This is a genomic window from Methylocella silvestris (assembly GCF_002891535.1).
GTDB classification, from domain to species: Bacteria; Pseudomonadota; Alphaproteobacteria; order Rhizobiales; family Beijerinckiaceae; genus Methylocapsa; species Methylocapsa silvestris_A.
This window is the reverse complement of sequence record NZ_PDZR01000001.1, coordinates 568,718-625,249: the sequence shown is the minus strand read 5'-3', so window position 1 is coordinate 625,249 and position 56,532 is coordinate 568,718. Positions and strand designations below refer to the sequence as shown.

At 64.3% G+C, this 56,532-nt stretch carries 54 protein-coding genes (2 of these 54 only partly in view); 28 read left to right on the top strand and 26 right to left on the bottom strand.

Annotated elements, in window-relative coordinates; all coding sequences use genetic code 11:
- From rnr to rpmG, 5 genes are all read left to right on the top strand, one after another.
- Positions 1-2,291, top strand: the 3' portion of a protein-coding gene (rnr, locus tag CR492_RS02930) for a ribonuclease R (protein ID WP_102842168.1). Its footprint begins 73 nt before the window's first position; only the last 2,291 of its 2,364 coding nucleotides appear in the window; its start codon lies off the left edge, out of view; it ends in the stop codon at positions 2,289-2,291.
- A 79-nt stretch (positions 2,292-2,370) separates the two neighbouring features.
- Positions 2,371-2,832, top strand: coding sequence for a DUF302 domain-containing protein (locus CR492_RS02925; protein WP_245411932.1), 462 nt, complete (start codon positions 2,371-2,373; stop codon positions 2,830-2,832).
- 91 nt (positions 2,833-2,923) lie between these two features.
- The gene (locus tag CR492_RS02920; RefSeq protein WP_102842167.1) at positions 2,924-3,415 is read left to right on the top strand and encodes a DUF983 domain-containing protein; all 492 of its coding nucleotides are present in this window, start codon (positions 2,924-2,926) and stop codon (positions 3,413-3,415) included.
- Between the two features lie 27 nt (positions 3,416-3,442).
- The gene (locus CR492_RS02915; protein WP_102842166.1) at positions 3,443-4,636 is read left to right on the top strand and encodes an MFS transporter; all 1,194 of its coding nucleotides are present in this window, start codon (positions 3,443-3,445) and stop codon (positions 4,634-4,636) included.
- Between the two features lie 105 nt (positions 4,637-4,741).
- Complete coding sequence (gene rpmG, locus CR492_RS02910) at positions 4,742-4,909, top strand: 50S ribosomal protein L33 (protein WP_012592792.1); 168 nt, start codon at positions 4,742-4,744, stop codon at positions 4,907-4,909.
- 40 nt (positions 4,910-4,949) lie between these two features.
- Here the strand turns inward: rpmG and recO are convergent, their stop codons facing one another.
- The 11 genes from recO to pyrH form a co-directional block, all read right to left on the bottom strand.
- Positions 4,950-5,693 carry a DNA repair protein RecO gene (recO, locus tag CR492_RS02905; protein ID WP_102842165.1) on the bottom strand — a complete coding sequence of 248 codons (744 nt, stop codon included), beginning with the start codon at positions 5,691-5,693 and terminating at the stop codon, positions 4,950-4,952.
- Between the two features lie 20 nt (positions 5,694-5,713).
- Entirely contained in the window at positions 5,714-6,685 is a 972-nt protein-coding gene (locus tag CR492_RS02900) for a quinone oxidoreductase family protein (RefSeq protein ID WP_102842164.1), read from the bottom strand.
- A 30-nt stretch (positions 6,686-6,715) separates the two neighbouring features.
- On the bottom strand, positions 6,716-7,189 hold the full coding sequence (gene fabZ, locus CR492_RS02895) for a 3-hydroxyacyl-ACP dehydratase FabZ (protein WP_102842163.1): 474 nt from the start codon (positions 7,187-7,189) through the stop codon (positions 6,716-6,718).
- A 148-nt stretch (positions 7,190-7,337) separates the two neighbouring features.
- A complete protein-coding gene (gene lpxD / locus CR492_RS02890; protein WP_102842162.1) occupies positions 7,338-8,387 on the bottom strand; it encodes a UDP-3-O-(3-hydroxymyristoyl)glucosamine N-acyltransferase in 1,050 nt (349 codons plus the stop codon).
- A gap of 202 nt (positions 8,388-8,589) precedes the next feature.
- A complete protein-coding gene (gene bamA / locus CR492_RS02885) occupies positions 8,590-11,040 on the bottom strand; it encodes an outer membrane protein assembly factor BamA (RefSeq protein ID WP_102842161.1) in 2,451 nt (816 codons plus the stop codon).
- A gap of 361 nt (positions 11,041-11,401) precedes the next feature.
- A complete protein-coding gene (rseP, locus tag CR492_RS02880) occupies positions 11,402-12,547 on the bottom strand; it encodes an RIP metalloprotease RseP (protein ID WP_102842363.1) in 1,146 nt (381 codons plus the stop codon).
- Between the two features lie 89 nt (positions 12,548-12,636).
- Positions 12,637-13,875 carry a 1-deoxy-D-xylulose-5-phosphate reductoisomerase gene (dxr, locus tag CR492_RS02875; RefSeq protein WP_180982393.1) on the bottom strand — a complete coding sequence of 413 codons (1,239 nt, stop codon included), beginning with the start codon at positions 13,873-13,875 and terminating at the stop codon, positions 12,637-12,639.
- A 153-nt stretch (positions 13,876-14,028) separates the two neighbouring features.
- Entirely contained in the window at positions 14,029-14,931 is a 903-nt protein-coding gene (locus CR492_RS02870; RefSeq protein WP_102842160.1) for a phosphatidate cytidylyltransferase, read from the bottom strand.
- A gap of 31 nt (positions 14,932-14,962) precedes the next feature.
- Positions 14,963-15,745 carry an isoprenyl transferase gene (locus tag CR492_RS02865; RefSeq protein WP_102842361.1) on the bottom strand — a complete coding sequence of 261 codons (783 nt, stop codon included), beginning with the start codon at positions 15,743-15,745 and terminating at the stop codon, positions 14,963-14,965.
- A gap of 203 nt (positions 15,746-15,948) precedes the next feature.
- On the bottom strand, positions 15,949-16,509 hold the full coding sequence (gene frr / locus CR492_RS02860) for a ribosome recycling factor (RefSeq protein ID WP_102842159.1): 561 nt from the start codon (positions 16,507-16,509) through the stop codon (positions 15,949-15,951).
- A gap of 75 nt (positions 16,510-16,584) precedes the next feature.
- On the bottom strand, positions 16,585-17,343 hold the full coding sequence (gene pyrH / locus CR492_RS02855) for a UMP kinase (protein WP_102842158.1): 759 nt from the start codon (positions 17,341-17,343) through the stop codon (positions 16,585-16,587).
- Between the two features lie 182 nt (positions 17,344-17,525).
- Here pyrH and CR492_RS02850 point away from each other — a divergent pair, with 182 nt between their 5' ends.
- Both CR492_RS02850 and CR492_RS02845 read left to right on the top strand, forming a co-directional pair.
- Complete coding sequence (locus CR492_RS02850) at positions 17,526-19,037, top strand: histidine kinase (RefSeq protein ID WP_245411931.1); 1,512 nt, start codon at positions 17,526-17,528, stop codon at positions 19,035-19,037.
- Entirely contained in the window at positions 19,034-19,669 is a 636-nt protein-coding gene (locus CR492_RS02845) for a response regulator transcription factor (RefSeq protein WP_102842157.1), read from the top strand. Before CR492_RS02850 ends, CR492_RS02845 begins: the two co-directional genes overlap by 4 nt.
- A gap of 73 nt (positions 19,670-19,742) precedes the next feature.
- Here the strand turns inward: CR492_RS02845 and CR492_RS02840 are convergent, their stop codons facing one another.
- Positions 19,743-20,513 (bottom strand): invasion associated locus B family protein, encoded by a 771-nt coding sequence (locus CR492_RS02840; RefSeq protein ID WP_102842359.1) that lies wholly within the window; start codon positions 20,511-20,513, stop codon positions 19,743-19,745.
- A gap of 279 nt (positions 20,514-20,792) precedes the next feature.
- On the opposite strand from CR492_RS02840, the gene CR492_RS02835 reads away from it, so the two are divergent.
- Positions 20,793-22,625 carry an extracellular solute-binding protein gene (locus tag CR492_RS02835; RefSeq protein WP_102842156.1) on the top strand — a complete coding sequence of 611 codons (1,833 nt, stop codon included), beginning with the start codon at positions 20,793-20,795 and terminating at the stop codon, positions 22,623-22,625.
- A 44-nt stretch (positions 22,626-22,669) separates the two neighbouring features.
- Here CR492_RS02835 and CR492_RS02830 read toward each other — a convergent pair whose 3' ends face one another.
- Positions 22,670-24,319: an FAD-dependent oxidoreductase gene (locus CR492_RS02830; protein ID WP_102842155.1), complete on the bottom strand. Its 1,650-nt coding sequence runs from the start codon at positions 24,317-24,319 to the stop codon at positions 22,670-22,672.
- A 453-nt stretch (positions 24,320-24,772) separates the two neighbouring features.
- Between CR492_RS02830 and CR492_RS02825 the strand changes: the two genes are divergently transcribed.
- The 7 genes from CR492_RS02825 to CR492_RS02795 all read left to right on the top strand — a co-directional run bounded on the left by CR492_RS02825 (position 24,773) and on the right by CR492_RS02795 (position 31,961).
- Entirely contained in the window at positions 24,773-25,426 is a 654-nt protein-coding gene (locus tag CR492_RS02825) for a DsbA family oxidoreductase (RefSeq protein WP_102842154.1), read from the top strand.
- Between the two features lie 197 nt (positions 25,427-25,623).
- A complete protein-coding gene (locus CR492_RS02820) occupies positions 25,624-29,079 on the top strand; it encodes a chromosome segregation SMC family protein (RefSeq protein WP_102842153.1) in 3,456 nt (1,151 codons plus the stop codon).
- A gap of 277 nt (positions 29,080-29,356) precedes the next feature.
- Entirely contained in the window at positions 29,357-29,743 is a 387-nt protein-coding gene (locus tag CR492_RS02815; RefSeq protein ID WP_102842152.1) for an AtpZ/AtpI family protein, read from the top strand.
- A 72-nt stretch (positions 29,744-29,815) separates the two neighbouring features.
- Positions 29,816-30,556: a F0F1 ATP synthase subunit A gene (locus tag CR492_RS02810; protein WP_102842151.1), complete on the top strand. Its 741-nt coding sequence runs from the start codon at positions 29,816-29,818 to the stop codon at positions 30,554-30,556.
- 52 nt (positions 30,557-30,608) lie between these two features.
- A complete protein-coding gene (locus CR492_RS02805; RefSeq protein WP_012592771.1) occupies positions 30,609-30,836 on the top strand; it encodes a F0F1 ATP synthase subunit C in 228 nt (75 codons plus the stop codon).
- Positions 30,837-30,910: 74 nt separating this feature from the next.
- On the top strand, positions 30,911-31,462 hold the full coding sequence (locus CR492_RS02800; RefSeq protein ID WP_102842150.1) for a F0F1 ATP synthase subunit B': 552 nt from the start codon (positions 30,911-30,913) through the stop codon (positions 31,460-31,462).
- Positions 31,463-31,478: 16 nt separating this feature from the next.
- Positions 31,479-31,961 (top strand): ATP F0F1 synthase subunit B, encoded by a 483-nt coding sequence (locus CR492_RS02795; RefSeq protein WP_102842149.1) that lies wholly within the window; start codon positions 31,479-31,481, stop codon positions 31,959-31,961.
- A gap of 85 nt (positions 31,962-32,046) precedes the next feature.
- Here CR492_RS02795 and CR492_RS02790 read toward each other — a convergent pair whose 3' ends face one another.
- Positions 32,047-32,889 carry a transglutaminase-like domain-containing protein gene (locus tag CR492_RS02790; RefSeq protein ID WP_102842148.1) on the bottom strand — a complete coding sequence of 281 codons (843 nt, stop codon included), beginning with the start codon at positions 32,887-32,889 and terminating at the stop codon, positions 32,047-32,049.
- Positions 32,890-33,091: 202 nt separating this feature from the next.
- Here CR492_RS02790 and CR492_RS02785 point away from each other — a divergent pair, with 202 nt between their 5' ends.
- The 5 genes from CR492_RS02785 to CR492_RS02765 all read left to right on the top strand — a co-directional run bounded on the left by CR492_RS02785 (position 33,092) and on the right by CR492_RS02765 (position 38,525).
- Positions 33,092-33,367, top strand: coding sequence for a lipoprotein (locus tag CR492_RS02785; protein ID WP_102842147.1), 276 nt, complete (start codon positions 33,092-33,094; stop codon positions 33,365-33,367).
- 14 nt (positions 33,368-33,381) lie between these two features.
- Positions 33,382-34,650, top strand: coding sequence for a diaminopimelate decarboxylase (gene lysA / locus CR492_RS02780; RefSeq protein ID WP_102842146.1), 1,269 nt, complete (start codon positions 33,382-33,384; stop codon positions 34,648-34,650).
- A 134-nt stretch (positions 34,651-34,784) separates the two neighbouring features.
- Complete coding sequence (locus tag CR492_RS02775) at positions 34,785-37,508, top strand: TIGR02302 family protein (RefSeq protein ID WP_102842358.1); 2,724 nt, start codon at positions 34,785-34,787, stop codon at positions 37,506-37,508.
- Between the two features lie 114 nt (positions 37,509-37,622).
- On the top strand, positions 37,623-37,811 hold the full coding sequence (locus CR492_RS02770) for a twin transmembrane helix small protein (RefSeq protein ID WP_102842145.1): 189 nt from the start codon (positions 37,623-37,625) through the stop codon (positions 37,809-37,811).
- 126 nt (positions 37,812-37,937) lie between these two features.
- A complete protein-coding gene (locus tag CR492_RS02765) occupies positions 37,938-38,525 on the top strand; it encodes a cob(I)yrinic acid a,c-diamide adenosyltransferase (protein WP_102842144.1) in 588 nt (195 codons plus the stop codon).
- Position 38,526: 1 nt separating this feature from the next.
- Here CR492_RS02765 and CR492_RS02760 read toward each other — a convergent pair whose 3' ends face one another.
- From CR492_RS02760 to CR492_RS02745, 4 genes are read right to left on the bottom strand one after another with little or no spacing between them, the layout of a single operon-like run.
- Entirely contained in the window at positions 38,527-40,113 is a 1,587-nt protein-coding gene (locus tag CR492_RS02760) for a peptide ABC transporter substrate-binding protein (protein ID WP_102842143.1), read from the bottom strand.
- Between the two features lie 4 nt (positions 40,114-40,117).
- Entirely contained in the window at positions 40,118-40,945 is an 828-nt protein-coding gene (locus tag CR492_RS02755) for a carbon-nitrogen hydrolase family protein (RefSeq protein ID WP_102842142.1), read from the bottom strand.
- Between the two features lie 46 nt (positions 40,946-40,991).
- Positions 40,992-41,642, bottom strand: a complete 651-nt coding sequence (locus CR492_RS02750; RefSeq protein WP_102842141.1) for an alpha-ketoglutarate-dependent dioxygenase AlkB — start codon at positions 41,640-41,642, stop codon at positions 40,992-40,994.
- A 9-nt stretch (positions 41,643-41,651) separates the two neighbouring features.
- Positions 41,652-42,272, bottom strand: coding sequence for a 2,3-bisphosphoglycerate-dependent phosphoglycerate mutase (locus CR492_RS02745; protein WP_102842140.1), 621 nt, complete (start codon positions 42,270-42,272; stop codon positions 41,652-41,654).
- 228 nt (positions 42,273-42,500) lie between these two features.
- Between CR492_RS02745 and CR492_RS02740 the strand changes: the two genes are divergently transcribed.
- The gene (locus tag CR492_RS02740) at positions 42,501-42,857 is read left to right on the top strand and encodes a DUF6460 domain-containing protein (protein WP_102842357.1); all 357 of its coding nucleotides are present in this window, start codon (positions 42,501-42,503) and stop codon (positions 42,855-42,857) included.
- 13 nt (positions 42,858-42,870) lie between these two features.
- Here CR492_RS02740 and CR492_RS02735 read toward each other — a convergent pair whose 3' ends face one another.
- Entirely contained in the window at positions 42,871-43,977 is a 1,107-nt protein-coding gene (locus CR492_RS02735) for a quinone-dependent dihydroorotate dehydrogenase (RefSeq protein WP_432431192.1), read from the bottom strand.
- A gap of 125 nt (positions 43,978-44,102) precedes the next feature.
- Here CR492_RS02735 and CR492_RS02730 point away from each other — a divergent pair, with 125 nt between their 5' ends.
- Complete coding sequence (locus CR492_RS02730) at positions 44,103-44,804, top strand: 4'-phosphopantetheinyl transferase family protein (RefSeq protein WP_102842138.1); 702 nt, start codon at positions 44,103-44,105, stop codon at positions 44,802-44,804.
- 6 nt (positions 44,805-44,810) lie between these two features.
- On the opposite strand, the gene CR492_RS02725 is transcribed toward CR492_RS02730, so the two are convergent.
- The 4 genes from CR492_RS02725 to CR492_RS02710 form a co-directional block, all read right to left on the bottom strand.
- The gene (locus CR492_RS02725; protein ID WP_245411930.1) at positions 44,811-45,077 is read right to left on the bottom strand and encodes a DUF2158 domain-containing protein; all 267 of its coding nucleotides are present in this window, start codon (positions 45,075-45,077) and stop codon (positions 44,811-44,813) included.
- A 191-nt stretch (positions 45,078-45,268) separates the two neighbouring features.
- Complete coding sequence (gene hemF, locus CR492_RS02720) at positions 45,269-46,165, bottom strand: oxygen-dependent coproporphyrinogen oxidase (RefSeq protein WP_102842136.1); 897 nt, start codon at positions 46,163-46,165, stop codon at positions 45,269-45,271.
- A 258-nt stretch (positions 46,166-46,423) separates the two neighbouring features.
- Complete coding sequence (locus CR492_RS02715; protein ID WP_102842135.1) at positions 46,424-47,086, bottom strand: hypothetical protein; 663 nt, start codon at positions 47,084-47,086, stop codon at positions 46,424-46,426.
- A 43-nt stretch (positions 47,087-47,129) separates the two neighbouring features.
- On the bottom strand, positions 47,130-47,639 hold the full coding sequence (locus CR492_RS02710; RefSeq protein WP_102842134.1) for a tRNA (cytidine(34)-2'-O)-methyltransferase: 510 nt from the start codon (positions 47,637-47,639) through the stop codon (positions 47,130-47,132).
- Between the two features lie 194 nt (positions 47,640-47,833).
- Between CR492_RS02710 and petA the strand changes: the two genes are divergently transcribed.
- From petA to CR492_RS02685, 5 genes are all read left to right on the top strand, one after another.
- Positions 47,834-48,355: a ubiquinol-cytochrome c reductase iron-sulfur subunit gene (gene petA / locus CR492_RS02705; RefSeq protein ID WP_102842133.1), complete on the top strand. Its 522-nt coding sequence runs from the start codon at positions 47,834-47,836 to the stop codon at positions 48,353-48,355.
- Between the two features lie 110 nt (positions 48,356-48,465).
- Positions 48,466-49,719, top strand: a complete 1,254-nt coding sequence (locus CR492_RS02700) for a cytochrome b (protein ID WP_102842132.1) — start codon at positions 48,466-48,468, stop codon at positions 49,717-49,719.
- A 37-nt stretch (positions 49,720-49,756) separates the two neighbouring features.
- On the top strand, positions 49,757-50,623 hold the full coding sequence (locus CR492_RS02695) for a cytochrome c1 (protein WP_102842131.1): 867 nt from the start codon (positions 49,757-49,759) through the stop codon (positions 50,621-50,623).
- Positions 50,624-50,804: 181 nt separating this feature from the next.
- Positions 50,805-52,547, top strand: coding sequence for a lysine--tRNA ligase (locus CR492_RS02690; RefSeq protein WP_102842130.1), 1,743 nt, complete (start codon positions 50,805-50,807; stop codon positions 52,545-52,547).
- A gap of 33 nt (positions 52,548-52,580) precedes the next feature.
- Positions 52,581-52,937 (top strand): DUF952 domain-containing protein, encoded by a 357-nt coding sequence (locus CR492_RS02685; RefSeq protein ID WP_180982404.1) that lies wholly within the window; start codon positions 52,581-52,583, stop codon positions 52,935-52,937.
- A gap of 10 nt (positions 52,938-52,947) precedes the next feature.
- On the opposite strand, the gene CR492_RS02680 is transcribed toward CR492_RS02685, so the two are convergent.
- A complete protein-coding gene (locus tag CR492_RS02680; RefSeq protein ID WP_102842128.1) occupies positions 52,948-53,670 on the bottom strand; it encodes an LrgB family protein in 723 nt (240 codons plus the stop codon).
- Positions 53,657-54,064, bottom strand: coding sequence for a CidA/LrgA family protein (locus tag CR492_RS02675; protein WP_102842127.1), 408 nt, complete (start codon positions 54,062-54,064; stop codon positions 53,657-53,659). Before CR492_RS02675 ends, CR492_RS02680 begins: the two co-directional genes overlap by 14 nt.
- A gap of 94 nt (positions 54,065-54,158) precedes the next feature.
- On the opposite strand from CR492_RS02675, the gene CR492_RS02670 reads away from it, so the two are divergent.
- A complete protein-coding gene (locus CR492_RS02670) occupies positions 54,159-55,043 on the top strand; it encodes a LysR family transcriptional regulator (protein WP_102842126.1) in 885 nt (294 codons plus the stop codon).
- A gap of 15 nt (positions 55,044-55,058) precedes the next feature.
- On the opposite strand, the gene glgX is transcribed toward CR492_RS02670, so the two are convergent.
- Positions 55,059-56,532 carry the 3' portion of a glycogen debranching protein GlgX gene (gene glgX, locus CR492_RS02665; protein ID WP_180982392.1) on the bottom strand. The gene runs 677 nt beyond the window's last position, so 1,474 of the gene's 2,151 nt are visible here — the last part of the coding sequence; its start codon lies beyond the right edge, outside the window — the gene reads right to left on this strand; the stop codon is at positions 55,059-55,061.

Genomic DNA, 56,532 nt, shown 5'->3' with positions numbered 1-56,532 from the left:
CCGCGGCGCAGCAGGAATCGGGCCGGGCTCCTCCCACCCGCGAAGAGATCATCGCCTTCATCGCCAGGGAGCGCGAGGCGCAATCCGGCGAAGGCGAGGCGGCGCGGCGGCCCGCCAAGATCAGCAAACGCGAAATCGCGCGCGCCTTTGATATCAAGGGCGCCGACCGCATCGCCCTCAAGCAGATGCTGAAGGAACTCGAGCAGGACGGCGCCATCGAGCGCCGCCGCAAAGGGCTCCATCGCGCGGGTCTGCTGCCCTCAACCGTGCTCGCCGATTTCTATACCCGCGACCGCGACGGCGATTTTCTGGCGGCCCCGGTTGATTGGGACGAGGCATCCGGCCGCGCCCCGAAAATCATTGTGCCGGTGCTGCATCGCAAACGGCCCGGCGTTCCCCAGCCGGGCATCGGCGACCGCGCGCTGCTGCGCGTCGAGCCGATCCCGGACGCCAGGCCGGACGAGCCCTCTTACACGGGCCGCGTCGTCAAGCTGCTGGAACGGGCGAAAACGCAGATCCTCGGCATTTTCCGGCAAAATCCCGGCGGGGGCGGACGCGTCGCGCCGATCGACAAGAAAAACGTCAGTCGGGGCGAGCTGGACGTGCTTCCGGGACAGGAGGGCGAGGCGCAAGACGGCGATCTCGTCGCGGTCGAGATGCTGCGCACCGGCCGGCTTGGACTGACCTCGGCCCGGGTGCGCGAGCGCATCGGCGCCTTCGACAGCGAAAAGGCGGTCAGCCTTATCGCTATTCATTCGCACAAAATCCCGAATGTCTTCAGCCCCTCTGCCCTCACGGAGGCCGAGCACGCCGGCGCCGCGGATATGGGCGGGCGCGAGGACTGGCGCAAAATCCCCTTCGTCACGATCGATCCGGCTGACGCCAAGGATCATGACGATGCGGTTCAGGCGGAGCCCGATCCCGACCCCGCCAACCCCGGCGGCTTCGTCCTACGCGTCGCCATCGCCGACGTCGCCGCCTATGTGCGGCTGGGATCGGCGCTCGATCGCGAGGCCCTGACGCGCGGCAATTCAGTCTATTTTCCCGATCGCGTCGTGCCGATGCTGCCGGAGCGGATCTCGAACGATCTCTGCTCGCTGCGCCCGCGCGAGGACCGCCCGGCGCTCGCCGTGCGCATCATCATCGCCGCCGACGGGCGCAAGCTTGCCCATGATTTCCATCGGGTCTTGATCCGTTCGGCGGCAAAGCTTTCCTATCCGCAGGCGCAGGCCGCAATCGACGGCGCCCCGGACGAGACGACCGGCTCGCTGGTCGAGCCCGTTCTCGCGCCGCTTTATGAAGCCTATGCGGCGCTAAAGCGCGCGCGTGACCAGCGCTCCCCGCTCGAACTCAATCTGCCGGAGCGCAAGATCCTGCTGAACATGGCGGGCGCGGTCGACCGGGTGGTCATCCCCGAACGGCTCGATGCGCATCGCCTGATCGAAGAGTTCATGATCCTCGCCAATGTCTGCGCTGCGGAGACGCTGGAGGCCAAGCGTCAGCCGCTGATCTATCGCGCCCATGACGAGCCCTCGGTCGAAAAGCTCAATAATCTTGCCGAATTTCTGAGCACGATCGGCATCAAGCTGGCGAAGGGGCAGGTCCTGCGGCCAGAGCAGTTCAACGGCATTCTGGCGCAGGTGAAGGACACCGAGAACGAGCATCTCGTCAATGAGATCGTGCTGCGCACCCAGGCGCAGGCCGAATATGTGGTCGAGAATTACGGCCATTTCGGCCTCAATTTGCACCGCTACGCCCATTTCACCTCGCCGATCCGGCGCTATGCCGATCTCATCGTTCACCGCGCCCTTATTGCGGCGCTGGATCTCGGGCCGGACGGGCTTACGCCGTCGGCTCGCGCCGAACTGCCTGAAATAGCAGCGCAGATTTCGGCCGCCGAGCGGCGCGCGATGGCCGCCGAACGCGAGACGATCGAACGCCTGATCGCCGCCCATCTTGCCGACAAGATCGGCGCGAGCTTCGAAGGCCGCATTTCGGGAGCGACCCGCGCCGGTCTGTTCATCCGGCTCGCCGAAACAGGCGCTGACGGATTTATTCCGGCGAGCATGCTGGGCGATGATTATTTTCGACACGACGAACAGATGCATGCTCTGGTCGGCTCCCGCACGGGGAAGATGCACAGGCTCGGCGACATCGTCACGGTGAAGCTGGTCGAAGCGGCGCCCCTGGCCGGCGCCCTGCGATTCGAGATGGTGAGCGGAGGCGCGCCCCGCGCCCGTGCGCCAAAGGCTGCGGTCAAGCGCGCGGCAAAAAAATACGGGCCGCGCTAGAGCATTTTCCGCAAAAGTTGCAGACTTTTGCGATAAGAAAATGCGTTGAAACAAATAGATAGAGCCTTTTCACGATTCCATGAATTGTGAAAAGGCTCTGGACGTCGGTCGCGACGCCGCGCAACTTTGGGAGCCGACCTTGACGGACGATGGATTGGTGACGATTCCAAGCGCCTTTGCGGTCGCGGAGACCGCGCGCCGGCTCGAAGCCGCGCTGCAGACTCATGACGTGACGCTGTTTGCCCGGATCGACCACGCTGCCGGCGCCGCCGCGGCCGGCCTGCCGTTGCGGCCGACGCTGCTGCTGATTTTCGGCAATGCGCGCGCCGGAACGCCCTTGATGCAGGCGGACCAGCGGATCGGAATCGATCTCCCCCTGAAAGCGCTGATCTGGCAGGACGCCGACGACAAGGTCTGGCTGACTTACACGGAGCCTGCCTGGATTGCCGCGAGACATCAACTCGGCCAAGACGCCGACAAGGCGGTCGCCGCGCTCGGCAAAGCGCTCGCCGTGCTGGCAAGGAGCGCCGCCAGCGCTTGAGTAGCTTCCTGTCTGCCTGCGACGACAACAGCGCTGGCAATTCGGGCCGCAAAGGCCCATTTCACATGAAATGAGCGAAAGGGAGACTTTTATGGCTACGCCTGCGCCGGGTTTTGCCGCCGTCGCGCCGGGAAACGACGTCAGCCGGGATCGCCCGGTGTGGCGCTCGATTCGTCGCGGCTTCATGGGGCGCTGCCCGGCTTGCGGCGAAGGCCGCATCTTTGGCCGTTTCCTCAAGGTCAACCCAGTCTGCCCGAACTGCGGCGAGGAGCTGCACCATCACCGCGCCGACGACGCCCCCCCATATGCGACGATTTTCGTCGTCGGGCACATCATCGGCACGTTGATGCTCGCCTGCGAGGAATTCTGGCCGGATGCGCCAATCTGGCTTCACGCCATGATCTGGCCGACGCTGACCCTCATGTTGTCGCTATGGTTTTTGCCCCGGATCAAGGGCGCGCTGGTCGCCTATCAATGGGCCCTGCGCATGCATGGCTTTGAAACGGCGCCGGGAGCGCAGACCGCGCCGATCCTGACGGCGCCAGCCACCCAAGCCGCGCCGGCGATCGCCAACACGCGCTGATCGCCGCGGAATTTTCGGATCGGACTCATGCTCAATCAGCCGCGCCGGTCTCCCAGCGGGCGCGCCGGCGCCCCCTTCGCCGCCATCGCCTGCGCGGTCGCCACCGTGGCGATCGTCGGCGTCGGCCTGTCGCTGACCATGACCCTCATCGCCGTCAGGCTTGGCGAACAGGGCTACAGCGCGCGCGCAATCGGCATCAACACCGCGGCGGCCGGTTTTGCTACCCTCGCGAGCGCCAGTTTCATCCCGGATCTCGCACGTCGCTTCGGCGTCGGGCGGCTTTTGTTCGCCGCTCTGTTCTTATGCGTGCTCTGCCTTGCCGCCATGGCGATCCGCGACGACTACTGGCTCTGGCTTGGTCTGCGCGCCCTGTTCGGCGTCGGCCTGACTGTGCTGTTCGTCCTCAGCGAATACTGGATCAACGCCGTCGCTCCGCCCGAGCGGCGCGGCGCGATCCTCGGCTTCTACGCCGCGAGCGTCGCCCTTGGCTTTGCCGCCGGCCCACTGATTCTCGCCTGCGTCGGCACGGTCGGCTCCGCGCCCTTCCTGATCGCCATGGCGCTATTCGCCGCGGCCGCCCTGCCGATCGTGATCGGCAGCAAATCGGCGCCGCCGATCGAGACGCATTCTGCAACGCCCGTGCTGGCCTTTCTTCTCGTCGCGCCGGTGGCGACGCTGGCCGGCCTGCTGCATGGCGCGATCGAGACGGCAAGCATGGGGCTGCTGCCGGTCTTCGCGCTCCGTTCCGGCCTTGGCGTGGAAGCCGGCGCGTGGTTCGTCACCCTGTTCGCGCTCGGCAATGTCGCGTTTCAGTTTCCCGTCGGATTCCTTGCCGACATGATCGAACGCCGGCGTCTCTTGATGATGATCGCGCTCGTCAGCCTCGTCGGGGCGATCGCTCTCTCTGTCCTTGAGCCCTCCGCCTCGCTGTCGTTTGGCGCCCTGCTGCTGATCTGGGGCGGAGTCGCGGGCAGTTTCTACGCCGTCGCGCTCGGCTATCTCGGCGCGCGCTACAAGGGGCCGGAGCTCGCGAGCGCAAATGCTGCTTTTGTCATGCTCTATTCAGGCGGAATGCTGGGCGGCCCCCCGCTGATCGGAGCCGGCATGGACGCGCTCGGACCGCACGGTTTTTTCCTGACAATCGCCGCTTTGCTTGCGATCTATCTTTTGATCGCGCGTTTTGCTGGCGCCCGCGAAGGCTCCGCAAAGCCCCGTTCTTGACATCGCGGCGACGATCCTTATGGTCGCGCGCTCAAGCATTCTTGTCGCCCCCCGCGCCTTGACGCGCGTGCCGGGGCGTTTTCTTATTGTCGAAGGACTGCCCCGATGGCCAAGGCCGCTATGCTCAAGATCAAGCTCCTGTCCACCGCGGACACGGGCTATTTTTATGTGACCAAGAAGAACGCGCGGACCAAGACCGAAAAACTGTCGTTCAAGAAATATGATCCCGTCGTGCGCAAGCATGTCGAGTTCAAGGAAACCAAGATCAAGTAATCATCAGCGGCTCTTGCGACTTCCCGCCGACCGAACGCCTTCATTCTGTCGGAAAATGCTCCTGACGTTTGGAAAACTCCGCAAGATAGGCGCGCCGCGCCTCCGGCATCCCCTGCCCGCGCGGCGTGAACACGTCGCGCTTGAGAAAAAACCCGGTTAGACTGAAGCCGTCGAGAACGTCTTGCGGGGTCGGCTCGCCGTCCGGCGCTTCCTCGCGCAGGAAGGGCGGCAGCGGCAGAAGTCGCTCACGATAGGGCGCGCCGGCGGCGAGGGAAACGGCGCGGCCCGATTTCGGCGAAACATAAGCGAGGTCCTCCCTCGCTCCCGTCGCGGCGCAGCGCGACAGATCGAGCCCAAAGCCGGTTTCCCGCAAAATCTCGATCTCGAGCCGCACCAGCAAGGGCGCAAGCCGCTCATCGCCGATGTGTCCGGCGATCAAAACGGCTGTCTCATAAAGATCCGGGTGCGGATCGCGCTCGGCGATGAGGCGAAGCAGCGCGCAGATGAGACCAACCGCATGCAGCGCCTCCGCGCTCGCCATCAATGTGGCCGCCCGAAGCTGCGTCGGCTCGACGGCCCATGTTCCAAGCTGCTCGTCGAGCCGCGCCCGCCAGACCAGTTCGGCGCTGTTGCCTGGCTGAAGCACCGCGCGCATGCGCTGTGACCGACCACCCCTGACGAGGCCGAGATGGCGGCCGTGCCCGCGCGTCATCGCCTCAAGAATGACGCTCGCCTCGCCATATTGCCTGACCCCGATAATGAGGCCGTCATCGCGCCATTCCATCGTTGATGTCCGGGCAGGATTTACGGAATCAGCACGAGGGAGCCGGTCGTCTCGCGATTCTCGAGGGCGCGATGCACATTGGCGGCCTCTTCCAGCGGAAAGGCTCCCCCAAGAGCGATCTGTACCTTGCCGCTGGCGACGATGTCGATGAGATCACAGGCCATTTCGTTGAGCGCTTCAGAGGTGGCGGCATAGGTGTTAAGGGACGGCCGGGTCGCAAAGAGCGACCCCTTGGCCGCGAGAAGGCCAATGTCGAAGGCGTCGACCGGCCCCGAGGATGAGCCGAAGCTGACGAACAGGCCGAGCGGCCGCAGACAGTCGAGCGAAGCCGGGAACGTCGCCTTGCCGACGCCGTCATAGACGACGTCGCAGAGCTCGCCCTTGGTGATCTCCTTGACGCGGGCGGAAAAATCCTCGTTGCGATAGAGAATGACGTGTTTCGCGCCGGCCTTTTTCGCCAGCGCCGCCTTTTCGAGCGTTCCAACCGTGGCGATCACTTGCGCGCCGAGCGCCTTCGCCCATTGGCAAAGGATCAGACCAACGCCGCCCGCCGCCGCATGGACCAGCACGCGATGACCCTTCTTCACCTTGAACGTCTGGCGCAGCAGATATTGGGCGGTGAGTCCCTTGAGCAACATCGCCGCGGCGGTCTCATAGGAAAACGACTTCGGAAGCTTGATCAGCCGATCGGCGTTGACGAGCCGCGCCTCGGCATAGCCGCCAAGCGTCGACAAAGCGGCGACCCTGTCGCCGGCTTTCACAGATTTGACGCCCTTGCCGACGGCGACGACCTCGCCGGCGGATTCATCGCCGAGCGTGAAAGGCAGCTGCGCCTTGTAGCGGCCTTCGCGGCGATAAACGTCGATGAAATTCACGCCGCACGCATAATTGCGCATGACCACCTCGCCGCGCCCGGGCGGGGGGATTTCAATATCCTCGATCCGCATCACCTCCGGACCGCCGGTCTCACGAACGCGCACTGCCTTGACCATCAGCTTTATCCTTGAAAGGGCCGCGCGGCGTCACGCCGCCGGCGCGGGGGGCGCGATCATCGCGGCGATATCCGCCTCGCAGACGAGCACGCCGTCGACCAGCGCGCGGCCCGAATACCACCACATATTGCGCTTGTTGTTGGTCGGTTTCATATGGAATTCCACGCGATCGCCGGGCGTCACCGGCTTTCTGAATTTCGCCTTGTCGATGCTCATGAAATAGACGAGCGGCGCAGGGCCATCGCCCGCATGCGCCCGGATCACAAGGGCCCCGGCGGTCTGCGCCATGCCTTCGACCAGAAGGACGCCGGGCATCACCGGACGGCCCGGGAAATGACCCTGAAAATGAGGTTCATTGAAGGTGACGTTCTTGACGCCGACGCCGGATCCATCGCTCCGCGCCTCGATAATGCGGTCGACCATCAAGAAGGGATAGCGATGCGGCAGATGTTTCAACAGCTGCAGGATGTCGAAAGATTCGATCGTCGCCGCCAGCTCACTCATGTTCGCGCCTTTTCCGGTTCGCCGCGCGCAGCCGACGTAAACCGGACGCGCCGCCCTCTAGCGGGCAAAAATTGCTTGGATCATCTAACGGACGCCGCCATCCAAAGCAAAATACGGGGTCGCAACTATAAGACGGCGGCGTGCGGCATTATTGGCCTGGTCCGCGATCCGGCGGCTTTGGCCGGATGAGGCGCTCGACCAGAGCCAAAGCGCGCAACCCGCGCAGCAGCGGGCGCGCGGGCGATCCGGCATAGCGCGCAAAGGCCGGCACATCGCTTGCGACCCAGGCCTGCGGCAGGATATGCGCGCCGGGTCCGACGCAAAGATCTCCGCCGACGCCGGCCTGCGCGCCGATCCGGGCGAAATCGCCAATCTCAACCGATCCGCTGACGACAGCCAGCGCCGCGATGCGGCAGTTGCGCCCGACCGTCACATCGGGGCCGATCTCGACGAGATTGCCGATGATCGCGCCCTCGCCAATCACGGTGTCGCGGCCCGAGCCCCGATCGATTGCAGCGTTGGCGCCGATCTCGACATCGTCCTGGATGATGACGCGCCCGATCTGGGGCGTCGCTGCGCGGGCTCGATTTTGCGGCGAGCCGGCGTGGCCGATGCGCGCACCGGAGCGCAGCCTAACGCGATTGCCGATCAGCGCGTTGACGATCGTGACCTGCGCGCCGATGGAGCAGTCGCGCCCGATCCTGACGCCGGGACCAATCACGCTGTTTGCGCCGACAATCGAGCCGGAGCCGATCTCCGCGCGCGGCCCGATCACCGCGCCAGGATCTACCGCGACGCCGGGCTCCAGTCGCGCCTCTGGATGAACGCTCGCGCCCGGATTGACCCCTGCCGAGGCGAAAGGCGAAGCCTCCTGCAAGGCGGACGGATACATTGCCGCAAGAGCCTGCGCGAAAGCCTGTTCTGGCGCGTCCGTGACGAGCGCGGCGGTCCCGCGCGGAGCGGCGAAGGCGTGGCGCGCGGCGAGGAAACAGGCGGTTGCGTTAGTGTCCGCCAGCCGATGGATCCGCTTCGGATGGGCGAAATAGGTGAGATCGCCGGGCTCCGCCTCTTCGAAAGGCGCGCCGCCATAGACCTGCGGCGACAGGTCGGCGCCGTCGGCAGGCCGCGCCCCGGTGAGGGCGACGAGTTCGGCGAGCGAAAACTGCCTTGCCCGCAAGAAGAAGATCGGATCGTTCATGAAGGAGCTGGCCGGGAATAGCCGTCCGATACCGGAATTCGACGGCGCTCGCTGCGTTTTAGACGCATGTCTTGAGACGAAACCACATCAAGGCCGCGATAAAGACTGAGAGCGAGGCGCGCCGACTGGCGCCCCGCTCTCCAAATCATCGATCACCCATGGTCCGACCGGGGAAGCCTCAGGGGCTTCTCCGCGTCATATTTTAGAAGGTCGTACCGCCGGTGAAGCGGAAGAACTGGGTCTGGTCCGCGTTGTCCTTCGTAAGGGCCTTGGCGAAATCGAACCGGATCGGGCCGAGCGGCGAGGCCCAGATAATCGAGGCGCCGACCGAGGACCGGATACTGAAGGAATTGCCGCCGAGCGTGACGCAATTGCCCTGCGTATAAAGCGGCGCCGCATTGTTAGGCGTACAGACGCCGTTCACGCTGAAGTTCGTCTTGCCGGTATAGTTCCAGAGGCTGCCCGCGTCGGCGAACAACGCGCCCTTGAGGCCGATGTCCCGCGGCAGGCCCCAGATCGGGAATTGCACTTCGGCGCTGGCGCCGACATAGGACGTGCCGCCAAGCGCATTGCCTGAGGAGTAGTAATAGCCGCTCGAAACGTCGCGTGGACCGATGCCGTTCGGCGCGAAGCCGCGCACCAGGCTCGGGCCAAGATTGAAATTGTCGACGATGCGGAGCGAATTGCCGCCATAGGAGAAGATATCGCCGCCCTGCAGATGGACGATGCCCACCACCTGATCGAAAATCTCGCGATAATAGCGAATGTCGCCGGTGGTGCGGATGAACTGCGACTGGCCGCCGGCGCCGGCGATGTCCTGCCTCAGCTCAGCTAATATGCCGCCCGTCGGGCTCTTGTTGTTGTCCAGCGTATTGTAGGAGAGCGTATATCCGAACATCGAGGTGAGCGTATTGCCCGCCGCCTGCTTCAGGGCGAGAGAGGCCTCGCCATTGGACAGACAGTTGTTCGAATAGGAAAGCGTCGTCCAATTATAGGTGCCTGGCGTCGTTCCCCAGATCGGGCTGTTACAATCATTGTAAGGATAGCTCGAATTGTTCGGGATCGAGATATAGGTGTTGAACAGCGAATAACGCGGCGAGAAGGTGATTTCGTCGGTGATCGGCAGGCCAAAGCGCACCGTGCCGCCGGTGACGAAATTATTGTAGTAGGAATAGGAGCTGACGCTCGACTGCTTGGCGTAGATGTCGAAGCCGGCGGCGAGACGGTTGCCGAGGAAATAGGGCTCCGTGAAGCTGAATTCGGCGCCACGGGCGTATTGGCCCTCGGAAACCGAGAGGCGCACATATTGGCCGCGGCCCATGAAGTTGGTCTCGGTGACCGCCACCTCGGCGATGAAGCCGTCGGAGGTCGAATAGCCGCCGGACACCGATAGCGAACCGGTCGGCTGATCCTCGACGTCGACGATGACGATGACGCGATCGGGCGCCGAGCCCTGTTCGTTGGTAATCTTCACCTTCTTGAAATAGCCGAGATTGTTGAGGCGCCGCTCAGCGCGCTCGATCAGCACGCGATTATAGGCGTCACCCTCGCCGATCTCGAATTCGCGACGGATGACATAGTCGCGCGTGCGGGTGTTGCCGCGCACGACGATCCGTTCGACATAGACTTTCGGCCCTTCTTCGACGACGAAGACGATCGCCACCGTATGCGCCGCCGGATCGCGGTCGCCGCGGGGGCGCACCTGTGAAAAAGCAAAGCCGTGCGTCGTGACTTCCCTGGTCATCGCGTCGACGGTCTTTTCGACCATGTCGCCGTTGTAGATCTCGCCGGGCGCGAGGCGCAGGAGCGGACGCAGCGTCGCAGCGTCGAGGCTCGGCAGATGCGATTCGATGTCGACGGCGCTGACCGTGTATTGCGGCCCTTCCTCGACGGTGATGGTGATGACGTAGCCGCCCTCGGTGGCGTTATACTGGGCGTCGGAGCCGATCACGCGGAAGTCGGCGTAGCCGTTCTTCAGATAGAAGCGCCGGATCAGTTCAAGGTCCGAAGCGATCCGATCGGGATCATAGACGTCGGAGGTCTTGAAGAAGGACATGAAATTCATTTCCGTCGTCTGCATGAGATCACGCAGTTTTCCGGACGAAAACACCTGATTGCCGACGAAATTGATCTGCTTGACGCCGGTCTTGTCGCCCTCGTCGATGGTGAAGACGACGTCGAGCTTGCCGTTCGGCAGATCGACCGTGCGGGCCGTGACCTTGGCGGCGGCGCGGCCCGACCGGCGATAGGCGTCCTTGATTCGCTCGATGTCGGCGTCGACGGTCGCCTGGCTGTAGGGCCCGCGCGACTTCGACTGCACTTCACTCGTGAGAATCTCGGTCTTGACCTTGCTGTTGCCCTCGAAGGCGACGCGATTGATCACATTGTTTTCGGTGACCACAATGACGACGCGGCCGCCTTCATGCAGGACGCGCACGTTGGAGAACAAGCCAGTCGCATAGAGCGCCTTGACGCCCTTGTTGACCGAGTCCTGATCCGAGCCAGCGAAGTAGCTGTCGATGGTGTCAGAATCGATGCGGTGGTTGCCCTGCACCGAAATACCCGCGGCGGCGGCCGGGAGAGCGCCGCCCAACCAGGCGGCGACGGCGGCAGCGACGAAAAGCCGGTTCATAAGACGACGCACAGACTGCATAAAAACCGGTCTCCACACGCGCTTGCCGAGCGGCGGGACCCAAAGCCACAGGACTGATCCTGCTGACTTTTGGGCGAACTGCCGCCGGGTCGCGAACCCTTGGACTTTGCTTCTACAAGCTTTGCCCAAGCCTGCAAACGAAGATTCCCGCAATTGCGGCGTTTTGGGCCGAGCGTGGCGATCAAGACACGCTTTGCGGTGATTAGAGGGTTAAACATTAAAGTTAATGTTTTACCTCAATTGCATGACAGGCCAGAGCATGACGCCGAAAGCGCAGACTTACCTCGGCGACCTCATACTCGAAAGACTTGGAATCGATCGTGTTCCTGGTTTGGATTGAATAGATCCAAACTTTCGTAGCCTAGCCCCAGCGCATCAGCTGGCGCGTCAGGCGCAGGATGTCGTTGAAGGTCGCGAATATCATCAGCCCGGCGACAAGTGTGAGGCCGACCTTGAAGCCGAATTCCTGCGCCTTTTCGTTGAGCGCCCTGCCGCGGATCGCCTCAACCGCGTAATAGAAGAGATGACCGCCGTCGAGCAGCGGGATCGGCATCAGGTTCAAAAGACCGACGGAAATCGAGAGAACGGCAGCGAGATTGAGCAGCGCTGCTATGCCGATCTTGGCCATCTCGCCGGAGACTTCGGCGATCCGGATCGGGCCCGAGAGCTGGTCGGCCGATTCGCGGCCCATCACCAGGCCGCCGAGATAGGACCCGGTGCGCGCCACCACATACCAGGTTTCCGAGGTCGCGCGGCCGAAGGATTCGATCAGGCCATAACGTTCGACGCGCCAGCTGTCGGGCTTGCCGCGGGTTTCAACCCCCAAAACGCCGACGCGCGTCGTTCCGAACGGGGTCGAGACGTCGCGCCGCCGTGGCGTCGCCACGAGTTCGATGGTTCTGCCGGAGCGGTCGACGCCGAAAGTGAGCATGGCGTCGCTCGAGACCTGGACGATGCGCTGCATGTCCTCGAAACTGTCGATCTTCTTGCCATCGATGGAGACGATGAGATCGCCCGGCTGGAATCCCGCCGCCTCGGCGGCGCTGCCCGCCGACACCGCGTCGACCAGAGGAGAGAGCACGGCGCGGCCGTTGACGTAGAAGACCCCGGTGAAGATGACGATCGCGAGAATGAAATTGGCGATCGGACCGGCTGCGACGATCGCGGCGCGCTTGGCCACGGGCTGCGCGAAAAAGCTGACCGCGCGGTCTTCCGGCGTCATCGAGGCGGCGGCCGCCGAATCGGTCATCGACGCTCCATTGGCGTCGCCGTGAAACTTCACATAGCCGCCAAGCGGCAGCGCGGCGAGGCGCCAGCGCGTGCCATGGCGGTCGACGAAGGCAAAAAGCTCCGGCCCGAAGCCGAGCGAAAAAGCGTCAACCTTCACGCCGCACCAGCGCCCGACCAAAAAATGACCGAGCTCGTGGAAGAACACGACCGTGCTCAGGACGAAAATAAACGGGATGATGTAGACGCCGGCCGACCAGATATGGGTAAAAATCGTCAATTGGCTCTCCAGACGAACTGCGGTCTCGCGCGCCGCCCCCGGCGCCACGGGCGGCGCCGAAAATTCCAAACCGCCGCCGACCGAGCCGATTACGACGCCGCTGCGATCCCCGGCAAACGGGCGCGCGTGCGTTCACGGACAGCGCAATCAATCGCAAGCGCCTCGTCGATCGTTTCCGGCTCGCGCGCGACGCCATCGGACAAAGCCGCCTCGCAAGCCTGCTCGACGATTCTGGCGATCTCGTGGAACGAAATGCGCCGCTTCAGGAAGGCCTCCACGGCAATCTCATTGGCGGCGTTCAATACAGTAGGAAGACCGCGGCCGGCGCGCAAGGCGTCGAGGGCGACGCGCAGGGCCGGAAAGCGGTCGAAATCCGGACGCTCGAAGGTCAGTTGGCCGATGGCGGCGAGATCAAGCCGTCGCGCCTTGGTGACGAGACGGCGCGGATGCGACAGGCAATGGGCGATCGGCACCTTCATGTCGGGCGCAGCAAGGCCGGCCGATACCGATCCGTCCGAGAAGGCGACGAGGCCGTGCACCACCGATTGCGCGTGCACCAGCACGTCGAGTCGCGCCGTCTCGATCCCGAACAGATAATGCGCCTCGATGACTTCAAGCCCCTTGTTCATCAGGCCGGCCGAGTCAATGGTGACTTTCGGCCCCATCGACCAGTTCGGATGGGCGAGCGCCTGCTCCGGCGTCGCGGCGGCGATGGCCTCGACGCTCCAGGTCCGGAACGGGCCGCCGGAAGCCGTCAGGGTGATCATCTCGACGGATGATAATTCGGCGTCGCCCATCGCCTGAAAAATGGCGTTGTGCTCGCTGTCGACCGGCAAAAGTTTCGTTCCCGACGCCGCCGCCTGACGCATGAAGGCCGGCCCGGCGCAGACGAGGCATTCCTTGTTGGCGAGCGCGATGGTGCGCCCGGCCGCCAGCGCGGCGAAGGTTGGCGCGACGCCGGCGGCGCCGGCGATGGCGCCGACGACGATGTCGGCCGGCCGCAGCGCCGCCTCGATCACCGCCTCGGGGCCGGCCGCCGCCTCGATCGCGGTTCCCGACAGGGCCGCCTTCAAATCCGCATAGCCTGAAGGATCCGCAAGCGCGGCGAAGTCGGCGCCAAGCTCGATCGCGACGGCGGCGAGCGCCTTGGCGTCGCTGCCGCCGGCGACGGCGGCCACGCTGAAGGCGCCGTTGGCGCCGTTGATGATCTCGACGGTCGAGCGGCCGATGGAGCCGGTTGCGCCGAGCAGCACGACGCGGCGTGAATCGGCGTCAGGCGAACTCGCCTCGCCCGAGCGGGAGGGCCGCAGTTGAACGACTTTTTTCATGGCCCCATCCCATCACGCCCCAATGGCGCCTCGGGCGCGCTCTGCGCCTGCTAAGATAAAATCATGGCAGAAAACAAATGGGTAGCAGCCAGGCTGCGGTTTCGGCCGGGCTGTGGCCAATCGGCCGCAGAACGAAGCTCCCTCGAAATCGCTCTAACCCCAGTCGAACAGGCCCGCGGCGGAGGCGCCCGGCGCCCCGTGCAAGGCGCCGACCAAGGCAGCGAAGGCGGCGGCCGCGATGAAGCCGTCAAGCCGATCCATGAAACCGCCGTGACCGGGAATCAGGGCGCTCGAATCCTTGACGCCGAAGCGGCGTTTGACAAAGGATTCGAAGATGTCGCCCGCCTGCGAGACGATCGCCGTCACGAGGCCCAGCGCGAAGATCGGCGCGAGCAGCCGCGTCCCGCTGACGCCATGCGCGCCGACGATCGCGCCAAGCAAAGCGCCGGCGACAACGCCGCAGAGCGTTCCCGACCAGGTTTTCGATGGCGAAATCTGCGGCCAGAGTTTTGGACCGCCGATCAGCCTTCCGCCAAAATAAGCGAAGACATCGGTTCCCCACACCGTGGCGCAAAGCCAAAAAATCGCCCGTGACCCGTCCGTCGGCGAGAAATAGAGCAGGCTGACCGAAACAATCAGCGCCCCCGCGTAAGGCACGCCGCAGAACGCCCAAACGCGCTTGCCGGTATCGGCCGCAAGCGCGGCGAGAGCGCCGCCGAGGGCCAAAATCGCGCAGGCGGCAAGATAATGCTGCTGCTCCGCGAGATAGGTCGCAAGGGCCAGCGCCGCCGCCGCGGCAAGAAAGCGCAGACGCGGCCGCGCTGCGCCGATCAGCGTCTGCCACTCCCAGCCGACCGCGAGGGTGGCGATGAACCAGATCATCGAGAAGATCGCGCCGCCCAGCCAGACGGCGGTCAGCGGCGCCGCCGCGAGCACAAGCGAGGAGGCGACGCGCGGCGCAAGATCGGTCAGTCGCCGCCGGGGACGACTCCAATCGAGGCCCTTGGCGGGCCGCGGCGCGAGGCCGCGCGTGTGTTGGGCGCCCTTATTTCTCATCAAAGGCGCAACCGGCGTCCCTTGGAGATGGCTATGTCCTCGCTGCGTTTGCCGTCGCCGCCGGAGTAACGCCGCCAAAACGCCGTTCGCGCGCGCCAAATTCATCGAGGGCGGCGGCGAAGGCCTTGCGGTCGAAATCCGGCCAGTGCATTGGCAGAAAAACGAATTCGGTATAGGCCGCCTGCCACATCAGAAAATTCGACAGGCGCTGCTCGCCGGACGTGCGAATGATCAGATCGGGATCCGGCACGCCGGCGGTATCGAGACGGCTTGCGAAAAAGGCCTCGTCGATCCTGGCCGGATCGAGCAGGCCGGAGCGGGCCTCTTCGGCCAGCGCCCGCGCGGCGGCGGCGATCTCCTGCCGCGCGCCATAATTGAAGGCGACGATCAGATTGAGGCCGGTTCCGCCGCAGGTCGCCGTCTCGGCCTCCTGCAGCAAGGCGCGAATGTCCGGCTTCAGGTCATCGCGCCGGCCAATGACCTTGATCTTGACGTTGGCCTTCTTGAGGTCGGCGAGATCGTTGCGGATGAAGCGCTTCAACAGTCCCATGAGGTCGGCCACCTCGGCGACCGGACGGCTCCAATTCTCCATCGAGAAGCTGTAGACGGTGAGATAATCCAGCTTGAAGTCGATCGCCGCCCGCACCGCGCCGCGCAAAGCCTCGAGCCCGCGCCGATGCCCTTCGATACGGGGCAAGCCCCGGCTCGCCGCCCAGCGCCCATTGCCGTCCATGATGACGCCGACATGGACGGGGACGCGGAGCGGGCGCGGATCGGCCGCGACGTCAGGCTTGTTCGAGGTCACGCTTCGCATGCTGTCCTGATAAGGATTGCGCCGACCCGCGCGCGGAGGGACGCGCAGAGAGATCGGAAAACTGTTTAAGCGATATTTTGCCAAAAGTCCCGTTCAGAGGGAGTTTAGCAACAACACGCCGAAAGCTTAAAGCGATCATCGCGCCGCAGTTTGCAGCCCATCAAAAGGGCGGCGCGCCGGGCGGCCGCCCTCGACGAGCCTCCTCAAACCTGCATGATCTCGCGCTCCTTGGCGACGAGCGCCGAATCGACGTCGGCGACGCACTGGTCCGTCGCCTTCTGCACCTCGCTTTGGTGGCGCTTCTCGTCGTCCTCGCTGATCTCCTTGTCCTTCAGGAGCTTCTTCAGAACGTCAATGCCGTCGCGGCGCACATGCCGGATCGCGACGCGCGCGTCCTCGGCATATTTATGCGCCACCTTGGCCATTTCCTTGCGTCTTTGCTCATTGAGCTCAGGGATGCGGATGCGCAGCACCTGGCCTTCGACCGTCGGCGACAGACCGAGATTGGCGTTTCGGATCGCCTTGTCGACGGCGCCCACCATGCCCTTGTCCCAGACCTGGACCGACAGCATGCGCGGCTCCGGCACGCTGATCGTCGCGACCTGGTTCAAGGGCATCGTTTGCCCGTAAGCCTCGACATTCACGGGCTCGATCAGGCTCGCCGAAGCGCGGCCGGTGCGCAACCCGCCAAGCTCATGCTTCAAGGTGGCGATTGCGCCCTGCATGCGCCGCTTCAGATCGGCAAGGTCGAATTCAGCGCTCATGATCAGACCCTGTTGAGGCGCCCGCCCCGGAGGCGGAGCAAGAACGGCCAGGCTTTCGGCGCGGCGAGGTGCATTTCAAGGCGAGACGAGACTGAAGCGTCCCTGACCCTGAAGCGCCGCGCTGATCGCGCCCGGCTCGCGAATGGAAAAGACGATTATCGGAATCCGGTTCTCCCGCGCAAGGGCGAAAGCGGCGGTGTCCATCACCGCGAGGTTCCTGGCAATGGCTTCGTCATGGGTCAGCGTCTCGTAGCGCGTCGCCGCCGGATTGCGCTTCGGATCGTCCGAATAGACGCCGTCGACCTGCGTCGCCTTCATGATGAGGTCGCAGGAGAGCTCCGCCCCGCGCAAGGCGGCGCCCGTATCGGTCGTGAAGAAGGGGTTGCCGGTGCCTCCCGCCAGCACGACGATGCGTCCCTTGCCGAGATGATGCAGCGCCGCCTGGCGCGAGAAAGGCTCGCACAGGGAGGGCATCGGCACGGCGGACAGCGCCCGCGCGCTTTTGCCGGCCTTTTCAATCGCATATTCGAGCGCGAGCGCGTTCATGACCGTCGCGAGCATGCCGATCGAATCGGCCCGGGCGCGTTCGATGCCCTTGTCGGCTCCGGCGATGCCGCGGAAGAAATTGCCTCCCCCGACGACGACAGCCACCTCGACGCCGAGCTGGGCGGCTCCGGTGAGATCCGCGGCGATGCGGGTCAGGGTCGGCATGTCGAGGCCAAATCCGCCCTGCCCCATCAGGGCCTCGCCGGACAGCTTGACGACCACGCGCCGCCACGGCGAAGTTCGCGCCTGGGGCGCGGGCGCGGAGCCGCTTTGCGCAATCTCGTTCATCGGCGCCGTCCTTGTCGCAACGAAGATAATCCCGCCTGTTCGCCGCTGCGGCGGGCTCGCTACATGATCCACGCCGCCTTGACCCGTCAAGCCCCTGCCGCCCTGACGCCCCTGCATCTTATTGCAGCGGAGCCGGCGACGGGGCATAGGTGGGTTCAGAAGCGCGCGCAGCGCCGCAAAAGATGAAGAAACTTACAAAAGACATGGCTCCGACGCCGATGCCTCATTCCGCCGCGCAGAACTCGATCCGGATGAAGTTGATTCTCATCCCGTCGTGCATTCTCGCGCTCGGGATCGCCGTCGTGATCGGCGTCACGCTTTATGGCGCGAAAAGCCGCATCGCGTCGGAAATTTCCTCCGGCCTGACGCTTGGAGATCATCTGATCCGCTATGCGCTCGACGATCTCTCCGATGCGCGGGCGTCCGACGCCGCCGCCGAGGCCAGCGCCCTCAGCCGGCTGCGCGAGGGCCTCGCCCATGTGCGCCATATCAAGGTTTCCTTCGTCAATGGGCCGGGGATCCCGGACCAGCCGGTCTCTGCGCCGGGGCGGGACGCCGCTCCCGCCTGGTTCGAAAGCCTGCTGCGCCCCGCGACGATCACAAAAACCTATCCGGTGACGATCGACGGCGAACCGCATGGCGAGATCTTGATGGCGAGCGAGCCCGCCGATGAGATTGCCGAGATATGGGCGAGCCTTCTCTTTCAGACGGCGCTGCTGACCGCCCTTTCCGTCGCCATCGTCGCGCTGATCATCCTGGCGGCGCGCCACACGCTGGAGCCGCTGCGCCAGCTCGTCGAGGGCCTCGATCGGCTCGGGCGCGGACAGTTCGGCGGCGTCGGCGAGATCAAAGTCGCCGAGCTTTCCCGCATCGGCGAGCATTTCAACAAGCTCTCCGCGACTCTTGCCAAGGCCGAGGCGGACAATCATCTCCTGATCGACCGGCTGCTTTCCATCCAGGACGCCGAGCGCAAGGAGCTTGCAAGGGAGCTGCACGACGAATTCGGCGCCTCGCTGTTCGGCATCCGCGTCGCCGCCTCCTGCGTCGTCGAGGCCGCCGCCGCAGGCGCCGGGACGCCTGCGGAAAAAGACGAAATCATTGACCGTGCGAAAAACATTTCCGCGCTGGCGGACGCCATCCAGAAGCAGAATTATCGCATTCTGGAACGCATCAGGCCGGTCGTGCTGCGCCAGATGGGGCTTGCCGACGCCTTGCGGCAGCTTGTCGACGCCTTCGCCGCGCAGCATCGCGATTTTTCCTGCGCCATCGACATTACGGGCGCCGAAGCGGAGCGGCGTTTTGACGAGGAGGCGAGCCTCACCGCCTATCGCATCGTGCAGGAATGTCTCACCAATGTCGCCCGCCACTCGGGGGCGAGTGCGGTCAGCATCGCCATGGCGGTCGAGACGTCCGGCGCGACGGGGCCGCATATTCGTCTCGTCATCGCCGACGACGGGATCGGACCGCCGCCCGAACTGCGCTATGGTTTCGGCCTGCTCGGCATGAGCGAACGGGCGCGCAAGCTCGACGGGCGGCTGAACATAAAGAAGGGCGTCAGCGGCGGAATGCGGATCGAGGCCATCATCCCCGTCGCCGGCCGAACGCCCACCGTCAAGGCGCCGAAGACATCTTCGTTTGAGACAAATTCGCCTGCGGACGGCGAACGCGCGGAAGGAGCCGCGATTCATTCATGAGCGAACGCACCAAAATTCTTCTCATCGAGGATCATCCGATCGTTCGGGACGGGTGCCTGCGCATCCTGGCGCGGCGGCCGGATTTCGAGCCTTTCGAGGCAAGCTCCGCGCAGGCGGGCCTTGCCGCCAACCGCAGCCTGCTGCCCCCGGTCATCATTCTCGACCTCGAACTGCCCGACCAGGGCGGCCTTGAGGTCATTCCGGAGCTGTTACGGGACAATCCTGGAACCCGCATCGTGATTTTCACGATGTATGAGGCGGCGAGTTTCGTGACGAGAGCGCTGGAGCGCGGCGCGCGCGGCTATGTGACCAAGAATGACGATCCGAACGCGATTTTGCAGGCGATCGACAAGGCGCTTGCCGGCGCCGTCTATCTTGGCCAGTCCGTCGCGCAGAATCTTGCGTTGGCCAATTTCGAACCGGTCGAAGACCCGCTGCGCGTTCTGAGCGAAAGGGAAAAGCAGGTGGTGACCCTGCTCGGCGAGGGCAAGAATCTGTCCGAGATTTCCGCGGCTCTGGCGATTGGCTACAAAACGGCGGCGAATATCGTCTCGGCGGTCAAGCAGAAGCTCGGCATCGGCACCAGCCCGGCGCTGATCAAATTCGCGGTGGAGCTACGCAGCCGCGGCTGAGTCGCGACCGGTCCTATTCAAAAGTAAGGAAGCGGCCGCTAAACAGCCGCTTCCGAAGCAAACCGCCGCTGGCCTATGGCTTGGCCGGAGCTACGGGCGGAGCCGCGCCGCCGGTCCCGTCGGTCTTCGAGGTTTCTAGCTTCTTGCGCTCGTCCTCGGCGCGCTTCTGAAGCTCGGCCTGCAGCTTCTTCTGCTGCTCCTCGAGCACCTTCGGATCGACCGCCGGACCATCGAACGCCTTGTCGAAGCCAGCGAGGGGCACCCCGAAGGTGACGAGATTGTTCGCCTGATTCTTGACGTCGACGCTCAGGACCGTTCCCTTCTTCAGCTCGGCGATCGTCGTGCCCTTGACCTTGGCTTCGGCGAAGCAGCCGTTGGGGAAGCAGATTTCGAAGGCGCCTTCGAGCGACTGGCCCTTGTCGATCGTGAAGCGGAAGCCCGGACGCAGCATCAATCCGACCGGCATCAACAGACGGACGATGCGCGTGTCGTCGCCCTTGATGTCATAGACGGCGAGCGCGAGGACCGGCGGCTGGTCCTTCTGCGAGCTGAAGTCGCGCGTCGTGTAGCAGATTTCCTTGTTGGCGGCCTGATCCTTGCCGCACACCTTGGTCCAGTCGTTCTGCGTCGGCAGCAAATCGACCCGGAACGGGCCCTGCTGCGGCGCCTGCTGAGGTACGGGCGAGCCTGCCTGCGCGGCCGGAGCTTGCGCCGGGGCTTGCGCAGGAGCCGGCTGCGCGGGCGCCGCGGCCGGTTTCTTCTGCTGCGCGAAAGCCGGCGCGCCGGCGAGCAGGAACGCGCCGGCGAGGCCCGCCGCGCCGAGGCGCTTCAACGACAAAGACATCAGAATTCCTTTCAATTCATCGGCCCGTTTGGTTCAAGCGCTCGGAAGGGGCCCGGGCGAGAGCGGCGGCGAAAGACAAAACTGACATTCGCGACGCCGTCAAGGATGGCGTCGCCGTGCGGCAGCGTTTATGTCTTTCGCAGCGATGGCGTCCGGGTTAACCAACATGGGGGCGGCTGGCAAGCCCGCTGCGCAAACTATGCCTGCAAGGCGCAGGCGCAGCGCGCCGGCGACGAAGTGCGCGCGCCGCGCTGACGAGGAACGGTCCGGACTGCCGCGATGACGAATGCCCCCTGCAAACATCGCTTCGCGGCGCTGGCCAGCGCTGTCTTTGGCGTCGTTTTGGCGCTGGCCGCGCCGGCGCTGGCGCAACAGGGCCCGCGCGGGGCGATCGCCATGCATGGAGAGCCGCAGCTTCCGGAGGATTTCGATCATCTTCCCTATGCCGATCCGGGGGCGCGCAAGGGCGGCAAGCTGTCGATCGGCTTTCCCGGCGCCTATGACAGCCTCAATCCATTCAACCTCAAGGCCGGATCGACGGCGCAGGGCCTCAACGGCAATGTGTTCGAGACGCTGATGACGCGCTCGCTCGACGAACCTTTCACGCTTTACGGCCTCATCGCCAAAAGCGTCGAGACCGACGCCGACCGCACCCACGTGACCTTCCGGCTCAATCCGGCCGCGCATTTTTCGGATGGAACGCCGATCACATCGGAAGACGTGCGCTGGACCTTCGAGCTTTTGAAAACGCGCGGGCGGCCGCAGCACCGCGCCGCCTATTCCCTCGTCAATTCGGTCGAGACGCCCGATCCGCTGACCATCCGCTATGAGCTCGGCTCGGGCGCCGACCGCGAAATGCCGTTGACGCTCGCGCTGATGCCCGTGCTGCCGCGCCATGCCGTCGATCTTGCAAAATTCGACGACGCGAGCCTGACCGTTCCGATCGGATCCGGCCCCTATAAGATTGCCGAGGTGAAGCCCGGCGAGCGGCTCGTTTTGAAGCGCGACCCGAATTATTGGGCGAGGGATCTGCCGGTCCGCCGCGGCCTTTATAATTTCGACGAGATCGCCATCGACTATTTTCGCGACGCCAACAGCCTGTTCGAATCCTTCGCCGCGGGGCTCCTTGACTATCGCGAGGAGACCAGCCCGTCGCGCTGGACCAGCGCCTATGATTTTCCGGCGATGCGCGACGGGCGCGACCGCCGCGAGGCGCTCCCGGCCGGCGGCCCGAAAGGCATGGAAGGCTTCGTCTTCAACCTGCGCCGTCCGCTCTTTGACGACATAAGGGTGCGCGAGGCGCTCGGCATGATGTTCGATTTCGAATGGATCAACGCCAATCTCTACAGCGGGCTCTACAAGCGCACGAAAAGCTTTTTCGACGACTCCGAGCTCGCCTCGACGGGCCGGCCGGCCAGCGCAGCGGAGCGCGCCTTGCTGGCCCCCTTTCCGGGCGCCGTGCGTGCGGACATTCTCGAGGGAAAATGGCGGCCCCCCGAAACTGACGGATCGGGGCGCGACCGGACCATGCCCAAGCGCGCGCTCGCCCTGCTCGAACAGGCGGGCTACCAGCTTGAAAACGGCAAGCTCGCTAGGGACGGCGCGCCGCTCGCCTTCGAGATTATGGTGAAGGACCGCAATCAGGAGCGGCTGGCGCTGAACTATGCCGATTCGCTCGCAAGGATCGGCGTTTCCGCCAAAGTGCGGCTGGTCGATGAGGTACAATATCAGCGCCGCCGTCAGAAATTCGACTTCGATATGATGATTGGCAGCTGGCTCGCCTCGGCCTCCCCCGGCAATGAACAGCGCTCGCGGTGGGGCTCGAAAAGCGCCGATCAGGAAGCCTCGTTCAATCTCGCCGGCGTACGATCGGCCGCGGTCGACGCGCTGATCGCCGCCATGCTCGCCGCCCGCGGCCGCGAAGATTTCGTCGCGGCGGTGCGCGCCTTTGACCGCGTGCTTCTCTCCGGATTCTATATCGTGCCGCTGTTTCATTCGTCCGATCTGTGGACGGCGTCGTCGACCGCGCTGACCCGCCCGGCGGCGCTGCCGGCCTATGGCTCGCCAACCGGGAGCTCGACCCTCGACAACTGGTGGCGCAAGCAGCCGTGACCTACGGAACATGGCGACGAAAGCAGCCATGATCCGCGCCGTCATCAGCTTCGTGTGGCGACGTCGCGCGACAGGAAAAGGGTCGCGATCCTGTCGGACAGTCGCAACGCAAGCGCGACAAGCGTAAGCGTCGGCGAATCGCTTCCGACGGTCGGAAAAACCGAGCTGCCCGCAATAAAGAGATTGCGGACGCCATGGACCTCGCAGTCGGCGTCGACGACGCCTTGGGCGGGGTCACGGTGCATTCGCGTCGTGCCCATATGATGCCAGCACCCGATGATTTCGGAGGGCCACGCATCCGGCTGGCAGAGGACGTCGAAAGGCGAGACCAGGCCTGACGTCGTCAGCGCCGCGACGATGATCGCGTTCAGCGCAAAATAATGGTCCTTGTCCAGCGAGGTCAGGCGCCAATCCAGCTGCACTTTAGGGACGCCAAGCCTGTCGCGTTCGTCAAGGAGAGACACGCGGCTCTGCGGGTTCGGAACGGGCTCGATCACCGTTTCAAGGTAGAAGTTGCGCCGCCTGAGAAAGGGGCTGAGCAGCGCCTCCCCCATGATGATCGCGGTCCTTGGCGCATGCGCGAGCAGGACCGGCGCCTGGCGCGTCAAATCCCGCCAAACCCTCGACATCGGATAGCCGAATTGTTTGCGGCCGCGGATCGCCCGCCGCAGCGCCTTAAGCGCGAAATAGGTTTTCGAGACATCGTTTCCGCTCCGGGCGACGAGATAGGTGCGGGAATTCGGGAGCCGCATCTGACGCTGCATGTCGGCGCCCGGCGCCAGATGCGCCGCAAACGAGAGCCTGTTCTTTCCGCTTCCCCTGAGAAGGCGCGGCAAGGTGGCGTCATAGAGAGCGCGATACGGTTCGGCGTCGGCGATCGCCACGCGCGTCGAATGGATTCGGGGGTGATCCATATAATACCGACCGACCAGGTCGTTCGCATTGCCAAGGCCGGCTTCGGCGATTGCGTTGGATGCAAGAAGCAGCCGCGGATTCTCGATCCCACCGGCGGCGAGCGCCACCGCTTTCGCAAAAACCCTGAATTCGTTCCCGTTCAGAGTCGCGACCCGGACGCCGGTCGCCTGAGTCGCTGACAAATTGGTGAGGATTTCGGTTACATTCGCGAACAGAAAAAGTTTCAGTTTTGGCGCATGACTTAAGCGGGACCTATATACGGCGCCAAACCGGGTCGGCGGACTGAACTGGTCAATGATGGTGCATAGTCCGCTGCCGTCGACCGGCAAGAGTTTGGCCTTTCCGCGCGCGATCTTCGCAGCCCAATGGCCGATCTCATAATCGATGTCGCTCAGCTCCACCCAGGGATGGGCGCGCCGGTAATAGGGCGTGAGGTCGGCCTTTGTCATGGGCCATCCGCTGTTTGGGACCCAGGGCCGAACGTCGAAGTCGCCGTCGTCCATCGGACGGCACCAGCCGCCCCAGCAATTTGTGCTTCCGCCCAGATAGCGGCAGCGCGATTCCTCTGGCGGTTCATGCGCCAAACCGACATTTTCGCCGCCGTAAAGCGATTGGGTCACCGGGTCCGACTCGACGCCGCCGCCTTCCAGCAGCGCGACCTCGATGCCTTTTTCAGCGAGTTCGAGCGCCATAGAAATGCCTGCGGCTCCGGCGCCGACGATACAGACATCAGCCAAAACGACTGAGCGCGCGTCGACCTGTCTCGCGTCGATCAGCATCGTTGCGTTCCGGATTTATGAAACAGGCGATCGGGATTAAAAGGATTTCTAGAAATTCAGCCGAAGCGGCGCATTCTACGACATTTGCTTTTTAAGCACCGTACGCTCATTTCATATCTATGATCCTCCTCAAAATCGATCGTCATCTTTTTGATGCGTTGGCGTTGGCTTTGTCCGAGCGAATCGATCCCTTGCATCCCTTAAATTTGCCACGCGCCTCAGGCGTGAGGGCGACGGGAGGGACTTGATTGGCTGCGGCGACTTCATGTATTGTTAGGCAGAATTCTAGTAAATAATTAAGCTCTGATGCGAGATTCGCGCCCCACCGTGAGGAGATAGAAGTGTTGCGGCATCTAATTTCTGGATTTTATTGATAGTGGATATTTTTTTCTGCCGCGACGATCATCTCTATCGAACCCTTGGAATCATTCCAAAGTCCGGTGCGATCTTTGCATGAGTGCGAAACAACCAAAGCCTATTCCCATCGACTTTATCGGCGATCTCGCCAGCGCGCGCTGCTTCATGGGCCTCAGGCTGATTCAGACAGTCGTCGCCTCGGTGCCGGGGCTTGCCGTCGACATCCGCTGGCATCCGTTCCAGATCGATCCGGGACTCCCTCCCGAAGGCCAGGACCGCGCCGAATATCTCGTCGAGCGCTGGGGCTCTCCGCAAAAAGCCCGCGAGGCGCTCCAGGACATGGAGGAGCAGGCCCGGGAGTTTGGCCTCCGATTCGCCTTCGACAAAATCCGGCGCCAGCCCAATACGTTCGAGGCGCATCGTCTGATTCGCTACGCCCGTAATTTCGGCGTCGAGCTGCAGCTCATCGAGTCGGCGTTCCGGGCGTTTTTGATCGATGGCGTCGATATCGGCGATCGCGAAGCGCTTCTGACGCTCGCGGCCAACGCCGGCGTCGATCCCGAGCTCGCGGAGCCGTTCCTTAAGATGAACGACGACGTCGAGGCGCTTCAACAGGAGCTGTCCGGTTTCCGCTCGCTCGGCATGGTCAGCGCGCCGCGTTTCATCATCGCCGGCAAGGAAACGATCCATGGGCTCGTCCCGGCGGAGGATTTCGCCGACGCCCTGTTTCGCGCCGTCGAGGAGGAGTGAAGCGGGGTTTTTGCGCAAAGAAGCTGTTCGCCCCGAAGGATCGACCCGCCTGCCCGGTTGCGCTAGCGCGCGCCGCGGTCCCTAATTCGGATAAGCCGAATCAGCGCGGCATGCGCGGCTGCCTTATTCCGGTTAACCAAAACCTAACGGGAATGGATAAATTATAGGCGCGCCGCGCGCCTTGGGTCGAATTGTCAATGAAATTTACCAAACTGCGCATAGCCGGGTTCAAGACCTTCGTCGATCCGACCGATTTTTTGATCGAGCCGGGTCTGACCGGCGTCGTCGGTCCGAACGGCTGCGGCAAATCCAATCTCGTCGAGGCGATGCGCTGGGCGATGGGCGAAAGCTCCTCGAAGAACATGCGCGCCTCCGGCATGGACGACGTCATTTTTTCCGGCGGCGGCAACCGGCCGGCGCGCAATATGGCTGAAGTCGTGCTCTATCTCGACAATAGCGCGCGGACCGCCCCGGCGGCCTTCAACGACTCCGACGCGATCGAGGTCTCCCGCCGTATCGAACGCGAATCCGGATCGACCTATCGCGTCAACGGCCGCGAGACCCGCGCCCGCGACGTACAGCTCTTGTTCGCCGACGCCTCTTCCGGCTCGCGCTCGCCGGCGATGGTGCGCCAGGGGCAGATTGGCGAGATGATCTCGGCCAAGCCGCAGGAGCGCCGCCGCATCCTTGAAGAAGCGGCCGGCGTCGCCGGTCTGCACTCGCGCCGGCACGAGGCGGAGCTGCGCCTCAAGGCCGCAGCCGACAATCTGCAGCGCCTCGACGACATTTTGCAGCAGATCGAGGGCCAGACGCGAGGCCTCGAACGACAGGCGCGGCAGGCGGCGCGCTACCGGGACCTCGCCGGTTCGATCCGGCGCGCGGAGGCCCTGCTTGCGCTCATCCATCATAAAGAGGCGGCGCAGTCCCTCGCCGAGGCTGAGGCCAGCTTTGAGATTTTTACGCGCGAGGTCGAGGAACGCACGAAAGCGCAGGCTGAGGCGGCGCGTACGCAGGGACTTGCCGCGCATGCTTTGCCCGCGCTGCGCGACGCCGAGCTAGCGGCCAGCGGCGAATTGCAGCGCTTGATCATCGCCAGAGAAGCGCTCGACGGCGAGGAAAAGCGCGCCAAGGCGCGCAGCGCGGAACTGTCGCGCCGCATCGAACAAATGTCCGGCGATCTCGCCCGCGAACGCGCGCTGATCGCCGACGCCGCCGGCGTGCTCGAACGACTCGATCTGGAACAAGCCGAACTCTCTGGATCCGCCGGCGCGGAGGGTTCCTTCGAAAGTGAAACACGCAAGAGGCTTGTCGAGGCGGAGGCGGCCCTTGCGGCGATGGAGGCGGAGCTCGCGGCGGCGCAGGACGCCCGCGCCCTGATCGAGGCGCGCCGCTCGGGATTCGAGACGACGCTGCGCGACGAACGCCAGCGGCTGGCGCGCATCGAGGCCGATCTCGCGCGGGTTCTCGACGAACGCGCGGCGTTAGAGCTGCAAGAAGGCTCCGGCGGCGAGAGCGCGCCTCTTCTCGAAGAGCTTGAGGCGGCGATTGAGAAGGCCGCCGCTTTCGAGGACGAAATCGCCGCCCTTGAGGGCGCCCATGCCGATGCGCGCGCCAGTGAGGCGAGCGCCCGCCAGCGCGCCATGGATGCCGACCGCAAGGCGCAACGACTGGGCGCCGAGACACAGACGCTATCAAAACTGCTGAACGCCCGAAGCGGCGATTTCTGGCCAGCGGTCACTGAGGAAATCACCGTCGCGCGCGGCTTCGAGGCGGCCCTCGGAGCAGCGCTTGGCGATGATCTCGACGCCTCGACCAATCCGTCGGCGCCGGCGCATTGGGCGGAAACGGACCGCCGTTTCGACCCCGCTTTGCCGGACGGCTGCGAGCCCTTGTGCGAACTCGTGCAGGCGCCGCAGGCTCTGGCGCGGCGCCTCAACCAGATCGGCCTCGTCACGCGTGAAGACGGCCGCCGGCTGCGCGCAGCGCTGAAGCCCGGCCAGCGGCTGGTCTCCAAGGAAGGCGATCTTTGGCGCTGGGACGGCTTTTTTCAGGCCGCCGAAGCGCCGACGCCGGCCGCGCGCCGCCTCGTCGAGAAAAACCGCCTCGGCGATCTCATCATCGAGGCCGATTCCGCGCGGGAGCTGGCCGACAGTCTCAAGGCGGAAGCCGACTCCTGCGAGGCCCTGCTCGCCGCCGCCGCCGCCGCCGAGACCGAGGCGCGGCAGGGCCATAAGACAGCGCTGCGGGACGTTGACGCGGCGCGCGCAAAACATGCCGCGGCGGAACGCGCCGAAGCCAGCGCCGCGGCGCGGATGTCGTCCATCGAGGAGGCCATGCAGCGCCTCAGCGCGGCGCGGGACGAGGGGCGCGAAAACTACGCCAATGCGCAAAGCAGCCTTGATGACCTCGCCGACGCAGCCGAACTGACCGAACGGCTTGAGCTCTGCCGCGCCGGCGCCGCCCGCGAGCGCGCCGTGGCAAGCGAAGCCCGCGCCGCGCTACAGGCCCATCTGCGCGAGGGGGAGGCGCGCGCGCGCCGCCTGGAGGCGATTGCGCGCGAGCGCACATCCTGGCTCGCCCGCAGCGAAGGCTCCGGCGGCCAGATCAGCGCCTTCGAGACGCGGCTCGCGGAAGCGCAGGAGGAATTCGAGCGCCTCGCCGAAGCCCCCGACGTGTTCTTGTCGAGCCGCCGCACGCTCGTCGGCGCGATCGAGACGGCGGAAGCCGCCCGCAAGGAGGCGGCCGACCGGCGCGCCGAAGCCGAGACCGCGCTCGCCGCCGCCGATAAAGCGGCGCGGATCGCGCTTGACGCCATGAGCGCCGCGCGCGAGCAAAAGGCGCGCGCCGAAACCCGGATCGAGGCCGCGCGCACGCGGCGCGAGGAGGTGGCGCGCCAAATCTCCGCCGAACTCGACTGCGGCCCCGAAGAGCTGTCGGCGCTGGCGAAGCTCGGCGCCGGCGAGGATCTGCCGCCGGCCACGGATGTTGAGCGGCGGCTCGAGGCGCTGAAAGCCGACCGCGAGCGGCTCGGCGCGGTCAATCTGCGCGCGGAAGAAGAGCTGAACGAGGCCGAGACGGAAAAAGCTCGCCTCGCCGCCGAACACGCCGACCTGACCGAGGCGATCCGGCGCCTGCGGCAGGCGATCGCCAGCCTCAACAAGGAGGGCCGCGAGCGCCTGCTTGCCGCCTTCACCAAGGTCAATGCGCATTTTACCGAACTGTTCACCAGCCTGTTCGGCGGCGGTTCGGCCGAATTGCAGCTCGTCGAATCGGACGACCCGCTGGAAGCCGGGCTCGAAATCCTCGCCCGGCCGCCCGGCAAGAAGCCGCAGGTGATGACGCTGCTGTCGGGCGGCGAACAGGCGCTGACGGCCATGTCGCTGATCTTTGCCATCTTCCTCACGAACCCCTCGCCGATCTGCGTCCTCGACGAGGTCGACGCGCCGCTCGACGACGCCAATGTGGAGCGCTTCTGCGACCTGCTGCAGGAGATGCGCGGCAAAACCGAAACAAGGTTCATCACCATCACGCATAATCCGATCACCATGGCGCGGATGAACCGCCTGTTCGGCGTCACCATGGCCGAACGCGGGGTAAGCCAGCTGGTCAGCGTTGATCTCGAGGACGCCGAACGCCTGCTTGAGGCCGGCTGAGCCTTTCGCCGCGCTCCTGCGGCGATTTGGCTGGCGAGGCGATTCTTCTGCAAATTCAGGTCATTACGACACACTGTCTTAGTCTTGACAGGGGCGAGCGCCGCCCATATGTTGCGGCGGCTCACAAGTGCTTGATCTCAAGCGCCTGACCTGCCGCCGCGATAATCCTTCTGCACTTTCCCCAATTCGGCCGCTTCTGCTCGATTTCCGCATCGAGGCGACCTATAGATGGCTTCAGACGACGATGAAGCGATCTTGAACAACGGGAGCGGCGCATTTGGGCGATCGCGAAGGGCCTCGGAGCGAAAACGAACGCCGTCCAGACGCCAAACTTGCCCCGGACGAGGGAGAGTCGGCGGCGTTGCGTGCGCGGCTGGACAGATTGTCGGCTGATCTTGGCGCGGCCAATGACAAGCCGGCGCCCGGCGGCGACGAGGGTTCGGCGCCGGAGGTTGGATCGATCGGGACGGCGATGAGCCTCGGCTTCCGCGTCCTGGCGGAATTTGTGTCGGCGGTCGTCGTCGGCGCGCTGCTCGGGTGGCAGCTCGACAAATGGATCGGGACGACGCCCTTGTTTCTTCTCGTCTTCCTGCTTCTCGGGACGGCGGCGGGATTTTGGAACGTGTATCGGATAGCCGTCAACCGTAAGGGTCTTGGACCCTAGCGCGACGGCAGGCAAGGCGCCCGCGTGGGCGCCGATCATGGGTGAGGCGGGGGTTCGCACGTGGCAGAAAAAATGGATCCGATCCATCAGTTCAAGATCGAGCCGATCCTGAGCTTACACCCGTTCGGAATCGACGCCTCCTTCACCAATGCCTCCCTGTTCATGATCATTGTCGTCCTCGCTTGCGCGGCGCTGATGATCCTTGGCACCTCGGGGCGCTCGCTCGTTCCCGGCCGGCTCCAATCGGCCGCTGAGATGACCTATGAGTTCGTCGCCAATACGGTGCGCATGTCGGCCGGACATGAGGGGATGCGCTTTTTCCCCTTCGTCTTCTCGCTGTTCCTGTTCGTGCTGTTCTCCAATCTCATCGGCATCATTCCCTATACTTTCACGGTGACGAGCCAGATCATCGTCACCTTCGCGCTGGCCGCTTTGGTGATCGGCACCGTGATCGTTTACGGCGTCCTGCGCCACGGCGCGCATTTCCTCAATCTGTTCGTGCCCTCGGGCGTCGCCCCGGCGCTGCTGCCCTTCATCGTGCTGATCGAGGTGATCTCCTTCGTTTCGCGGCCGATCAGCCTGTCCGTCCGCCTCTTCGCCAACATGCTGGCGGGCCACATCACCCTCAAGGTTCTCGGCGGCTTCACCGCTGCTTTGCTCGGCGCCGGCGCCTATGCCGTGATCGCGCCGCTTCCTCTGGCCGGCGTTGTCGTGCTGACGGCTTTCGAGCTTCTCGTGGCCGTTCTGCAAGCCTACGTCTTCGCCATCCTCACTTGCGTCTATCTGAACGACGCAATTCATCCGGGTCACTGAATAAAATATCAACAACAGATCAGCGCCCGCTTCCGCAAGCCAGGAGTATTTAATGGATCCCGCAGCAGCTAAATTCATCGGCGCCGGCCTCGCCGCCATCGGTATGGGCGCCGCCGCCATCGGCGTCGGCCTGATTTTCGGCAACTTCCTGTCGGGCGCCCTGCGCAATCCGACCGCCTCCGACGCCCAGTTCGGTCGCGCCTTCATCGGCGCGGCGCTTGCGGAAGGTCTCGGCATTTTCGCCTTCCTCGTGGCGATTCTGCTGCTCTTCGTGCTTTAAGCGCGAAACGGTGCGCCCGGACTTCGCGCCGGGCGCAATTTTTTCGTTTTTGCAACATCGCGCAGGATTTGACGATGGCGACACATGAAGGGCACACCAGCGGCACGGTCGAGCCCGCCGACATCGACCATGGCGCCCACGCCTTCCCGCCATTCGATTCGGCCAATTTCTCCTCGACCCTGATCTGGCTCGCGATCAGCTTCGGGCTGCTTTATTATCTCCTTTCGAAGATCGCTTTGCCGCGCATGGAAGGCATCCTGACCACGCGCCAGGGCAAGATCACGAGCGATCTCAAGGAAGCGCATCTCGCGCGCGAAAAATCCGAACAGGCCGCCGCGGAGCACGAAAAAACGATCGCCGCCGCCCGCGCCAAGTCGCAGGCCGTGGCGCAGGAAACGCAGGCGAAGATCAACGCCGAGAACGACGCCAAGCGCCATGCGCTGGAATCCGATCTCGCCGGCAAGCTGGCCGAGGCCGAAAAGCAGATCGTCGAGACCAAATCCAAAGCCATGGCGAATGTCGGGACGATCGCCGCGGACGCCGCCACGGCGATCGTCGAGCGCCTCACCGGGCGCGCGGCCGATTCAGTCGCAGTCGCTGCGGCGGTCTCAAAGGCCCAGGCGTAAGGGCGGAGTTAAGTCCATGCTGAACGCAGAATCATTCGTCGCCTTCGGGTTCCTGCTGCTTGTGGGCCTCTTCGCCTATCTCGGCGTGCATAAGAAGCTTGGCGCCGCGCTGGATGGCCGCGCCGAGCGGATCAAGGCCGAACTCGCCGAGGCCGAACGACTCCGCGCCGAAGCGGAAGCCGTGCTTGCCTCTTTCGGCAAGAAATTGCAGGAAGCCGAGGCCGAGGCGGCCGCGGTCATCGCGCAGGCCCATGCCGAAGCGGACCGTCTCGCCAAGGAAGCCGCAGTACGGCTTAGCGAATTCGTCGAGCGGCGCACCAAGCAGGCGCAGGAAAAAATCGCCGCCGCCGAAGCGCAGGCGACGTCCGATGTGCGCGCCGCCGCCGCCGACGCCGCGACGAAGGCCGCAGGGCTGGTGCTCAGGGAAGAAGCCAAAGGGCCGTTCGGCGAACAGCTCATTTCCAGCAGCATCGGCGACCTGAAGTCGCTGTTTCACTAATAATTTTCGGGGCTTACCCCCGTCCAAACGCAAAGGGGCGAAAAGTCTTCCGACTTTTCGCCCCTTTGCGTTGAAAAACCCGCCTTCAGGCTATCGCTACTCGCGGCGCCGCGCCGGTCTCTTCCAAAATTTCGTCGGTCCAGACGCGAAACCCTTTCAGCACATTCGGCCCGAAAGTGGTCGTGATGGCGACATCGGCGGCGTCGCGTCCGCGGGCGAGCAGAACCCGGCCGATGCGCGGCTCATTGTTGCGGGCGTCGAAGGTGCGCCACGCGCCGCCAAGATAGACCTCGAACCAGGCCGCGAAATCGCCCGGCGGATAGGGCGGCTCCATGCCGACGTCTCCGAGATAGCCGGTGCAATAGCGCGCCGGAATGTTGAGCGCGCGGCAGAAAGCGACGGCCAAATGGGCGTAGTCGCGGCAGACGCCCTGCCCTTCCTGATAGGCTTCGGAGGCCGTCCGCGTGACCCGCGCGAAATTATAGCCGAACTGGATGCGCTTGTGCGTGAAGTCGCAGATCGCCTGCACGCGCGCCCAGCCGGGCTTGGTGTGGCCGAACAACTGCCAGGCAAGATCGAGCAGGCGATCTGAATCGCAAAACCGGCTCGGCAGCAGAAACACGATCGCCTCTTCCGGAAGAAGCTCGATCGGGACCTGCTCCGCGTCCGGGACAATCTCGTCGGGCAGCCCCGTGTCCGAGACGATCGCGTCAGTCGAGAGAATCACGGAGCCGGCGGGCGCGACCAACCGGCTGCACCAATTGCCGAACAGATCGCGGTAGCCGGAAATGCGCACCGGCGGCGTGATCTTGATATGGTCGGGTTCGGCAAGATCGGCGACACGCGAATGATGAACATTCAGCATTCCGATCAGCGGCGTCGCCTGCGGAAATTCATAACTCAGTTCGTAGCCGACTCGAAGCTTCAATGAACTTCTCCGCGTTGGAGGCGGCGGAAAGCCCTGGGGGATCTTTCCGTTGCGGCGGGACGCGCGCGCGTCATGGTAGCATCTAAGCATCTGAGCGAATGCGGGTTTATTAGGCATCGCCAGACCCGGCCCGTAGCAATCCGCTCCATTGCGGTTCCAATCGTCAAGGTTTTGGTGTAGCGCTTCCACCGGAGCCGCGCCCTTGACCTTTCCTCGCCAGATTTTTCCCACCGTCCTCTGTCTCGCGCTCGGGCTTTGCCTTGCCGGCTGCGGACGGCGCGGCCCGCCAGAGGCGCCGCAGGGCTCGGCGGTCGACGCGCCTGTCGCCGCCGCGCCCTATGCCGGGCTGCCGCGCAATAATGAGATCGAACCACTCGATTCGGCGGCCATCTCGCCTCCGAAGGGGGCCGCGGCCGCCGAGGCGAGCGGGAGCGCCAAAAAGCCGCCTCGCCCCTTCGCGCTCGACCCGGTTCTCTGACGCGTCCCGCTGAAATGCATCATTTCACGACAAAAAACGGCGTTCTACATGCCGAAGACGTTGATCTCGCCGCGCTCGCGGACGAAGTCGGCACGCCCTTCTACTGCTATTCGAGCGCGACCCTCTCGCGCCATTATCAGGTCTTCAAATCGGCGCTCGCGGGAATCGATTCGCTGGTCTGCTACGCCGTCAAGGCGAACTCCAACCAGGCCGTGCTGACGACCCTCGCCCGGCTCGGCGCGGGGATGGACGTCGTCTCGGAAGGGGAGCTTCGCCGCGCCCTCGCCGCCGGCGCTCCCGCCTCCAGGATTACCTTTTCCGGCGTCGGCAAGACAAAGGAGGAGATGGGTTTTGCACTCAAGGCCGGCATCTTCTGCTTCAATGTCGAATCGGAGCCCGAACTTCTCGCGCTCTCCGAGGCCGCGCACGCGGCGGGGTCGATCGCGCGCATCGCCATTCGCGTCAATCCGGACGTCGACGCCAAGACCCACGCCAAGATTTCGACCGGCAAGTCCGAGAATAAATTCGGCGTGCCAATTTCCCGCGCGCGCGAAGTCTATGCCGAGGCGGGGCGGCTGCCCAACATAAAGGTCAGCGGCGTCGATCTGCATATCGGCTCGCAGATCACCGACCTCGAACCCTTCGACGCCTCGTTCAGGCTTGCCGCCGGCTTCGTCGAAACGCTGCGCGCCGATGGCCATGAAATCGATCATGTCGATGTCGGCGGCGGCCTCGGCATTCCCTATCGCGAGGGCGAGGACCCGGCGAGCTATCATCCGGACCGCTACGCCCGCATTTTGCGCGCCCGCCTCGGCGCCCTCGACTGCCGCGTCGTCTGCGAACCTGGCCGGCTCATCGCCGGCAACGCCGGAATACTCGTGACGCGCGTTCTCTATATCAAACGCGGCGCGGCGAAGGCTTTCGTCATCGTCGACGCGGCGATGAACGATCTGATCCGGCCGACGCTTTATGACGCCTACCACGAGATTAAGCCCGTTCGCCCGCGCGAGAACGCGCCGGAGATCGTCGCCGACGTCGTCGGGCCGGTGTGCGAAACGGGCGATTATCTGGCCCTCGGGCGCAAGATGGTGGAGCCTTTGCCCGGCGATCTCCTCGCGATCCTGTCGGCCGGAGCCTATGGCGCGACGCAATCCTCGACCTATAATTCACGCCTGCTCGTCCCCGAAATTCTCGTCAATGGGGCCGCCTATGCCGTGGTCCGGCCGCGCCTCACCTATGATGAATTGATCGGCCTCGACAAAATTCCGGCTTGGTTGCGGTAGAGGGTCTCAACCCTTGCGTCTGGCGCTGGCGCTCCGACATGATAGCTTGATGACGCATGCGCACGGCCGCACGAGCGCCTTGACCGACCGAAATGCGGTCAGGCCGGCGAACGAACCGCTTTTCGGAGATGCATTTGGCGAATTTCGGACGCCCGAGCGGCAAAGACGTTGCGTCCGAAGGACGGTTGGGGAGCGCCGCACGCCCGGCGCAGCGCCTCGACCGTCTCGTCTTGCAAGGGCGCGCGCTCTTGCTGTTCGAGCGCAGCTGGCGCGCTTTGACGCCGGCGCTGATCGTCGCGGGGGCCTTCCTCGCTTTGTCCTTCACGGGGCTTTGGCTGGAGACGCCGCATTGGGCGCGCCTTGCAGGCGTTGCGCTTTTTGCCGCTGCGCTCGCCTTCGCGCTCTGGCCGATGCGCAGGCTGCGCCTGCCGACAAGGCGGGAAGCGCTGGAGCGGATCGACCGGGTCTCGGGACTAAAGGAGCGCCCCGCCGCGGTTCTCGACGACCGTCTCGGCAACGCCGACGGCGATCCTGAAACCGAAGCCTTGTGGGCGCTGCACCGACGCCGCGCCGAGCGGCAGATCGCGTTGCTGCGGACCGGCTCGCCGTCGCCGCGCGTCGTCGACGTCGACCGCTACGCGCTGCGCGCCGCTGTTCTCGTCGCGCTCGTCGCCGCCGCCTTCATCGCCGGGCCGGAGAAATATGCGCGGGTGGCGGCCGCCTTCGACTGGCGCTTCGCCAGCCTCGCCAGCGCCGGGCAGCGCATCGACGCCTGGGTCGATCCGCCCCCGTATACAGGCCGCTCGCCGATCGTCCTGACCCAGCGCGTGGCCGGGCCTTCCCCTGAAAAGATCGAAGCGCCGGTCGGCTCGGTCATCGTCATCCGCGGTTCGGCGGGCAAGCCAGCCTATCGCGCGACCGGCGCGCTCGTCGAGCCGCCGCGCGACGACGCCAGGGAGGCTCCAGCCAAGGACGCCGGCGCGCCAGGGCCGAACCCGCCCGCCCCGGCCGCAACGCAAGTCGCGAGCTCCGCCGCCCATAATGAGGCGCGCCTTGTGCTACGCGGCGACGCCGGCCTCGCTATCGAGGGCGTCGGCTCCTTCGATTTCGCGAGCATCCCCGACAAGCCGCCGACGATCGCGCTCGCCGCCGTCCCGCGCCCCAATGCGCGCGGCTCCCTGACGCTGCGCTACCAGATCAAGGACGATTACGGCGCGATCTCCGCAGAGGCTGTCTTCGCCAACCCGGTGCTGCCCGACGGCAAGCCCTCCTCCCGTTCGCTGGTCGAGGCGCCGAAGGCCGCCTTGCAGCTGCCTCCCGCCGGCGATGAGGCCGGCGAGGCGGAAACCACCATCGATCTGTCCGAAAATCCATGGGCCGGCGCGCGGGCGCAGATGACGCTCGTTGCGCACGACGAAGGCGGCAATGAAGGCAAGAGCGAAGCCTTCACGATCGTCCTGCCGCAAAAGCCCTTCGTGAAGCCGCTCGCCCGCGCGCTGGTCGAGCAGCGGCGCAATCTCGTGCTCAATCCGGACGACAAGGGCAGCGTCTCGACCGCGCTCGACGCGCTGATGATCGCCCCCGACTCCTTCGACGTCAGCGACGGCGTCTATCTCGGCTTGCGCGTCGCCTCCGAACGCCTCGCGGCGGCGAGCAGCGACAAGGATCTCATCGATGTCGCCGATTATCTCTGGCAAATGGCGCTGCGACTCGAAGAGGGCGACCTCTCGGAAGCCGAACGCGATCTGCGCGCCGCGCAGCAGCAGTTGCGCGAGGCGCTGCAACGCAACGCGCCGCCCGAGGAAATCAAGCGCCTTACCGACAATCTCCGTGCGGCGATGGACAAATTCCTGCGCGAATTCGCCGAACAGCAGCAGCAAAAGCAGGAGGACGCCGATCAGGGCGCCGACGATCAGCGCGGGTCCGGCAAATCGATCAGCGAAAAAGAGCTGAAGGCGATGCTCGACAAGATGCAGCAGCTCGCGCAAAACGGCGATCCCGCCGAGGCCCAGAAGATGCTCGAGCAGATGCAGAACATCCTCGAAAATCTGAAGATGGCGCAGCATCGCAAGCGCGATCCGCAATCACGGGAGATGAGCCGCGCGCTGAATGAGCTCGATCGCATGAGCCGCGAGCAGCAGCAGCTGCGCGACGAGACCTATCAGAAAGGCGAGGCCGCCAAGCGCCAGCAAAGACGCCAGCGCGGCGCGCTCGACGAGCTGCAGGATGAGGAGGATTTGAGCGGGGGCGAGCCGGACCAGCCGGGCGAGGATGGCGACCCGCAGCAGGAGGCGGATCAGAAGCCGGGCGGCAAGTCGGAGCCCGGCAAATCGCAGGCCGAACTCGAAAAGCGGCAGGAGGATTTGCGCCAACGCCTCGAGGATCTGGAACAGCGGCTGAAAAAGGCGGGCCAGGGCGGCCCCGGCCTTAGCGAAGCGCAAAAAGCCATGCAAGAGGCGAAAAAGGCGCTCGGCCAAGGCGCGCGCGGCTCCGATTCTGCGGTCGAGGCGCAGGGCCGCGCCCTCGACGGGTTACGCGAGGGCGCTCAAAAGCTGGCGCAGGCCATGGGCCAGCAGGGTGAAGGCGAGGGCCAAGGCCAGGCGCAGGGAGAGGGCCAGGGCGAGGGACAGGAAGGACCGGGACAGCAGGGTCAATATGGCCAGGATGGCACCGATCCGCTCGGCCGGCCGAGCGGACGCGAGCGCGCCTTCAATCCCAGCGCCAAATATGATCCGATGGGCGTTCCCGCCGCCGAGAGAGCGCAGCGCGTGCTGGAGGAGTTGCGCCGTCGACTCGGAGACTTTTCGCGCCCGCGCGAGGAGATGGATTATCTGGAGCGCCTGCTGCGCCGCTACTGAGCGAGGCGGCGCTCACCCGCCGCCCGTCCGAAGCCGCCCCAACTTTCCGCGATCGCACACGCCGGTCCGCCGCTGCGCGGTTCGCCTGCCCTCTCAATTCTGGAGCCGCTCAAGATGCACGCCGCAACCAATGTCATCGCCGCTCTCGCCGTCGGCGCGGTCGCTGCCGTGCTGCTGGCGGGCTTTGTCAACATGATGCGGGGGGGCAGCCCGAATTTGTCGCAAAAGCTGATGCGGTGGCGGGTTGGATTGCAGTTTTTCGCAATCCTCGTCATCATTGGCATATTATGGTTGCGCGGCTGACGTCAGGGATAAGCTATCCTCGGCGCGGCGCCGCAGCTTCGCCGAAACTTCAGATCGTCATCGCGCCAAGATGCGTATTGGAAGCCGCCGCCGGCGACGTCGGCCAGACTATGACGAAAGAGCCGCATGGTTGTCCTGAACCGCATTTACACCCGCACCGGCGACGCCGGCCAGACCTCGCTCGGGACAGGCGAGCGCCGCCCGAAGAACGATCTGCGGGTCGAGGTCTATGGCACGATCGACGAAGCCAATTGCGCGATCGGCCTCGCGCGGGTTGCGACCTCGAAGGACCCCGCTTGCGCACGCGTCGACGCCATGCTGCTTTGCGTGCAAAATGACATGTTCGACCTTGGCGCTGATCTCTGCGTGCCAGAGGCCGAACCTATTCCGCAATATGAGCCGCTGCGGATCGTTCAGGCGCAGGTCGACCGGCTTGAACGCAAGATCGACGATCTCAACGCCGAGCTTCCGCCGCTGATGTCTTTCGTGCTGCCCGGCGGATCGAGCGCCGCCGCCGCGCTGCATCTTGCCCGCACGATCACCCGCCGCGCTGAACGGCTGCTTGTCGCGCTCGCCGCGGTTCCGGGCGAACGCGTCGGCGAGCCGGCGCTGAAATATGTCAACCGGCTGTCTGATTTCCTGTTCGTCGCGGCGCGCTACGTCAATCGCAAGGGCGAGGGCGATATTTTATGGGTGCCCGGCCAGAACAGATAGGTTACGGGGCGATCGACACATAGCGTCCGGGATGAATGTCGAGCGCATTCGGCTCAAGGCCCTTGAGCTTCGGCGAGACGAGGTGGCTCGAGCGATAGTTCATCAAAACGATAAAGGGCTGCTCTTTGAGGAGCAGCGCTTCGGCCTCGTGAAGCAGCGTTTTGCGCGCATCGGGATTTTGCTCCTGCGCCGCCCGCTGCATCAGCGCATCGAACTCGGGGCTGGAAAAGCTCGGCGTATTCAAACCCTTGTTGGCGCTTTCGCCAAGAAACAGAAAATTCTGCGCATCGGGATAATCGGCGTACCAGCTCATCCGCGCGGCGTCGAACGGCGGCTTCTCGCGCAAGAGCGCATAGTGGGTGGAGGCGTCCGTGCCGATCAGGCTCGCCTTCACCCCGATCCTCATCCACATATCGGCGATGGCGACCGCGGTCGTGCGGTGGCTGCCTGAATTATTGAAGCGGATCTCGACCTCGAGCGTTTTGCCGCCCTCCCCGAACCCCGCTTCCTTGAGCAGACGGCGCGCCTGCTCCTGCCGCTCGGCAAGGCTCAAATCCTTCCACGCGACTTCGGCGGGAGCGCCATAGCTGGCGATGCCGGGCGGAACGAAGCTGTATCCCGGCGCCATCGAGCCGCCCCAGATCTTTTCGGCCAAAAACTCCCGATCGACCGCCATGGAAAGCGCCTGGCGCACTCTTACGTCGTCGAAGGGCGGGCGGCGCGTATCGAGCGCGTAATAATAGCCGCCAAGGCTCGGCGAGAGATGCAGCGCGTCGGGCAGGTTTTTGCGCACGAAGCCGATCTCCTCGACCGGGACTTCATCATAGGAATCGATCTCGCCGGCCATGAAGCGACGCAGCGCCGCCGAGCGATCCTCGAGCGGAATGAAGATCTCGCGATCGAGCGCAATTTTGGCGGCGTCCCAAAAGCGGGGGTTTTTCTCCAGCACGATCGCATCATTGGGAATGAATTTTTTGAGCCGAAACGGACCGTTGGCGACGACATGCTCGGGATGGGCGAAATCGGAGCTGAACGCCTCGATGGACTTGCGGTGCAGCGGCTTCGCCGTGAAATGCGCCAGCTGCTCCAGAAAATAGGGCGCCGGCTGCTCGAGGGTCAGCTCAAGCTCGCGCTCGCTCACGGCGCGGGCGCCCAGCGCCTCCGGAGGCAAGGCGCCCGAATTGACCTTTTCGCCATTCTTCAGCGTGTAGAGAATATTGGCGTAGGGCGCCCCGGTTTTCGGATCCATCAGGCGGCGGAAGGCGAACACGAAATCGTCCGCCGTGACCGGATCGCCGTTCGACCATTTGGCGTCCTCACGCAGCCTGAATTTATAGACGCGCCCGTCAGGCTCGACGCGCCAGCTTTCCGCGACGCCCGGAATGAGCGCGCCCGCGGCGTCGCGCGAAAGCAGCCCCTCGAAAAGCTCGCCGAGCACATTGCTTTCGATCAGCGTCGTCGCCTTGTGCGGATCGAGCGAGCCGGGGTCGCCGAGCGCGCCGCGCCGCCAGACCATCTCGGCAAAAGCGGGCTGGACGAGAGCAAGACAAAGCGCCAGCGCACAGGAGAGCCGCACCGGAAGGGTCATCGCCTCACGCCGCGGCGAATTCGACCCTGTGGCTCGCCACCGGGATCTGCGCCCGCACTTTTTCAACCAGCGCGAGATCGAGGCGGGTCGAGACAACCCCTACCCCGTCGGACGCCTTGGCGATGACATGGCCCCAGGGATCGACGACCAGCGAATGGCCGTAGGTCAGGCGTTTTTCATTGCCTACAATGTGGACGCCGGTCTGCGCCGGGGCGCAGAAAAAGGTCTGCGTCTCGATCGCCCGTGCGCGGCAGAGCACCTCCCAATGATCCTTGCCAGTCTGCTGCGTAAAGGCTGCCGGCAGCGCGATCAACTGCGCGCCGCGTGCGGCAAGCTCCTGAAACAGCGCCGGAAAGCGCAAATCGTAACAGATCGCGCAGCCGACGATGACGCCTTCGCACGGATAGGTCACGACGGCCCGGCCCGGCGCGAAGGAATTGCTTTCATGATAGCGCGCGCCGTCCGGCGTCGTGACGTCGAACATATGGATCTTGCGATAGCGCGCGATCTCGGCGCCCGTACGGTCGAAGGCCACCGTCGTGTTGTGGATGCGTTCGCCTTCGTCAGGCTTTTCGAGGATCGAGCCAGCGTGGATGAAAACCGCGTGCTTGCGCGCCAGCGCCTGCATGGCGCTATAGGCCGGCCCGCCGGGCAAGGCCTCAGCGGCGGCGAATTTTTCCGCGCGGGAGCCGCCGAGAAAATCGAAACATTCCGGCAGGCTGATCCAGTCCGGACGTTCCTCGGCGACCGCCCGTTCAATCAGCCGTTCGGCCTCGGCGATATTGGCGCCCTTGTCGGCGACCGAATTCATCTGGATAAGCGAGACTTTCATCGCGGGTCCTTCAGGGCGAGAGCGCTGAGCGCCGGACTTCACCCCCTTACTGCCCCCGTCCGGTCACGCGCCGCAAGGTCAAATTGATCCGGCCGCCGCCCTGCAGCAACGCCGACGTTCGCGGAAAAATCCGGTCGACGCCGTGAAAGGCGCGCCGCGACGGGCCGCCGAGCACGATGACGTCGCCTGAGCAGAGCCGCACGCTTTTGGTCGGATCGCTGCGGTTCTGCCCGCCGTAACGGAACAGGGCCTCATCGCCGAGCGAGATCGAGACGACGGGCGCGGAAAAATCTCCTTCATCCGCGTCCTGATGCAGCCCCATCCGCGCCTCCGCGCCATAATAATTGACGAGGCAGGCCTGCGGCGGCGCCGGATAGGCGGAAAACGCGCTCCAGGCGCGCAGAGCGAGCGCGGGGATCGGCCGCCAAGGCTCGCCTGTCACCGGATGGAGCGGCTGATAGCGATAGCCGCCAATGTCCGAGACCCATCCGAGCGTCCCGCAATTGGTCATCTCGACCGAAAACGGCTTTCCGCTACGCGGCATGCGCGGCCGATACCAGGGCGAGACGGACACGAGCGCGGCGATCGCATCGGCGAGGAGCCGCTGCGTTGTCCCGTCGAAAAAGCCGCGCGCCAGAACGAGGCCGGGCGCCAGTTCGACGGACGGCTCAAGCGTTGCGAAAAGTTGTTCCGTCATCCGCTCCGCTTAAGGCTCAAGCACCTGCTTGCTCTCGACGGTCGAATCCGCCTTCAGCCGGTAGACGATGGGCACGCCCGTCGCGAGCTCCATCCCGGGAATCGTTTTCGGCGTCAATTTATCGAGCACCATGATCAGGGCGCGCAGCGAATTGCCATGCGCCGTCACAAGGGTCCGCTTGCCGTTCAGCACCGCCGGCAGGATCTCCTGACAATAATAGGGCAGCACGCGCGCGACGGTATCTTTGAGGCTTTCGCCGCCGGGCGGGGGCACGTCATAGGACCGCCGCCAGATATGCACCTGCTCGTCGCCCCATTGCTTGGCTGCCTCGGCCTTGTTCAGGCCGGAGAGATCGCCATAGTCGCGCTCGTTGAGCGAGACGTTTTTGGTGATCGGCAGATCGGGCTGGCCGAATTCCCCGAGCAGCAGCCCCATCGTGCGCTGCGCCCGCAACAGATCCGAGGTGAAGCCGAGATCGAAGCCGACGCCGGCCGTCTTCAGGGCGCGCCCGGCCGCTTTGGCCTCGGAGACGCCGAGGTCCGTCAGATCGGGATCTTTCCAGCCGGTGAACAGATTCTGCAAATTCCATTCGCTTTGGCCATGACGCACGAGCACGAGAAGGCGATCCATGTCTCTTCCTTGAATAATGGGCGCTAGTCGAAGCCGCCGCAGCTTCGGCGCTGAGCTAAGCTGAGCTTAGTCTGCGCCAAATTTTTTTAAGCGAATTTGGCGCCTCGGAAAACGAAAGAGTTTTCGCGCCTATATATTGACGATTGGAGCCGCGCCGCGCGCCCTGCCCAATTTTGCGGAATGGGCGAAAAAAGCGCAGAATCGCGCCGGCCTCAGGACAGGATCAAGATGACCGACCGAAGCAGCGAATCTCCGCCCTCTCCGCCGCCGGCGCCGCCCGGCTGGACTGATACGCGCGGCCCCCTCGCGCCGGATGCGCACACGCCGCTGACGCGATTCCTCGGCGGCTCGCCGGCGAATGTCGCGATGCGGCTGTTCTTCGTGTCGCTCATTGTCGGCGCCCTGTTCATGTGGCTCGACATCAGGCCGGCTGACGTTTTGCGGGGACTGACCGACCTCTTCAACCGGATTTCGCGGCTTGGCTTCGACGCCATCCGCGAAGTGATCAATTATGTGCTGGTCGGCGCGGCGGTCGTGGTGCCGATCTGGCTCGTGCTCCGCCTTCTCAACATGCGCGGTAAATAAGAGCGTTTGCGTCTTAGGAGACTGGCGGCGCCGTTCCCACGGCGAAATCCTTGGCCCTGCATCCGATCGCGCCCGAAAGAGCGGGCAGACCGCGACGTTCCAGCGTCGCGATCAATCCGCGCTTGATCGCGGCTGGAAGGCCGGGCCCCTTGAAGACGAGCGCCGAATAGAGCTGCACGAGGCTCGCCCCCGCCTCGATCTTGGCGAAGGCGCGCTCGGCGCTGTCGACGCCGCCGGCGCCGATGAGCGGAAATGCGCCCTCAACGCGCAGGAAGGCCGCCGCCAGCATCTGCGTCGACAGATCGAACAGCGGACGGCCCGAGAGGCCGCCCTGCTGCTTCGCCAGATCGGCCTCGCGCAGACCAGCTGGCCGCGACAACGTCGTATTCGCCACAATCAGCCCGTCGATGGCGCGCCGCCTCCCGCAGGCGACGATCGCGTCGAGTTCGTCGAGCGTAAGGTCCGGCGCAATCTTCAAAAGCACCGGCTTGCGGCCGCAGGCCTCGATCATGCCATCGCGCGCGGCGAGGATTCGCGCCAGCAGATCGTCGAGCGCCGCGGAGCGCTGGAGATCGCGCAGGCCCGGCGTGTTCGGCGACGAAATATTGACGGTGAGATAATCGGCGGAGGCCGCGAGTTGCGCAATCGCCTGTACGTAATCCGCCGTCCGGTCCGCCGAGTCCTTGTTGGCGCCGATGTTGACGCCAAGAACGCCGGGCCGGCCAGCGCCGCGCCTGGCGAGGCGCGCCAGCACGGCAGCGGCGCCTTCGCTGTTGAAGCCGAACCGGTTGATGACAGCTTCATCCGCCGTCAGCCGGAACAGGCGAGGCCGCGCGTTTCCTGGCTGCGGCAGCGGGGTGATCGTGCCGACTTCGGCAAAGCCAAAGCCAAGCGCCAGAATCGCGTCGGCCGCCTCGGCGTTTTTGTCAAAACCCGCGGCAAGACCGATCGGATTTGGAAAGTTGAGGCCGAACGCCCTGACGGCGAGACGCGGATCATCGGGCGCCACGGCGCCTCCCGCGGGATACAGCGCCAAAGCCCTGATCGTCAGCCGATGCGCGGTCTCGGCATCCAATTGCCGCAGGACCGGCGTCGCCGCCGCGCCGATCCAGGCGATCAGCCGGTTGAGCGCGGGCGCCATGGCCAAAACTCCTTGCTGGGGGGAAGCGCTTTTCGGCAGCGCTTCTCGGCATCATGCTCTATTCGGAGCTTGCCAAAGCGTAAAGGATTCGCGACCGACCGATTATGACCATCGCGCAATGGATTCGATCCGGAGCCGCCCGACGGGCGGCGATTTCAGATCCCGCCGCAAAACTCTGGCTGGTTGAGGCCGCGCCCGATCCGGAGCGCATCGCCACGGCCGAATCGCTCCTGAGTTTTGACGAAATTGCGCGCGCTGACAGGTTCTATCGCCTGGAGGACCGGGCCCGCGCCGTGCTCTCACGCGCGGCCCTGCGTCTCATCGTCGGCGAGGCCGCAGGAATCGCTCCGGAAAAACTTGCGTTCTCGCTTGGGCCCTTCGGCAAGCCGCTCCTCGCCGCGCGGCCAGACCTTCATTTCAACGTCTCGCATTCGGGCGAGCTCGCGCTGATCGGCCTCTCAGCCGAGCGGATAATCGGCGTCGACATCGAGCTGATGCGTGACAATCTCGACGAAGCCGAGCTGGCCCGAATATTTTTCTGCGAGAGCGAATATCGCCTCATTGCCTCGAAGGAGGGCGCGGCCCGGCTTGAGGCCTTCTACCGGATCTGGACGGCCAAGGAGGCCGTCCTCAAAGCGCTCGGCATAGGCGTCGCCGCCTCGCTCAAGGATTTCGAGGTGAGGCTTTCGCCCGGCCCGGCGGCGATCCAGCCACGCGCCGGGAGTTTTTCGCCGGCGCTCGCCAATGTGCAGATCGAGCCCGTCGCGGCGCCGGATTCTTATGTGGCGACCGTCGCGCTGGCCTAGTTCTTATCAGCGATGCTTCTTCTTGCCGCGCGGCTTGCGGTCCCGTTCGTCGTCGTCCTCGTCGTCTTCATCGTCCTCATCGACGATGAAGATCTTCTCCAGCGCGATCAGAGGCAGGAAACGCGTTTTCACGTCGCCGTCGACCTCATCGTACCAGATGGCGTTGACGCCGTCGTTGTCGAGCGAGACCACCGTCATCGGCGGTCCGTAAGACTTCAGCTGAACAATATCGCCTGGCGCGATGCCGGCGTCGTCTTTTTCAATGTCAGTCACTTCAGTCTCCATGCGCGGCCATCATCGGCGCGAGGGTTCCGCCATCAAAGAAGGAGGCGGATGCGGCGGAGCCTACCCACCGCATCCGCCGGCCCTCGCGCGGGGCTGTCGCCCCGGATGGTCGCGCGGACCAAACTCGTCAAAGCCTGCGGCGTCAAGCGCGGCGGCTTGCGATCAACGCCGGAGCGCTCTCATGGCCATTCGGCCATAGGCGGCAGCGAGGATAAAATCGCCTCGACATTGCCGCCGGTCTTGAGGCCGAACACGGTGCCACGATCATAAAGCAGGTTGAATTCAACGTAGCGGCCGCGGCGGACCAGCTGCTCGTGACGATCGGCCTCCGTGAAAGACAAATCGAAATTGCGCCGCGCCAGCTTCGGATAGATGTCCGCAAAGGCGAGGCCGACCGCCTTTGTGAAGGCAAAGTTCTTGTTGAAGATCTCCGCATCGTCCGGCGGACATTCCAGATAATCGTAAAAAATCCCGCCAACTCCACGCGGCTCATTCCTGTGCTTCGAAAAGAAGTACTCGTCGCACCAGGCCTTGAACCGCGGATAGTCAGCGACCGGCTCGAAGCCCGCGCAGGCGCCGGCCATGGCGGCGTGAAAATCAACCGTATCCGGATCGGTCTGCGTGCGGCGGCGGTCGAGCACAGGGGTCAGATCCGCGCCGCCGCCGAACCAGGCCTTACTCGTCTCCACGAAGCGCGTGTTCATGTGAACGCAGGGCACGTTGGGATTCCACGGATGGGCGATGAGCGACACGCCCGAGGCCCAATAGCGCGAATCGACCTCGGCGCCCGGGATCTGCGCGGCATATTCCGGCGCAAAAGCGCCGAACACCGTCGAGGTATGGACGGCCATCTTCTCGAAGACGCGGCCCTTGAGGACGGCCATCAGACCGCCGCCACCCGTTTCCTTTTGCCACGGCGTCTGCGTGAAGCGACCTGGCGCCATATCCGGCCGCGCAAAGGGCCCGGCGGCGTCATCTTCGAGGCTTTCGAAAGCTTTTATGATTTGCTGCTGCAATGATTCGAACCAAGCGCGCGCCTCGGTCCCGCGCCGCTCGCTGATCGTCGATTCAATCATTACACGGTCTCCTTGCGGCGATATTCGATCCCTTGGCCGCCCCTTGCCGGCCCTGTCGGGCGAACGACCACCGCAACAGCAGCCATAATAAACGATTGCGGCCCGGCCAGAATGCGGCGGATCAATCCGCGCGCAGTTTCCAGCGGCGGCGCTTTAGAACGCGGTTATCGACCGAATGGAAGTCCATCGGTCGATAAAATCGCTCCGCACGCAAGGAATTCGACCAAAATCCATCGATCGAGCCGACCGCGACGCCTTCTAAAGCCCGGCGACGGCATCGGGTCTTGCGGCGGGTTTTGGCCGCGGCGCGTTACCCGATGGTTTGAACGCGAACTTGAAGGTCTGCACCAGCGCGGTCCTGACGTCATGGCCAAGGCCGGTCAGCTCGAGGCTATAGCAGAATGTGGCGGCGCCGTGCGGATCGCTTGCGCCGGCCTCCGCCTTTTGCCGGGATTCGGCCGTGACGCGGGTAAGCCGATCCGGATTTGCGACGAGTCGGGCGAGTTCCTTTTCCTTGAGCAGATAGTCGATCGCGACATCGGCGCGCATCTGCGCCGAGGCCCCGTCATATTCGCAAACGGGGCCCAAACGGCCAATGTCCATCAATCTTGCGAATTCCGCCGGTCCGAGTTCGGCGATCATCTCCGTGGCGGGCCCCGACAGACGCTGCGAGTCGAGCTGATCCATCACTGAAGCGAGCGCCGTCGACACTGTTTTCTGATCGAGCTCGACCTCGAAGCCGGCGACCGAAAGCTTCGTCATCGCGCCGGCATGGGAGAGAAATTTTTCCGTGGCGGTCTGGATCGCGCCGAACTCGGAGACGAACAGAGCCAACGCGGCGCAGCCCGCGAGAACCCCGATGACCGACCGCGCGGCGGAAAGCGCGTCATTTAGCCTGTCCTTCAAAGCGGGTTCAGCCATTTTCGCCTCCTGTCGCCATCTCCCTTTGGCGTCGAGGCTGAAGTTACGCTTTGTTAACCTCGTCCCGCGTGCGCTCTTGCACCTGTCGGATCTGCCGCATCGCCTCGCCCGCCACGATCGCCGCCGCGACCGCGACATTGAGCGAGCGCATCCCATCCGCCAGCGGAATGATGATTCGCGCGTCGGCGCTGCGATGCACATCGTCCGGCGCCCCGGCCGATTCGCGCCCGAGCAGCAGAATGTCTCCGCCCCGAAAGGCAAAATCGGCATAAGGGAGCGCAGCCTTGGTCGAGAGCAGCACGAGCCGCGCGCCTTCCGCGCGACGGGCTGCGTCGAAGGCGGAGAACGAGACATGGCGCGCGATCGAAACATGATCGAGATAATCCATGCCGGCGCGGCGAAAATGCCGATCGCTGACCGGAAAGCCGGCGGGCTCGATGAGCGCCGCCCGCAGTCCGAGACAGGCGCACATGCGCAGGATCGTCCCGGCGTTCTGCGGAATGTCGGGCTGGTACAGCGCGACAGTCAGATCGACCGGCTCGAACGGGCTCATCCCTCGCCGACCTCCGCCAAAGGGCGCAGACCGGCAAAGGCTTGGCATGGGATTTTCATTACTTTTAAAAAAACTTGGCGGCGAAGCGTCACACCTTGACCTATGATGTTGATTCTTTCCACGCCCTTGATTAGTGCGTAGGGAAATTTGAGGCGTTCCAAATTGCGGGGGCGCAGCGCCAGTTTGAGGACATTATGGCAGCCACCACCACGCTGGAAGAGCCGACCCGCCGAGATTTTCTTTACATCGCGACAGCCGCCGTCGGAATAGTCGGAGCCGGCGCCGCAGTCTGGCCGCTGATCAGCCAGATGAGCCCCGACGCCTCGACGCTCGCGGCCGGCTCGGTGGAAGTTGACATAAGCGGCATCGCCGTAGGTCAGATCCTCACGGTGAAATGGCGCGGCAAGCCGATCTTCGTGTCGCATCGCACGCCCGAGGAAATTGCCGCCGTCCGCGCGGTGCCCATGAACGAGCTGAAGGATCCCGCGACCGATCAGTCCCGCGTGGAAAAGCCGGAATGGCTCGTCGTTATCGGCATCTGCACCCATCTCGGCTGCGTTCCGCTCGGCAATGAAGGCCCCTATCACGGCTTCTTCTGCCCCTGTCACGGCTCGGTCTATGATCCCTCGGGCCGCATCAGGCAGGGGCCGGCCCCGGCCAATCTTGTGGTTCCGCCCTATAAATTCGTCAGCGACGCCAAGATTTCCATCGGCTAAGCTTCAGCGGTGGCGGGCCGCCGCGCATCGGCTCCTCCCGCAATCCTGAAGCTCCCCTATTTTTCAACGCGGCGCCATCTGAGGCGGCGCATTCTGACAGAGACGAGCGCATGAGCGGAGAATCGACTTACGTCCCGAAGAATGCAGTCGCGAAATGGTTTGAAAGCCGCTTGCCAGTGCTGGGGCTGGCGCATTCCTCCTTCGTGGTGTTCCCCAATCCGCGCAATCTGAACTACTGGTGGACCTTCGGCGGCATTCTCGCCTTTCTGCTCGTCTCGCAGATCATCACCGGCGTCGTGCTGGCGATGCATTACACTCCCGAATCCACGCTCGCCTTTGATTCCGTCGAGCGCATCATGCGCGACGTGAACTTCGGCTGGCTGATGCGCTACTGGCACGCCAACGGCGCGTCGATGTTCTTCATCGGCCTCTATGTCCACATTCTTCGCGGCATGTATTACGGCTCCTACAAGGCGCCGCGCGAGGTCTTGTGGCTGCTCGGATTCATCATCTATCTCTTGTCGATGGCGACGGCCTTCATGGGCTACGTGCTGCCTTGGGGACAGATGAGTTTCTGGGGCGCCACCGTCATCACCAGCCTGTTCTCGGCGATCCCGGTCGTCGGCGACGCCATCACCACCTGGCTGTGGGGCGGCTATTCGGTCGATAATGCGACGCTCAACCGCTTCTTCGCCCTGCATTATCTGCTGCCCTTCATGATCGTCGGCGTCGTCGGCCTGCATATCTGGGCGCTGCACGTGCCGGGATCGAACAATCCGATCGGCATCGAGCCGAAGAGCGCGAAAGACACCCTTCCCTTCCACCCCTATTTCACGGTGAAGGACGGGTTCGCGCTCACCCTCTTCCTGATCTTCTATGCCTGGTTCGTGTTCTACATTCCGAACTATCTCGGCCACGCCGACAATTACATCGAGGCCAATCCGCTGGTGACGCCGCCTCATATCGTTCCGGAATGGTACTATCTGCCCTTCTACGCGATCCTGCGCTCGGTCCCTTCAAAATTGGGCGGCTTCCTCGCCATGTTCGGCGCCGTGCTGATCGTCGCCGTCTTGCCCTGGCTCGACAGCTCGAAGGTCAAATCGGCGGTCTACCGTCCGCTGTTTCGGATCTTCTTCTGGATCTTCGTCGTTGACGCCGTGCTGCTCGGCTATATCGGCTCGCAGCCGCCGGAAGGCGGCGCGGTGATCGCCGGGCGCCTGCTGACGGCCTATTATTTCATCCACTTCCTGGTGATCCTGCCGCTGCTCAGCCGATTTGAGCCGACGCGGCCGCTGCCGGCCTCTATTTCCGACGCGGTGCTTGGCGACTCCGCGAAGGCGGAGCCCGCGCTGGCGAGCCACTGAGCCCAAAGAGACGGCCGTGTCCAAAAGGAATTCATTCATGACGCTTGCCAGCAAATTCGCCGCAGGCGCGGGGGCGGCCTTTTTCGGCGCCCTCGCCTTAACCTTCGCGGTTTCAGCGACTTCAGTTCGCGCCGAGGACAAACCCGCCGCAGCCGGCGAGGCCGCAGCCGAGGCGCATCCTCACCCGCACCGGCAGCCGTGGAGCTTCGCCGGCCCGTTCGGCAAATTCGATCGCGCCCAGCTTCAGCGCGGCTATCAGGTCTATAAGGAAGTCTGCTCGGCCTGCCACTCCATGCGGCTCGTCGCCTTCCGCGACCTTGAAGAGAACAGCGGGCCCGCCTTCTCCGAGTCCCAGGTCAAGGCGCTGGCGGCTACCTTCAAGGTCAAGGACGGCCCGAACGAGGCCGGCGAGATGTTCGAGCGGCCCGGACGCCCGTCGGATGCTTTCCCCTCGCCGTTCCCCAACCCGCAAGCCGCGCGCGCCGCGCTCGGCGCCATTCCGCCCGATATGTCGGTGCTGGCCAAGGCGCGCGACCTGCACAGCGGTTTCCCGGGCTTTGTCATCGACGCCTTCACGCAATATCAGGAGGGTGGCCCTGACTATATCTACGCCCTGCTCAACGGCTATACGAAGCCGGACGATCCGAATTTCAACGCCATCTTCCCGGGCCAGCATATCGCCATGCCGCCGCCGCTGAGCGACGGGCTGGTCGATTATACGGACGGCGCGCCGAAGACGACGCCGCAATACGCCAAGGACGTCACCGCCTTTCTGATGTGGGCCGCCGAGCCGAAGCTCGAGGCGCGCAAGAGCCTCGGCTTTGCAGTGATCATCTATCTGGCCGTGTTCGCCGGCTTGCTCTACACGATCAAGAAGCGCCTGTGGGCGAAAGTCCCGCACTGAGCCGTTCGGACTACGCTGCACTCTCGGGGCGCGATTGGCTTTGTCAGTCGCGCCTTTTCTTTTGGCTCTGTCGCGGCGGGGATGCGGGGCGTCTTTCCCGCGCCAAGCGGATGCTTGCCGTGCGTCCGTCAATCTGTCAGCACAGCGTTAAACCTCCTCCTCCGCCTCAAGGAACCGCCAAATGCCGACCGGCGCCGATTTCCCCGCCCCTTCGCCGGCCAATCTGGCGGAGCCGATCTCGTCCGAAACGATCGAGGCCGCGCTGAAAGCCAGCGCCTGGCCGTTCGAGGAAGCGCGCAAGCTGATCGACCGCCTCAAGGCGACCGGCAAGACCGAGATCATCTTCGAGACCGGCTACGGCCCCTCCGGCCTCCCCCATATCGGCACCTTCGGCGAAGTCGCCCGCACCACCATGGTGCGCCACGCGTTTCGCGTCATGACAGAAGACCGCGTCAAGACACGCCTCCTTGCCTTCTCGGACGACATGGACGCGCTGCGCAAGGTGCCGGACAATGTACCGAACAAGGCGATGCTCGAGTCGCATCTCGGCGAGCCGCTGACCCGCGTGCCCGACCCGTTCTCCAACGAATACCCCTCCTTCGGCGCCGCCAATAATGCGCGGCTGCGCGCCTTCCTCGACCGTTTCGGCTTCGATTATGAATTCGCCAGCTCGACCGATTATTACGCCTCGGGCCGGTTCGACGAGACGCTGCTGCGCATGCTCGCCGTCTATGACGCGGTGATGGACATCATCCTGCCGACGCTCGGCCCGGATCGGCGGGCGACCTATTCGCCTTTCCTGCCGATCAGCCCGCGCTCGGGCAAAGTGCTGCAGGTTCCGATGGTCGAGCGCGACGCCGCGCGCGGGACGATCGTCTATGTCGATCCCGACACCGGCGAAAAAATCGAAACGCTTGTCACCGGCGGGCGCGTCAAATGCCAATGGAAGGCTGATTGGGCGATGCGCTGGTTCGCGCTTGGCGTCGACTATGAAATGGCCGGCAAGGATCTTATCGAATCGGTCAAGCTCTCAAGCCGGATCTGCCGCGCGCTCGGCGGCCAGCCGCCCGAGGGCTTCAACTACGAGCTTTTTTTGGACGACAAGGGCCAGAAAATCTCGAAGTCGAAAGGCAATGGCCTCACCATCGACGAATGGCTCGCCTATGCCAGCCCGGAAAGCCTGTCGCTGTTCATGTTTCAGAAGCCGACGGCGGCGAAGCGGCTTTATTTCGACGTCATCCCGCGCGCCGTCGACGATTATCTCAGCTTCCTCGAAGCCTATCAGCGTCAGCCGATCAAGGAACAGCTCGGCAATCCGGTCTGGCACATCCATTCGGGGGCGCCGCCCGAGCCTGAAATTCTCGGCTCCGGCGAGCATAAAACCGCGGTCACTTTCGCCATGCTGCTTAATCTCGCGGCGGTCGCAAACAGCGAGGACCCGCAGGTGCTGTGGGGCTTTCTGCGCCGCTATGCGCCGGACGTCTCGCCCGAAAACCATCCGCGGCTCGGCGCCCTCATCGCCTACGCCGTGCGTTATTTCCGCGATTTCGTGCGGCCAGTGAAAGCCTATCGCGCTCCGGACGAGGTTGAGCGCGAGGCGCTGGGGCGGCTCGCCGAAATGCTGGCGGCGCTGCCGGCGGACGCCAGCGCCGAGGCGATCCAGGCGGCGCTTTACGATATCGGCCGCACGATCCCGCGCTATCAGGACATGAAGGCCAAGGGCGCGACGCCCGATCGTCCCGGCGTCTCCACCGATTTCTTCAATATGCTCTATGCGGTGCTGCTCGGCGAAAGTCGCGGCCCGCGTTTTGGCTCCTTCGCCGCGCTTTACGGCCTTGACGAGACATGCAAGCTGATCGCTGCGGCGCTGAGTGGCGACCTCATCAAAGGTCACGAAGAATTTCTGACCGAGCGGAGGACCTAGCCGGTGCCGACGCGGCAAGGCGAAAAGTCAAAAATGGAGCTGATCTACAAGATCGCCCCGGCCGCTCTGTGGCGGCAGGCGCAGGACCGCGGCCGCTTCGACGGCTCGGCCGTCGACCTCAAGGATGGATTCATCCATTTTTCCACCGCCGCCCAGGTAGAGGAGACGGCGCGGCTGCATTTCGCCGGTCTCTCCGACCTCGTGCTGATCGCGGTCAACGCCACAAGGCTTGGCGCCGATCTGCGCTTTGAAGCCTCGCGCGGCGGCGCCTTGTTTCCACATCTTTATGCGCCGCTGCCGCTCGATTCGGTGGCGTCGGTCAAGCGGATCCCGCGCGGCGCCGGCGGCGTCCATGATTTTTCGGGCCTGATCGACGCGCCGGCCAGTTGAGCCGCCGAAGCTAAAACCCGCCCTTCAACCCATAGGCGAGGATCGGCGCGGCGAGCACATTGAGCAAACCCGCAAGCACCATGACGAGACCGGCGATCGAGCCTTCCTCCTGCCCGATCTCGCGCGCCTTGGCGGCTCCGGCGCCATGCGCGCCCATGCCCAGCAGCGCGCCGCGGGCGAGACTTGAGCGCAGCGGGAGCAGCGTCAACATCAGTTCCCCGAGCGCCGCGCCGAAAATGCCGGTGACCATGACGAAAATCGCCGTCAGATCGGGCGCGCCGCCGATGTCGCCCGACACCTCCATGGCGAAGGGCGTGCTCATCGAGCGCGGCAGCAGGCTGAGCCGCAAATCGCCGGAGAGGCCAAGGACGCTCGCCATCGCCCAGGCCGAGACCATTGCCGTGCTGCTGCCGATGAGGACGCCAAGGAGCAGAACGCGCCAGTTGCGGCGGATCGTCTCGCGCTTTTCGTAAATCGGGATCGCAAAGGCGACGGTCGCCGGACCCAGCGCCAGCATGATCCAATGCGCGCCGCGCATGTAATCGACGTAGCGCGCGCCCAGCAGAATGGCGAGAGCGAGCAGCAGCGCCGGCGTTACCGCCAGGGGCGAAAGATACCAGCGCCGCCAGCGCGCATAGATTTTTCGCGCGCAAAGATAGAAGCCAATCGTCGCCGCCGGCCAGAACAGCGCGAGCACGATCGGCGAGTCGAAGCCGAGATTAACGAGCGACATGACGCGACGTCCAGCGCGCGCAAAGATCGACCGTCAGCGCGGTCGAGGCCATGACGCAGAGCGTGCCCGTCAGGATGACGACGAGCAGCTTCAGTCCGAGCACGCCGATAAATTCAGAATGGTCGAGCAGCGCCATGACCGCCGGGACGAAGAACAGCAGCATCTCCGCAAGCAGCGTCTGCGCCCCGCGACGCACGCTGAACACGCTCATGCGCCCGCTGAGCAGCAAGGCCAGCACCGCCGCCATGCCGACGACTCCGCCGGGGACGGGCAGCCGCAAGGCCTCCGCCGCCGCCTGGCCGAGAAACCAGAATCCGGTGAGGACGCCGAGCTGAAGCAGTCGGCTATGGTGGAACGCATATCGAATGCGAAGAAGAGGCCCGCGCGTATGCATGTCCGTATCTCCAGGTTGCGGACAGGCTACACTGCGGTGCAACATGACAAAAATGAATTGATTTCATAGAGTCTATTCTGATATCGAATTGATTATGGAGTTGAGAACGCTGCGCGCTTTCGTCGAAGTCGTCCGCCAGGGCGGCTTCTCGGCCGCCGCGAAAACGCTGAACGCGACGCAGCCGACGATCAGCAAATCGGTCAAGCTGATCGAGGAAGAGCTCGGCGTCCCTCTTTTGGAGCGGCTTGGCCATCGCAGCGAACTCACGGCCGCCGGCGACATCGTCTATCGCCGCGCGCTCGCAATGCTTGCCGAGCGCGACGATCTCATCGCCGAACTCGACGAATTGCGCGGGCTGAAGCGCGGCGTGCTGCGCCTCGGCCTGCCGCCGATCGGCACGAGCCTTCTGTTCGCGCCGCTGTTTGCGATCTATCGCAGTCGCTATCCCGGCGTCGACATCCGCCTCAACGAGCATGGCAGCAAGCGGCTGGAGGAACTCGTCGCCGCCGGCGAGCTCGACCTTGCCGCCGTGCTGCTTCCTGCCGCGCATGATTTTGAATGGCAGAAGGTGCGCGACGAGCCGCTGATGGCGCTGATGGCGACGGACCATCCGTGCGCCGGAGAGGAGAAGATCGGGCTGGAGCGACTGAAGACATCGCCCTTCATCCTGTTCGAGAGCGGCTTCGCGCTCAATCAGGTCATTCTCGACGCATGTGGCCGGCAGGGCTTCGCGCCGACCGTCGCCGCGCGCAGTTCGCAGATCGATTTCGTGATCGAACTTGCCGCCGCGGGGCTTGGCGTCGCCTTTTTGCCCCGGCTGATGGCCGAGCAGCGCGCCAACCCCGGCGTCCGACGCGTGCTGCTTGACGAGCCGGGTACGCAATGGCGGATGGTTCTGGCGTGGCGGCGCGGCGGTTATCTCTCCGCCGCCGCCAGAGCCTGGCTCGCGCTCGCGCGCGAACAAAAGACCGGCGCGTGAGGCGAACCGCCTGCCCTATTCGGCGGCGCCCTCATCTGGAACCAGCGCGAACAACAGAAACGATCGCGCGGTCACCGCATATTTCTGGCCGAAGCGGAAAGTCTGCGTTTCCCGCTCATCCTCCTCGACGGATAGATTCGTGTCGATCATCAAGGTCCAGTGCTGATTGGCGCCGCCCTGGCTCGGCAAGGTAAATTCGACGATGTCGTCCCAGGCGTTGAAAATCATCAAGATGGTCGCGTCTTCGCCGCGCTTGTGGATGCCGGTCGGCTGCGCGCGGCCGTCGAGCATGAGGCCAAAACATTGCGCGAGCTCCCAATCGCCCTGCTCCATCTCGCCGCCGCCGGCGTTGACCCAGGTCAACTCCTTGATGTCGAGTTCTTCATTATAGGCGACGGTTAAAAAGCGGCCGCGGCGCAGGATCGGGAAACGCCGCCGCAGCGCCGTGATGCGCGTGAAAAAGCGGATCAGTCTGAGGCCGCGCTCGCCAAAATTCCAGTCGACCCAGGACACTTCATTGTCCTGGCAATAGGCGTTGTTGTTGCCCTGTTGCGTGCGGCCGAACTCGTCGCCGGCGACCACCATCGGGCACCCCTGGCTGAGCAGCAGCGTCGCCAGCATGTTGCAGATCTGGCGCTCGCGCAGCCTGTTGATTTCCGGATCGTCGGTCGATCCCTCGACGCCATGGTTGAAGGAGCGGTTGTCGTCCGCGCCGTCCTTGTTGTCTTCGCCATTGGCCTCATTGTGCTTCTCGTTGTAGGAGACCACGTCGTTCAGCGTGAAGCCGTCATGGGCGGTAATGAAATTGACTGACGCCCAGGGCTTGCGCCCCTGATGATCGAACTCCTCGGGCGAAGCCAGAAGCCGCGGCGCGAGATCGCCGGCGCGGCAGGCGCCTCTCCAAAAATCGCGCGCGGCGCCGCGAAACTTGTCATTCCATTCCGACCAGCCGGGCGGAAAAGCGCCGACCTGATAGCCGCCGGGCCCGCAGTCCCACGGCTCGGCGATCAGCTTCACGGTTCCGAGCACGGGATCCTGGCTGCACGCCTTGAGGAAGCCCGACTGATTGTCGAACCCGTTCGGCTCGCGCGCGAGGATGGTGCCGAGATCAAAGCGGAAGCCGTCGACATGGGTCTCATTGACCCAATAGCGCAGGCTGTCCGTCACCATCTGAATGACGCGCGGATGCGACAGATTGACGGTATTTCCGGTGCCCGTGTCATTGACGTAATGCCGCTTCTGGTCCTGCGGCAGCCGGTAATAAGAGGCGTTGTCGATGCCTTTGAAAGACAGCGTCGGGCCGCGCTCATTGCCTTCGGCCGTGTGATTATAAACGACGTCAAGGATGACCTCGAGCCCGGCGTCATGGAAGCGCGAGACCATCTCCTTGAACTCGCGCAGGCAATTGGCGCGATCGGCCGCATAGCGTGGATCCGGCGAGAAAAAGCCGATTGTATTATAACCCCAATAATTAGTGAGATTTTTTTCA

Coding starts and splice junctions, on each gene's coding strand:
- CR492_RS02700 (WP_102842132.1), top strand. CDS start 48,466: ATGAGCGGAGAATCGACTTACGTCCCGAAGAATGCAGTCGCGAAATGG.
- CR492_RS02730 (WP_102842138.1), top strand. CDS start 44,103: ATGACCATCGCGCAATGGATTCGATCCGGAGCCGCCCGACGGGCGGCG.
- CR492_RS02745 (WP_102842140.1), bottom strand. CDS start 42,272: ATGGATCGCCTTCTCGTGCTCGTGCGTCATGGCCAAAGCGAATGGAAT.
- CR492_RS02760 (WP_102842143.1), bottom strand. CDS start 40,113: ATGACCCTTCCGGTGCGGCTCTCCTGTGCGCTGGCGCTTTGTCTTGCT.
- CR492_RS02710 (WP_102842134.1), bottom strand. CDS start 47,639: ATGAGCCCGTTCGAGCCGGTCGATCTGACTGTCGCGCTGTACCAGCCC.
- CR492_RS02800 (WP_102842150.1), top strand. CDS start 30,911: ATGGCGACACATGAAGGGCACACCAGCGGCACGGTCGAGCCCGCCGAC.
- CR492_RS02685 (WP_180982404.1), top strand. CDS start 52,581: ATGGAGCTGATCTACAAGATCGCCCCGGCCGCTCTGTGGCGGCAGGCG.
- CR492_RS02840 (WP_102842359.1), bottom strand. CDS start 20,513: ATGTCTTTGTCGTTGAAGCGCCTCGGCGCGGCGGGCCTCGCCGGCGCG.
- dxr (WP_180982393.1), bottom strand. CDS start 13,875: ATGAAAAAAGTCGTTCAACTGCGGCCCTCCCGCTCGGGCGAGGCGAGT.
- CR492_RS02755 (WP_102842142.1), bottom strand. CDS start 40,945: ATGAAAGTCTCGCTTATCCAGATGAATTCGGTCGCCGACAAGGGCGCC.
- CR492_RS02670 (WP_102842126.1), top strand. CDS start 54,159: ATGGAGTTGAGAACGCTGCGCGCTTTCGTCGAAGTCGTCCGCCAGGGC.
- CR492_RS02715 (WP_102842135.1), bottom strand. CDS start 47,086: ATGGCTGAACCCGCTTTGAAGGACAGGCTAAATGACGCGCTTTCCGCC.
- CR492_RS02675 (WP_102842127.1), bottom strand. CDS start 54,064: ATGCATACGCGCGGGCCTCTTCTTCGCATTCGATATGCGTTCCACCAT.
- CR492_RS02825 (WP_102842154.1), top strand. CDS start 24,773: ATGAGTGCGAAACAACCAAAGCCTATTCCCATCGACTTTATCGGCGAT.
- CR492_RS02835 (WP_102842156.1), top strand. CDS start 20,793: ATGACGAATGCCCCCTGCAAACATCGCTTCGCGGCGCTGGCCAGCGCT.
- recO (WP_102842165.1), bottom strand. CDS start 5,693: ATGGAATGGCGCGATGACGGCCTCATTATCGGGGTCAGGCAATATGGC.
- CR492_RS02690 (WP_102842130.1), top strand. CDS start 50,805: ATGCCGACCGGCGCCGATTTCCCCGCCCCTTCGCCGGCCAATCTGGCG.
- CR492_RS02805 (WP_012592771.1), top strand. CDS start 30,609: ATGGATCCCGCAGCAGCTAAATTCATCGGCGCCGGCCTCGCCGCCATC.
- CR492_RS02870 (WP_102842160.1), bottom strand. CDS start 14,931: ATGAGAAATAAGGGCGCCCAACACACGCGCGGCCTCGCGCCGCGGCCC.
- CR492_RS02920 (WP_102842167.1), top strand. CDS start 2,924: ATGGCTACGCCTGCGCCGGGTTTTGCCGCCGTCGCGCCGGGAAACGAC.
- CR492_RS02845 (WP_102842157.1), top strand. CDS start 19,034: ATGAGCGAACGCACCAAAATTCTTCTCATCGAGGATCATCCGATCGTT.
- CR492_RS02850 (WP_245411931.1), top strand. CDS start 17,526: ATGAAGAAACTTACAAAAGACATGGCTCCGACGCCGATGCCTCATTCC.
- hemF (WP_102842136.1), bottom strand. CDS start 46,165: ATGATTGAATCGACGATCAGCGAGCGGCGCGGGACCGAGGCGCGCGCT.
- CR492_RS02915 (WP_102842166.1), top strand. CDS start 3,443: ATGCTCAATCAGCCGCGCCGGTCTCCCAGCGGGCGCGCCGGCGCCCCC.
- frr (WP_102842159.1), bottom strand. CDS start 16,509: ATGAGCGCTGAATTCGACCTTGCCGATCTGAAGCGGCGCATGCAGGGC.
- CR492_RS02765 (WP_102842144.1), top strand. CDS start 37,938: ATGGTTGTCCTGAACCGCATTTACACCCGCACCGGCGACGCCGGCCAG.
- petA (WP_102842133.1), top strand. CDS start 47,834: ATGGCAGCCACCACCACGCTGGAAGAGCCGACCCGCCGAGATTTTCTT.
- lpxD (WP_102842162.1), bottom strand. CDS start 8,387: ATGAACGATCCGATCTTCTTCTTGCGGGCAAGGCAGTTTTCGCTCGCC.
- CR492_RS02865 (WP_102842361.1), bottom strand. CDS start 15,745: ATGCGAAGCGTGACCTCGAACAAGCCTGACGTCGCGGCCGATCCGCGC.
- CR492_RS02900 (WP_102842164.1), bottom strand. CDS start 6,685: ATGGTCAAGGCAGTGCGCGTTCGTGAGACCGGCGGTCCGGAGGTGATG.
- CR492_RS02810 (WP_102842151.1), top strand. CDS start 29,816: ATGGATCCGATCCATCAGTTCAAGATCGAGCCGATCCTGAGCTTACAC.
- CR492_RS02740 (WP_102842357.1), top strand. CDS start 42,501: ATGACCGACCGAAGCAGCGAATCTCCGCCCTCTCCGCCGCCGGCGCCG.
- CR492_RS02795 (WP_102842149.1), top strand. CDS start 31,479: ATGCTGAACGCAGAATCATTCGTCGCCTTCGGGTTCCTGCTGCTTGTG.
- lysA (WP_102842146.1), top strand. CDS start 33,382: ATGCATCATTTCACGACAAAAAACGGCGTTCTACATGCCGAAGACGTT.
- bamA (WP_102842161.1), bottom strand. CDS start 11,040: ATGCAGTCTGTGCGTCGTCTTATGAACCGGCTTTTCGTCGCTGCCGCC.
- pyrH (WP_102842158.1), bottom strand. CDS start 17,343: ATGAACGAGATTGCGCAAAGCGGCTCCGCGCCCGCGCCCCAGGCGCGA.
- fabZ (WP_102842163.1), bottom strand. CDS start 7,189: ATGAGTGAGCTGGCGGCGACGATCGAATCTTTCGACATCCTGCAGCTG.
- CR492_RS02830 (WP_102842155.1), bottom strand. CDS start 24,319: ATGCTGATCGACGCGAGACAGGTCGACGCGCGCTCAGTCGTTTTGGCT.
- rpmG (WP_012592792.1), top strand. CDS start 4,742: ATGGCCAAGGCCGCTATGCTCAAGATCAAGCTCCTGTCCACCGCGGAC.
- CR492_RS02770 (WP_102842145.1), top strand. CDS start 37,623: ATGCACGCCGCAACCAATGTCATCGCCGCTCTCGCCGTCGGCGCGGTC.
- CR492_RS02695 (WP_102842131.1), top strand. CDS start 49,757: ATGACGCTTGCCAGCAAATTCGCCGCAGGCGCGGGGGCGGCCTTTTTC.
- CR492_RS02925 (WP_245411932.1), top strand. CDS start 2,371: ATGAATTGTGAAAAGGCTCTGGACGTCGGTCGCGACGCCGCGCAACTT.
- CR492_RS02750 (WP_102842141.1), bottom strand. CDS start 41,642: ATGACGGAACAACTTTTCGCAACGCTTGAGCCGTCCGTCGAACTGGCG.
- CR492_RS02820 (WP_102842153.1), top strand. CDS start 25,624: ATGAAATTTACCAAACTGCGCATAGCCGGGTTCAAGACCTTCGTCGAT.
- CR492_RS02680 (WP_102842128.1), bottom strand. CDS start 53,670: ATGTCGCTCGTTAATCTCGGCTTCGACTCGCCGATCGTGCTCGCGCTG.